Here is a 55,924-nt window from a genome sequence, read left to right as displayed (position 1 = left end):
AGCTCGATCAGGTGTCGGGTGCGTTCGCGACGTTGCACAGCCCAGCTTCGCGTATCAGTCCGACGCCGCGCCGCTTCCAGGCGGAGGATCGCCACCCGGTTGTAGCGCTCGGCCGAGGTCGTCGCCGCCAGATTTTTCACCAGAGCCCTGGCTACCGTCCGACTTGCGCCCGCGTCGTTGAAAGAAGGCGGCGCCTTTGCTGCGCCATGCCTCCCTTTGTTCGGGATCTGTTGTGTTCGCCGCAGCAAGCAGAACGCCAGCGAGCGTCTCCACATCGAGCGCATGGGCACCTGTTGCGATCACCAGCTCACCAAGCTGTTGAATCTTCTTCGCTTTGATGTCTCGAGCGCGATCATTCAGCGCTTTTAGCTCAGCGTCGTAGTCCCGGACTTTACGCATCGTGTCTGTTCCTGATGGTTCATCACGTCTTGCCAGTATCTCACCTTGCGGATAGTCTATCAAGTCATGAGCGGCCGACGAAGTTGGTCGTGAGTGCGCGCTTATACGTCGGGACCGACGTGGCACTGCAGAAACAGGTGAGACCCGTCATGGCGATCTACCATTTCTCGGCCAAGATCATCAGCCGTGCGAACGGCTCGAGTGCAGTTGCGTCGGCGGCCTATCGTTCGGCCAGCGACCTGTTCGACGAACGGCTCGAGCGACATCACAACTTTTCGAACAAGACCGGCGTCGTTCATTCCGAAGTGCTGCTGCCCGAAGGCGCGCCGGAGCGGTTGCGCGATCGCACGACGCTGTGGAACGCGGTTGAGGCGGGCGAGAAGCGCAAGGACGCGCAGCTGGCCCGTGAGGTAGAGTTTTCGATCCCGCGAGAGATGAACCGCGATCAGGGCATTTCGCTCGCACGCGATTTCGTAAAGCAGCAGTTTGTCGACCTCGGCATGGTCGCAGACCTCAATGTGCATTGGGATCATGCTGAAGACGGTAGTCCAAAGCCACACGCACACGTCATGCTGGCGATGCGCGAAGTGGGCCCTGACGGGTTTGGCCAGAAGGAGCGTGACTGGAATCGAAATGAGCTGCTGCAGGAGTGGCGCGCGGCGTGGAGCGCACACGTTAACGAACGACTGGCAGAGCTTGGGATCGATACGCGTATCGATCATCGCTCCTATGCCGAACAGGGCATCGCGCTCGAGCCGCAGCATAAGATCGGACCGGCGGCATCACGTCGACCCGGACAGGGGCTGGAAGCCGAGCGGATCGAAGATCACGCCCGAATTGCTCGCGAGAACGGTGAGCGGATCATTGCCGAGCCGACCGTCGCGCTAGACGCGATCACGCGCACCCAGGCAACGTTTACGACCCGCGACCTTGCGGTGTTCGCGTTCCGACACTCGGATGGCAAGGATCAGTATGATCAGGTCATGGCGGCGACGAAGGCCTCGCCGGACCTCGTGGCGCTTGGTCTTGATGGCCGCGGCGACGCGCGGTTTACCAGCCGCGACATGATCGCCGTGGAAGCGCGTCTGGAGCGATCCGCTGACCGGCTGGCCGCGACTGACGATCACTTCGTTTCCGCCCGCCAGGTCAATCGTGCGCTGGAGAATGCTGAGGGCAGGGGGCTTACACTTTCGGGCGAGCAGCGTGACGCGTTGGGACGGATCACGACGCGTGACGGTCTTGCCTCCGTCGTCGGCTATGCCGGCAGCGGCAAGTCGGCGATGCTAGGCGTGGCGCGTGAGGCGTGGGAGGATGCCGGCTACACCGTCCGCGGGGCTGCCCTTTCCGGCATTGCAGCGGAAAATCTGGAAGCCGGCTCGGGCATCGCGTCGCGCACCATCGCCAGCCTCGAATATGCATGGGGCAGGGACCGCGAACGGCTTGGACCCCGCGATGTGCTGGTGGTCGATGAGGCCGGCATGATCGGGACACGCCAGATGGAGCGGTTGATGTCTGCGGCGGACCAGGCCGGCGCCAAGGTCGTGTTGGTCGGCGATCCCGAGCAGCTCCAGGCGATCGAGGCGGGCGCTGCGTTCCGGTCGATCAGCGAGCGCCACGGGGCCGCCGAGATCACTGAGATCCGGCGGCAGCGCAACGACTGGCAGCGGGACGCAACGCGGTGGCTGGCAACCGGCATGACATCCGAGGCGATTGGCGCGTACCGCGAGCACGGCATGGTGACTGCGGCGGGCACGCGCGAGCAGGCGCGGGCCGCGCTCGTCGACGGTTGGGACCAGCAGCGCCAGGCCGAGCCGGACAAGAGCCGCATCATCCTTACGCATACCAATGCCGAGGTGCAGGCGCTCAACGGCGAAGCACGCGCGCGGCTGCGGGACAGCGGCGACCTTGGCGAAGACGTGACCATCGAAGCAGAGCGTGGCGCGCGGTCGTTTGCAACCGGCGACCGGATCATGTTCCTGCGCAACGAGCGCGGGCTGGGGGTGAAGAACGGTACGTTGGGCACGATCCACGATGCGGCCCCGGGGACGCTTGCGGTGCGGCTGGACGATGGCTGTTCGGTTGCCTTCGACGTGAAGGACTATGCGGCGATCGATCACGGCTACGCCGCGACCATCCATAAGTCGCAGGGTGTGACGGTCGATCAGGTACACGTACTGGCTACGCCGGGCATGGACCGACACGCCGCCTATGTTGCGCTGTCGCGGCATCGGGACGGGGTAAAGCTGCATTATGGTCACGACGATTTTGCGAGCGATGCAAAGCTCGCTGCAGTCCTGTCACGTGATCGGGCGAAGGACATGGCCGCCGATTACGCGGCCGTTCCTGATGACGCGGCACGAGGCTTCGCGGACAGGCGGGAGATCCGGTTGCCCGAGCGAGTGCGGGACATCCCACACAAGGTAGAAGTTAAGGCGAGAAGCATGTTTGCTGGGTTCAAGCCCAGGCCGCAGGAGGTTCGCCATGCTGACGAACCTGTGCCTGAAAGCACGAGGCAGCCCAGTGCAGCCACGGCGATCCAGCGCTATGCACGCGCTGCCGTCGATATTGCCGGCATGCGGGACAAGGGCCTGCCGGTGCTGCCGCACCAGGAAACGGCTCTCACCCGTGCTGGCGAAGCGCTCGACAAAACCCGCTACCGCCGAGCGGATGATCTAAACTCGGCAATCGAGCGCAATCCGAAGCTCGCGCGGGACGCCGCTGCTGGCGACGTCCGTGGCGCTGTTCGCGCCATGGCTGAGGAAGCCCGGGTCCGGAGCGATCCGGCCTTGCGCGCCGATCGGTTCATGGAACGCTGGCGATTGCTTGAGGCTGGCCACGAAGATGCAAGGACAGGGCCTGCCCACCAGCGCATGGCGATAATGATGGATGACCTCAGCCAGGATCCTGCGCTGAAGGAAGAGTTGGCGCGACGCGCGCCTGAACTGGGGATCCAGATCGAGAGAGAGCCGACAATCGAGCAGATCCTGGAGCGTCAAATGAGGATGGACCGCGATCGTCAGCAGGATCTCGATTTGAGTCGATAGGGAAGCGCATATGGCAGACGGCGAAGACGAAGCGGCAAAGGCGTTCGACGATCTGCGCAGCGAGGTGTCGTTGTTGCGCCGAGCCGTCGAGCGGCTGGCCGCGGAACGTGCCGAACCATCGGAGATGCCCGATTACGCCGAGACCCTGGGGGTCATCTCGCAGAACCTCTCCGCGACCGCGCAGCGGGTGGATGCGCTGGTGCACAGTCCGGCGCTGTCGCTGACGCCGGAGGAACTCGGCCGGCAGACGCTGGCGGCCAGTTACAACGCTCGACGCGAAGATCACCGCGCCTTTGTCGCCGCGAGGGAGGGGCTGGACGAAGTCGCGACAAAGATCGGCCGTCAGCTGAAATCGCATCTGATGGCGGACGAGCAACGCCAGCGTGTTCGTCGCGTCGGCATATTCGGGTTAGCCTTGGGCATGGCCATGTGGGCGATCCTTGCCGGCCCGATTGTACGGGCCGCACCATCAGGCTGGCACTGGCCAGAACGGATGGCAGGGCGGAGCTTGCGCATGCCGATGTGGGAAGGCGGTCAGCACCTCATGCGTACGGCGTCGCCAGCAGCGTTCGTCGGTATCGTGGCAAACAACAGGATGGCTGTCACAAATCGGGAGGTGTTGGAGGCCTGCCGCATACGCGCGGCAAAGGCGAAGAAGGCCGTGCGCTGCACGATAGAGGTGGAAGTGCAGAACCGAGAAAAATCATGATGGGTTTGGAACGGGGCCGCACGTCATCCGGGCATTCCACGCCAGAGATTCCTGCCGCCGCACTTTCCGGCGGCGCAACAGTGGGTCGATCATCGAGGACGGTAGGAGCGTGACGTTATGGTGAGCGGTCTGGCCAGCATCAGCATCGGCCTTAGTGTAGTGGCGTCCGTGAGCGCCTTCATTCGCAGCGCGAGACGTCAGAACAGGCGACCCACGATAGGTTCAATTCTTGTGGCGCTGTTTGTTGTGCCATCTCTGGCAGCGTCCGTGTCCGGACTGACGGCCGCACCGCTCGAGATGCTCAGCCGGATCCCGGGCCTGTCGATCATGGCGTGGCTGATCGCGACGGCGTTACTGGTCCTGTTGTGTGCAATTGGTGGTCATGTTCTTGGTTTTGTGATGGGAGAGGCCAGGGGGCCTCAGGCGGGCGATGTCATGCGCGGCGCGCAACTCTCCACCGCCGATCGCTGGCGCAAACGGACGCAGCGGATGCAGGCACGCAGTGCCGATGTCATCTCGCTTGCCGGCCTTGCAATCGAGCGGGCGGACGAGCCCAAGCACTTCCTGCTCATGGGCACGACCGGTACCGGCAAGTCGGTCGCGATCCGCGAAATGCTGTGCGGTGCACAAGCGCGCGGCGACCGAGCGATTATTGCCGATCCGGACGGCGGGTTCCTGTCCCGGTTCTACGATGCCGCGCGCGGCGACGTGATCCTGAACCCGTTCGATGCTCGGTCGGCCGTTTGGGACATGATGGGTGAGGTGCCGAACGACTTTGCGGCTGAGCAACTCGCCGCGTCGCTGATCCCGAGCCCGGGCGGTAATGCGGATGCAACATGGGCGGCGCGCGCGCGGACGTTGCTCACTGCGATCCTGCGCCGCGGGCGGCTGACTGGTATCGATACGGTCGAGGTCTACCGGCTGTTTGCCATGGCCGATCGCGCGGAACTGCGCGCAATGCTTGCCGGTACGGCAGCTGAGCCATTTCTGGCTGAGGGTGCGACGCGGCTGTTCGACAGCGTGCGCTCATCCAGCGGTGACGCGATGAGTGCGCTGGAATATGCCGCCAGCACGACCGGCGGGCAGTCGTTTTCGCTGACACGCTGGGCGTCGGACCCGGACGATCGGCGCTGGGTGTTCCTGCCCTACCGGGCCGACCAGATCGCCGCCCTTAAGGCATTGATCGGACCATGGATGCGGTTGGCCATCTTTGCGACGATGAGCCGGCTCGAAGGGGACACCACGCCGACGTGGTTCGTCGCCGACGAACTGGATGCGATTGGGAAGATCGAGGGGCTGGACGACGCTCTTCAGCGTATCCGCAAGTTCGGTGGTCGGTGCGTGCTTGGGTTCCAGACCATTGGCAAGGTACGCGCGATGTACGGCGATGGCGCTGCGGCCGCACTGGTGGAAAATTGCAGCACCCGGCTGATCCTGCGGTGCGCAGGGGGCGATACTGCCAGTACGGCACGCTTCGCGTCATCGCTGATCGGCCAGCAGAGCTATATGCAGCAGAGCTTCAACGAAGGCGCCGCCCCAGGCGGCAAGAGCTGGGGGCATTCCCTTTCAGCGCGCACCGATGACGCCGTCATGCCATCCGAGATCGAGCGGCTGCCGGACCTCAGCGGCTATCTCAAAGTGCCGTCCAAGCCCGAATGGTTTCCGGCGAAGGTCACCTACCGGGAGATGTCGCAACGAACCGCGACGTTCGTCAGCGTGTGATCGATTTGACCGCTGGCGCGCTGATAGGCACCTTTCCGAAGGACAGACTGCACTCACCATAATCGGACATTATGGTAACGACAGGTATGTGCTACGAGGCCCAAATGATGGGTAAATCGGACCAGTGGGTGGGCGGGGCACGAGCGAGATCGTCGTCCATCGCACCGATGGGGAGGGGCTTCCGATCCGAGCGCGACATGGCCTCGTCGAACCGATCGATGTCCGCGTTACCCGGTTGCTGGGTCTTGCGCTGCCGGCTGAAGGTGTCCCTGTAAGCGAGATCGGTTTCGCGGCGCAGCTCGGCGCTATGGCAGCGGCGAGCAAGGCGGCGCTGGCGTCAGACCTGGCCTGCTATCTGCGTTGGTGTGAGGACATCCGGGTCGCCCCGCTGCCCGCCGAGCCCGAAAACCTGGTCCGCTACATTGCCATGCTCGAGGCGCGGGGCGCCAAGCCCGCCACGGTCGCCCGGCGGGTTGCCAGTCTCGCCACCGCACACGGCCTGTCAGGCCTGCAGGAGAGGGGGCATGCGCCCACCAGTCACGTCATGGTCCGCGCCGCGCTCAAGGGCCTGCGCCGGCGTCGTGGCGCTGCTCAGCGCCAGGCGGCCCCGTTGCGTTTCGGCACCACGCTCGATCCGCACACCAAGGGGTTTACGCTGACGGCGCTGCTAGGCGCCTGTGGCGGCGACCTGCAGGGGTTGCGCGATGCCGCCCTGCTGTCGCTCGGTTACGATGCGGGATTGCGCGTCAGCGAGCTCGTCGCGGTCACCGTCGCGCACATCGATCCGCACAGCGACGGTTCGGCGCTCCTGTTCATTCCGTCGTCCAAGACCGATCAGGAAGGGCAGGGGGCCTGGGGCTGGCTGTCAGCCGACACGATGCGGCGGGTCGGCGCCTGGCTCGTAGCAAGTGCCATCACCGAGGGGCCGGTCTTTCGGCGTGTCGGAGTCGATCGGCGCCGTCTACGCGCCGCAGTTCCGCCGATGGCGTACGAGGCGATCCCAGGACACACCCGCTACTGGCAGGAGAAGCTCAAGGGCAAGAAGGCCGAACCGGCGCGGACGGTGTATACCGTTGGTACGGCCTCGCTTAGCCGGCAGGGCGTCAACGGGATTTATCGGCGTGTGGCACTAAGTGCATTTGATCAGGGGCTGGTCGAGATGCCGATCGCGAAGGTCGAAGATGCAGCGCGAGCGCTGTCCAGCCATTCGCTGCGCGTGGGGCTGACGCAGGATTTGTTTGCGGCTGGCGAGGACGGCGTTGGAATTGCGCAGGCGCTGCGTTGGTCTTCGCCATCAACCGCGCTGCGCTATGGGCGCAAGCTTGCCGCGCGGAGCAACGTTGACGCTCGCGTACTGTCCCGTATCCGAAGCTAGGAAAGCTAAATGCCAACTTTTCGTCAGCTAGAATATCTCGTGGCGATCGCCGACGCACACAATTTCCGGCGTGCTGCCGCGGCGACACATGTTTCACAGCCGACGCTCAGCCAGCAACTGCGTGTGCTGGAAACCGAACTGGGGGTCACGCTCGTCGAGCGTCAGCTGGCGGGGGCACACCTGACGCCGATCGGGCGGGACATCGCCGACCGTGCCCGCAAGCTGCTGGTCGAGTGACAGGATCTCTGCGACCTCGCCTCTACCGCCCGCGATCGAGCCGTCGGCACAATCAGGTTCGGGGTTACGCCGACGCTGGGGCCGTACCTCCTGCCCGGCGTCATTGCCGAACTCGCGCGCGATCATCCCGGTCTGCGGCTCTACATTCGGGGGGGATTCCTGACTGACGTCCCCCCTGTTTTTTAGCCCATTTTGAGCGAGAGTTTTCCGGCCTTGTGAAGCCTTCGGGCAAGGAGCTGGAAATGAAGAAATCTAGGTACACGGACGAGCAGATTGCCTTCGCGCTGAAGCAGGCGGAAACCGGCACACCGGTGGCCGAAGTCATCCGGCGGATGGGGATTTCGGAGCAGACGTTCTACCGCTGGAAGAAGGTGTACGGCGGTCTCGGGGTTGGCGAGCTGAGGCGCCTGAAGCAGCTCGAGGATGAGAACCGGCAGTTAAAACAGCTGGTTGCCGACCTGAGTCTGGACAAGCACATTTTGCAGGATGTCCTGTCAAAAAAGCTCTGACGCCTGGACGACGACGCGAACTCGTCGCGTACGTCCAGGCGTCCCATGCCGTAAGCGAACGGCGCAGTTGCTCGGCGCTGGGCGTCGAGCGGTCGTCGGTGCACTACATCTCTTACAAGCCGGACCAGACACCGCTGGTGATGCGCATCCGTGATCTGGCGGCGACGCGGACGCGCTATGGCTATTTCCGGATATACATCCTGCTGCGCCGGGAAGGATGGGTCGTGAACCACAAACGCGTCTATCGGCTATATCGGAATGATGGACTGAGCCTTCGGCTCAAGAGGCCAAGGCGCAACGTCAGCGCTGCGAACCGCGAACGGCAACCCGCGGCGTTGGCGGCGAACGAGATGTGGTCGATGGATTTCGTCTCGGACGCCCTGTTCGATGGCCGGCGGTTACGAGCGTTGACCGTCGTCGATACCTTCACCCGCGAAGCATTGGCGATTGACGTCGACCAGGGGATCAAGGGCGAACATGTCGTCGCCGCGATGGCACGGATTTCGTCTATCCGCGGCGTGCCCAAGACCATTCGCGTGGACAATGGTCCGGAGTTCATCTCGAAGGCGCTCGACCGCTGGGCGTACGAGAACGGCGTCACGCTGGACTTCAGCCGACCGGGCAAACCCACCGACAATGCCTTCGTGGAGTCGTTCAACGGCCGCCTTCGCGACGAGTGCCTGAACGCGCATTGGTTCCTGTCCATGACCGACGCCCGAGCCAAGATCGAGGCCTGGCGACGGGACTATAACGAGAGCCGTCCTCACACATCGCTTGGCTGGATGACGCCGGTCGAATATGCTGCTGCAGCGGCCGCAAAGGCGGCCGAATGAACGCCGGAAACTCACCTTCAGGTTGGATGAGAAACCGGGGGACCCTCACTACGCGATGGTCTTCATGTGCATCGGCGTAGGGCAGGGGATCGGCTTGTTGATCGAACGAGTGTGATATTCTGAATACATGATTCCTGACACGCCCTAACAGCACGCTAGATGGCACGTACACCGCAGCATCGATGGTGTTTCAAGAATCTTCATCTTTGACGGTGACACAGTGCAGGCAATGTCAGGCTACCGTCTTGATCGCCGTAGCGAACCGTCGCCGATAATCGGAAGGAGATAAGCCGACAATGCGATGGAATACCTTACGAAACGCGCTTGGATCGGTGTAGCCCACGTCCCAGCTGATTTGGTCGATAGCAAGCCTTGTATCACGCAGCTTTGTCTTGGCGTTCGATACTCGCAGGCGTTGCCAGTATTCGGTCGTGGTATAGCCGGTCGCCTTCTGAAAGCGGCGTAAAAGCGTCCGTTCCTCAAGGTTAGCTTGAGCTGCAAGCGCTGCCACGTCGACGGTTTTGCCCTCATTACTTTCCAGGAATTCTTGCACCTTCAATATGGCCTCGTCCTTGTGGCCAACGTGAGGACTGAAGCCGCTGTAATAGCTCTGCTCGCGTCCGGGCGGATCAATGAGGAAGCCACGGGCCACTTCTATCATTACGGCATCCCCCATGAACCTCGCGATGATCGTCAAGCAGAGATCGGTCCAGGCCATGACGCCCCCGGCCGTGATGATGTCACCATCGTCGATGACGATCCGGTCGGTATCGACACGCGCCAAAGGGAAGCGACTTCGAAAGCGATCTTCGTAGGTCCAGTGCGTCGTGACGGTTCGGTTGTCGAACAAGCCGGTATCGCCAAGCACGAATGCACCTGAGCAGATGGAGGCCAGCACGGCGCCCTCGGCGTGCCGTTCGAGCAACCAGCTCTTTATATCTGGATCCCTGTCATCATGCGGGCCATCCAACGCCGGTGGCAAAATGCATATCGATGGATCAGTGCTGCATGACGCCGAGGTATAAACGCGTTCCAACCGGCCCGTTGCCTTCGCTGCGGCCCAGTGACTGACCACTAGCCTGGATCTGTGCGCTTGCGCCGGCAACGCAGCGGCAACGCGATCGGCAGTAATCAGGAGATCCGTCATGCCCAAAATCGCTGCTTGCTGGGCTCCACGATAGGCAAGGAGAGCAATTTCCATCATGTCATTTCTAACCCGGTTTTTGTCGCTGTCGCCACTCATATAAGCCTGATCACCCTGTTAGACAGGCTCCATACTCAACCGGGAGCAATGTTGTGGCCAAACGAGCCCTGATCGTGGTCGATCTGCAGAACGAATATGAAGCCAGTGGCAAGCTGCCGCTGGAGAATCTGGATCAAGCCGTCGCGAATGCGAAGCGTGTCCTCACCGCCGCGCGTGACGGCGAGGAGATGATCGTTCACATTCGTCACGAGACACCGAATTCGGACGCGGTACCTTTTGCGATCGGTACGAGCGGCACCGAAATCATCGCGGCAGTAGCGCCCGTCGATGGTGAAACAACGCTCACCAAGCACTACCCCAACGCCTTTCGCGACACGGGGCTGAAGGCGCTGCTCGATGACGCGAGCGTGCAGGAGGTGATCATCGTCGGCGCGATGAGCCACATGTGCATCGATGCGACGGCTCGCGCAGCGTTCGACTTCGGTTATGCCGTGACCGTCATTGATGACGCCTGTGCCACGCGCGCATTATCGATCAACGGCGTCGAGGTCCCTGCGGCCCATGTTCAAGCCGCCTTCATGGCTGCACTCGCCTTTGCCTACGGTCAGGTAGTCTCCACCGCCGACTTCCTTCCTGCCTGAGCTGGAGCATTACTATGACGTCGGAAAATCTGTCCGGCCTCTCTCGCCGCCAGCTTCTGGCAGCCGGTGGTGCCGCTGCCGTTACCCTCAGCGTTGCCCCTTCGCTCAAGGCAGCGCCGTTGCCTGCGCCAAGCACCGGGGACTCGATAGTCCAGATCCGGAACGCGACAATTCGCGTCAACTATGCCGGGGTGCGGTTCCTGGTTGATCCCATGTTTGCGGATCCAGGGGCCTATCCGGGCTTCCCCGGTTCAGCAATGAGCCATTTGCGCAATCCGCTCGTTCCTTTGCCAGTTGCAGTTGCAGACCTTGTCGATGCCGACGCTGTTATAGTTACCCATACGCATATCGACCACTGGGACGACGCCGCGCAGAAGGCACTGCCGAAGGCGATGCCAATCTTCGTTCAGAACGCAACGGACGCTGCAACCATTCGGGGGCAGGGCTTTTCTGATGTGCGGATTATGACGACGGATACGCGCTTCAAGGGTGTTCAACTTGCCCGGACAGGTGGGCATCATGGCGGAGACGCTGTGTTGCGCGCAGTGCCAACGCTCGATCCCGTCAGCGGCGTTGTCTTCCGTCACCAATCGCATAAGTCGGTTTACGTCGTGGGGGATACTATTTGGGATGCAGCCGTGGCGCATGCGGTCGAGACTTACAAACCCGACGTCATCGTCCTCAACGCGGGGTATGCCCAATGGGTTGATCTGGGGCCGATCCTGATGGGTCCACAAGGGGTATTATCCGTCCATCGCGCGGCACCGACCGCTCAGCTCGTCGCGACGCATATGGAAGCAATCAATCACTGTGTCCTTAGTCGGGCCGATCTCGCAGCCTTTGCTAAAAAGGAAGGCTTCGCTCAGCGGCTACTTATCCCCGCCGACGGCGAGAATATTTCGATCTAAGCAAGGCGCCGTGGGGCAACAACGGTGATGCTTCCCCACGGCGTCAGCAACGGCTTGATACGCGGCTAGCGGATTAGTCGTTGATGTCAGCAAGGAGATGGGGATGAAAATCGGGCTTTTCGTATCAGCTTTTGGGATGGCAGTCACTACTACCGCGTACGCTGAGCCTACCCGTGTGGTGGTTCGGGTATTGAGTCAGGACGGCAAGTTTGTCGGCGATCATACTGGCGGAGCGCGCATCACCCTCCGCGACGCCAAGTCCGGTAAAACGCTGGCTCAAGGCATTACGAAGGGCGGCACCGGGAACACTGACCGGATCATGCGAGCGACCGGTCGCTCTCCACTGTTACAAACCGACGACGCGGCAACCTTTGATACGATTGTCGACATTGCAGAGCCAACTCTAGTCGATATCGAGGTGGCTGGACCACTTGGGCGGCTTGGGTCGCTCCTCCAGGTAAAGTCTCAACGATGGATGGTGCCAGGCCAGGCAATCGATATCGGCAATGGCTGGATGGTCGAACTGCCTGGGCTGGCGATTACCCCGACCGCAATGCGCAGCGGCAGTGCCGTGGTGGTTCAAGCTAAGGTCGAGTTGATGTGCGGATGCCCAATCACCCCGGGGGGAGAATGGGATGCATCAGAGTATGTGGTAACAGCATCCGTCTGGTCGGCCGGCAAGAAACTGGTGACAACATCGCTGCCGTTTAAGGAATCGCCTGGCGTATTCGCCGGCTCGATAGACGTACCATCGTCCATCCCGACGCAAATCTACATCAGCGCCATCAATACTAGAACCGGAAACTCCGGACTGGCTATAATACCCAAATTTTAGGGCGGCTAGCCTCGTAGTCACATAAAGTAGCCATCATTTTGATTTTCTAAGAACGGCCTTAGCCGCTTTATTTAACTTATTTCGAAAATTGGGTTAGTTGGTCAGCAAAGCTAGAAAACATGACTAGCATGATCGCGTCAGGTTGCTAGGACTTGAAAATGGTGTCGACTTTTATCTACGCGTGCGCTGCTGTTGCAGAAATTGCCGGTTGTTTCGCCTTTTGGGCGTGGCTTCGCATGTCGAAGTCTCCGTTCTGGCTTATTCCCGGCTGCCTCTCCTTGGTGATTTTTGCCTATCTTCTGACCCGCGTCGATAGCGCTGCTGCGGGACGTTCCTATGCCGCCTATGGCGGCATCTACATCACCTTTGCGGTTCTATGGCTCTGGGGAGCGAAGGTGTCAGGCCTGACCGCTGGGATTTGGCTGGCACGGCACTCTGCATGTTAGGCGCCGGCGTAATCTTCTTTGGACCTCACCGCGCTTAACAGTCGGAATTCCCGATTGAGAAGGTCAACCAAGCCGCCCAGATGGGACAGGCACAAGGCCCCGCTACCTCCGCGCGACGGTCCCAAAACCTATTTCTGCTAGCGCTTCCCGAATGAGAAATAGTAACGAGGATGAAGAATTGCAGGATCTGATGTGCCAGCACTGCTATGCTGGAGGCCAGCAGGTAAGGCCACTAACGTTTACTGCCAGTGGTTGGTCAAGCCGACGCTGCGTCTGCGGCGGATGACTAAAGTTGCGTAGGAAAGCGCACCGCATGCGCTCTGCATCTGCAAACCCAACAAATAACGCGACTGTCCCGACCGGTTCATTCCCGTCGCGGAGACGGATGCGTGCGGCCTCGCAGCGCAGACGTTCGATCGCACGTGCAGGTGTTTCACCCGTCTCCTTCCGAAACAGGCGAGTGAATTGACGAACGCTCAGGCAGGCAGCCTCAGCAAGCCGATCGACTGACAACGGTTCTGAGAGGTGGTCGCGTGCGTAGGTTAGCGCCTTGCGGATGCGGTCGGTCCGCGGCTCCATCTGTGAGATTGCGGCGTACTGCGATTGTCCACCTGGTCGCCGGTGATACACGACGAGCTCGCGTGATACCGATTTGGCCATTTCTGCGCCGTGATCGACCTCAATGCGTGCCAGCATAAGGTCAATACCAGCGGTCATGCCCGCTGACGTCCAGATCGCACCATCGTTGATGAAAATCCGGTCTGCATCGACCGTCACTCTGGGATATCGATCCTGTAATCTTTGCGCGAACTGCCAGTGGGTTGTTGCTCGTTTGCCGTCCAGATAGCCCGCAGCGGCAAGCAGGAACGCACCGGTGCAAATGCTTGCGATGCTAGAGGCTTCGGCAGATGCACGCTGAATACCTGCAATGTTGTCAGGTTCCAGCATCGGTTCGATCATGCCGCCTACCACCACGACCGTCTCGGCTGGGGACGACCCCGCGAGGCGTGCCGTCAGGCTCAGCCCCGCATCACCCAAAACAGTATCGCCGTCTTTGGAGACGAGTTCGATCCGGTAATAGTCTGTGCCAAGCAGACGGTTTGCCGCAGTCAGAGCCGCCGTAGGCCCGGCTAGATCCAGAAGTTGGAAGCCTTCGCACAGGTAGAAAGCGAACGGCGCTGACATCGTACCTCCTTAGAACCAAGCCACATCACCTCCTATGCAAGTTGCTTCCGGATGCATCGGCAAAAGCGACCTATGGCCTAAATTGAGGGATTAATGCCCTACAGCCATCCGTGACGGGGCGGTAGTGCGCTCTTTGCCAACTGACACGTGTGATGGAATCAGCCATGAAGATCACCTCCTACGATGGCATGCTCGCCTCGCTCGCGCCCGAAGGCGTTCCGCCGTTCCACGTTGGTATCCTGATCGGACCCGGCTTCGTGCCGATGGACATCATCGGTGTGCAGACCGTGCTGGCGATGATGCCAGGATCGCAGATCCACTTTATCTGGAAGAACCATGACGTGGTCGAAGGCTTTCGATCGTGGCCGACCGTGCCTACGGCCACCTTCGAGACGTGCCCTCCGCTGGACGTCTTTGCGGTTGGTATGAACCCGCCCGAAGTCCAGAATGATCCAGACGTCATCGCTTTCACCCGGAAGGCGGCTGAAAGCGCGCGATATGTCATCGGCGTCTGCAATGGCGTCGCGCTCCTGGGTGCGGCCGGGTTAATCGAGGGACGGACGGTCGCAAGCAACTTTGCCGCCGAACGGCTTCTCGAGGACCTTGGCGCAGCCAAGGTGCTGGCGTCCGGCTCGGGGGCCGCGGTCGACGGCAATCTCTACACCGCCGGCCCCGGCATCGGTAGCTTCGAGGTGGCGCTGCTGGTTGCGGCAGACGCGTTTGGACGCGAAGCAGGCGAACTAGCGGAGTTCGCGATCGAGTATGACCCGCACCCTCCGTTCCGCACAGGCACCGTGGATGCTGCTTCATCGCAGATGCGAGACGCCGCCCGAGGGATGATCGGACCGATCATCGCTCAGTACCGCCGCTGAGGAGGCGACCCGTCCTGACGGGTCATACCATCGGCAAGTCCTGCTTCAGTCAAAGGATGATTTCATGTCCAAGTTCCTGCTTCCGATCGCAATCGGGTTCGTCGCGCTACTGCCACACGCCGGCAAGGCGCAGGACGCCAGCTTCTACGACTGTCAGAATGACAGGATTCCGATCGCGATCGCGTCGATGCCGTTGGACAAGGCGTTGGCCAAATTCACCAGTGTCACCCGTTGCCCGGTTTCGATCGACACGGATCGGATAAGAGGCCGCTCGACGCGCAGCATGAAGACCGCGCGGATCAAGGGGCGCTTGACGCCTGAACAGGCACTGGTCCGCATGTTGCGGAATACGCCACTCAATGGCCGGATGATCCACGGCGGCTTTTCGGTGAGCAATTAACCGTGGGTGGCGTCTCGTTCCGGAACGATGGGCCACTGATGGTGACGGCTTCGGGGCGAGAAGTCTCGCGCTATCCCCTTGTTTTGCGACTGCTGCACTGGAGCCGTGCGCTGCTAATTATCGGGATGCTCGGTGCAGGGTGGTGGATGACCCGGCTCGACGATACGGTTCCGTCAAAATACGGCACGTTCTATCCGATCCACAAGTCGTTCGGGTTGCTGGTCTTCGGCCTCGTCGTCACGCAGATCGCGATCCGATTGCGAACTGCGCTGCCGCCACCCGCTGCCGCAATTTCAATCTGGGAACAGCGGATGTCGACCTCGGTCCATACCGCTATGTACGTACTGCTAGTGGCAGTGCCGTTGATGGGCTACGCTATGTCGAGCAGCTATAGTCAAAGTGACGGAGTCACTTTGTTCTGCATTCCCGTTGCGGAGTTGCTATCCAAGGATGACGCTCGCTTCGCAGTTTTCCAGTGGCTGCACCGCGTTATGGCCTACACGCTTTTGACCATGATCGGGCTGCATGTCGCTGGTGTCGTGAAGCACCGGTATTTCGACACACGGCCTGGAAGCGATGTCCTGCCGCGCATGTTCTAGGCTGCGCCGGAACCGAAATCATCGAACTCATCCGTGTCGGTAGATTAGCCGGCGTTATCGAAAAGGAACATTACATGTCCTACATCATCCATGGCGCGACTGGAGCGCAGGGCGCGCCCCTCTACAAGCAGCTTCTCGCATCCAATCGGGCTGCGCTTGCTGCGGTACGCAGCCCCGCCAGTGCGCAAGACATGCCCGCCATCATCATGGACAACGGTTCGATCAAGTCGCTGATCGCTGCTTACACCGGTGCGGACGGCGTGTTCGTGCATCTGCCGCAGACGGCAGAATCCGTGCGGCTGGAACAGGCGAACAACATTGTCGAGGCAATAGCCGTCGCCCGGCCGAAGCGCGTTGTGATCTCAACCAGCGGCGCGATCGTTGATCAGCCCGAAAGCATACTGCAGGCATCTGCCGATAGTGCTATCGCAACGCTGCTCCGCGGCGTGGCCGACAGCGGCGTGTCTCATGCTGTCATCGCGCCGCGCCAGTATCTGGAAAACCTGCTGCTGCCGATGGTCATCGGGCCGGTGAAGTCGGACGGCGTGCTGCCCTACCCGATGCGCGAAGATTTCGCCGTATCGTGGAGTTCACACCTCGATGTGGCAATCGCGGCGGAACGGCTGCTGACCGACCATTCCGTGACTGGCATAGTCGGCATCGGCCATATCCCAGGTCTGACAGGTCCGGAACTGGCCCACGCGTTCTCAGAGCATCTTTCTCGCGAGATCCGGTTCGAGGCGCTGTCTCCCAAATCATTTGGCGCGCAGCTCGAACCACTGATCGGTCCTGCTGCTGTGAACATCGCAAGCTTCTACGCCGCGCTCCTGCAGATGCCTGATAACGTGGTGACTGCCAACACCAGCGCGCAGGAGCAACTCGGCCTTTGCCCGCGCAGCGTGGGGCAGTGGCTCACCGACATGGGAATTTAGGAGAGCCAGATCGGGCAGTTAGGGGGCGTTAATTAGATTCCCCCTCCAATCGCAATTCAGTCAGCAAACAACACTGATGTTGGCACGACCTCGGGATAGGCGAAGGCAAGCGCTGCCATGAACCTCGCGTGGACCTGTGGGGCCGGGACGTCGACGCCATCGCTGACCCGCGCGTGCGTAGCGCAGGCGTCGCCGACCACCGTCCGAAATCGAATGAGACACGCGCGGTTGCATCGATGCACATGTGGCTCACCGCGCCAAAGATCCCTACATCCGTGATGCTCGCCTCTTCCAAGATGTTCTTCAGTCCGGTGTCGCGGAAGGACTTGGGGGTAACGCTTGGACAGTATGGCCTCGCCATCGACGGGTGCCACGGCAGCAATGATCTCCGTGCCGTTCGTGCCGGCCGCGAACGGTGCATCTGCGAAACCGGGGGTCTCGTGGCGGAAGTGGACGATCAGGTCCTGTCGGTCCCGCGCGGCGGTGAGGACACACTTCGCATTCGCGATGGTCTGGTCCAGGTTCTTCAGTGGTAACTTACCGTCGGCTCGATACTCGTTCTGAAGATCGACCACGATCAGGGCGCGCTTTTCCATTCCCTTACTCCGGCGCACAGCTGGCGGCGGTTTTCGGCATTACTGACTTGTTGGTTGCCGCCGATCGCGTTGCAGCTAGGTCGGATCCAGCGTCTAGTGGTACGTTAGTCGTGGCCCATTGGGCTGCCATCGGCGTAAGGGGTACGCTTACACGGGTCTATTCCTCGGTTTCGCATACCACGACTCCATCTATCTACCTCCTTCCCCCGCACTGGACAGCCCGGCAACGATACGGTGCCGGTCGTGACGCGTTGGTTGCAAGAACGGTACGGACGGCGCCGTACTAACCTCGGTCTGCTTGGGCGCGTTCCTGCTCGGCGAAATGGATCTTCTCAACGGTCGTACGGTCACGACGCACTGGGCCTATGAGGATCGCCTCCTAAGCCGCTTTCCTCTGACGAAGCTCGACACGGATCGGATCGTCATTGACGACGATGACATCGTCACCGCTGGCGGTGTCATGGCGTGGGCGGATCTTTGCCTGACGATCATAGCCCGGTTCCTTAGGGATGCTGTGATGATCGAAGCGGCGCGTAGTTTCCTGATCGATCCGCCGGGGCGAGAGCAGATGCGATCCTGAAAGTGCAGAAGTTCATGCAAGGCAGTCAGGGCAAGATCGTCGACGTCCCGCCGCTCGCGGCGCAGGCGGGGCTGAAGGACCGGACGTTCCTGCGGCGCTTCCAAAAAGGCGACCGGCCACACGACGACGGACTATTGGCAGCGCTTGCGCATATCGAACGCGAGAGCGAAGCCGCGTGATACAGGGCTTGCGATCGATCAGATCGGCTGGGAGGTCGGCTACACGGATCCGAGCGCGTTCCATAAGGTCGTCAATCGGATCGTCGGCCTCTCCCCATCCGATTACCGACGACGGTTCGCGAGCGGGGATTAGCCGACGACCTGAATGGTGCCTGGGATTACGTCGGTCCGGGATATTCCATGAACAGGGCAACATGACGCGCGGCCTTCGGACCGTAGGTCTTGGTGATGTCGGCCAGCGCGATGTCCAGCGCGCGAGTGGCTTCATGTGCTTCGAGCGGGGCAAGGGTGCGATCGACTTTCGTGGGGCCTCCTGCCACCAGATCGGGCAGGAGGACCAGCCCGTGTGCAAGTCGCAGGGGAGCTCTGCTTGCCGCGACGGCGTAGGCCATCGTGTTCCCCGTCCGGCTGTAGGATTCCGCGGTCAACGCAAGCGCGATCTCGTCGTCTCCCGTCTTTACCGGGATACCGAGCTTGACATCGGGCTTCGCATGGCGCGCCGGCATGTCCGCATTACCCGGATCGGACTGGAACGCGTCGCTGTCATGCTTCGAACTCCAGCCGTCGATGCCGACGTCGCGTGCGACCTGGGCAGCCTTCGCGGGACCGGCGATCGCCTCGACAAGCGCGATCGAAGTCGGCATCGAGGCACTGACGCCGGCACTGGAGACTACTTTGCCGTCGGCGACGTAGCGGATGTTCTTCTGCCATTTCACGTTCGGGAAACGCCGTACCCGCATCTCTTCGTTGCTGTAGTGCGAGGTCGCCCGGTGGCCGTCGAACAGGCCGGTGTTCGCGACCGCCATCGCACCGTAGCAGATGCTGATTACGGTGCAGCCTTTGCCCGCCTGCGCCTTGATCCACCGCAGCAGGCCCGCATCACTGTCGTTTTCGACGGCCGGAACGAAGATGTAATCAGCGCCCTCGGGATGGCTCTTGTCGAATTCGTCCACGGTCGTCTGCAGCTGGAAGGTGAGCGGCTGCATCTTCACCGGACCAGGGGTCACCGACACCGATACGACGTCGGCCACGCCCGAGCGTGCCATCACGCCGAACGGAATGCAGAAATCGCTGATGATCGTGCCCTCGTTCAAGCCGACGATGGCGACAAGAGGCTTCGAGCGACCGAACCTTGATTTGTACGGTGCTATTCTCTCCGGATTTGCATTCTTGGAGGCGTCGAAGAGCGAGGATGTCTTGGCGGCCTGTCCGGCTATCGCGGCCCTGCCAGCGAGTGCGAGCCCACCTAGTGTCACGGCTGCGGAGATGAGCGCTGTCCGTCGATTGAAGTCTTGCATTGAGCTTCCTGATTGCCGCCTATGCGACGATCTGTCTGCCAACGAAACGATGGCGTAAAGGACGTGGATCAGTGGTTTTGCGCCACAGGCCGCTTGGTTTCGAAGTTGTTGTCGCACAAGCTGAGCGACGCGTATGCGCTCGCTACCGGTTCATTGGGTCAATGAAGCACCTAAATGTTCAGAAGACTGAAATGACAGTCCGTTAGAGAGGATGGCCGTCGCAGCGTACGACCCGCGACGGCTTTCTTGCATACATAAGGATCAAGCGAATGCGCACCTCCATCGCCCGACTGGTAACTCCAACATTGACTGTGATGGTAACCGGCATTGGTGCCAACGCCAGCGCTCAGGGTCTCCAGTATGACTGCCGGAACGAACCGGTCGTCATCGCCATCCCGGGTGATCGACTGGACCGTGCGCTCAACCAGCTGCGCCTCACGACCCGGTGCCCGATTTCCGGCACGAAGCTGGCCAAGGGCAAGCGCTCAAAGCCTGTCGTTGGCACTATGGTGCCTCAACAGGCGTTGCAGGCCATGCTGGACGGTACGGGATTACAGATGCGATCGATCAAGGACGGATTTGAAATCGTCCGCGTTCCCCGCAACTGAACGTCAACGCCCAAAGGAGCATCGATCCGGGCTCATTCCCGGCCTGGTCATCCCTTCGAGGAGGCAGATCACATGGTGGGGTGAGCCGTAAGCCCCATCCATGCCGCCATCGCGATCATCATCAGGTTCTCGGTCAGCGACAGGAAGCCGAGCGGAACGTTGCTTGATCCGCCAACACACGCGCACTTAAGATCACGTCGGTCTATATATACGGCTTTGACCACGGACACCGCGCCGACCGTACCGATGACCAGCGCGATCGGCACCGACAGCCAGGTCAGCACGCCTGCGATCATCAGTACGCCCGCCAGTCCTTCGGCGAACGGATAGACGTACGAATACGGCACCCAGCGCTTCGCCAGCAGGTCGTAGTTGAGGAACATCGTCGCGAAGCCCTCGATGTTCTGGAGCTTCAACAAGGCCAGTACCGTCATGCTGAACCCGATGAACCACGCCGCAGCCTGCGGCGTGAACGGCGTGGCATATGCCGCGTGGCTTACAGCCAGAGCCATCGACGCGGTGATGGCGAACAATGCCGCTACGGGCCGGTAGGTGGTCGCCTTGGGATCGGCGACGGTCTTGCCGAGATGCCGGCGCAAATCGTCGTATCCGCCGATCCGTTCACCGCCGATGAAAGTCTGCGGCGTCGTCTTCACACCGTATTTCGCCTTGAACGCATCGGTATCGGCGCGCGTGCGCAACCAGCGATCCTCGACGGCATAGCCTTCTCGGCGCAGCAGGTCCTTCGCCTTCAACCCATAGGGGCACACGTGCTGGTCCATCACCATGCGGTAGAGAACGGCTTGGCGGGGATCGGCGATTGAAGTCATTGCAGCGGCCTTTGGCTGGTATCCATGCACTGCCACTTGTATAGGGTCCGTACCGTGGTACGGAGTCAAGGGATGTCGGGATTTACGATTGCCGGGCTGGCGCGCGCGGGCAATGTGGGTGTTGAGACGGTTCGCTACTATCAACGGCGAGGCCTTCTCGAGACGCCGGCTCGACCGGACGGGTACGGCCAGTCGGGGAGTATCCGGCGCTATGACAACGACGATGTTCGTAGGCTTCGGTTCATCCGTTCCGCGCAGGCAGCCGGTTTCACGCTTGAGCAGATCAGCGAACTGCTCGCGCTCGACGCGACCGAGGATCGGGCAAGGGTCCGGGCGCTGGCGAAGGAGCGGCTCGTTGCGCTGGGCTTGCAGATCGAGGCGCTGGAAAAGGCGCGGGACTCGCTTCGACGGCTAGCACGCGAATGCGCCAGCGGTTCCGCGGGACCGTGCCCGATCCTGACCTCGTTCGATCACGCCGGAGGATGAACGCCGTGAAACCTTCCGCATGATCGAAAGGTAGCGCTGAGCTCGATCCGGATATCACTTCCCCTCCAGTGTCTTCAGATAGTTTTCGTGGTCCTGCGCCGTGCCTACGAAGCGCTTCATGCGAGCCAGGTTCTCGGGGGGCAGTTCGGCTTCCGCTTTGGCAAGCCGGTCGGCGATCCAGCCGGCGTTGAAGTCGGGCACGCCAGCGCGCTTCAGATTCTCCGCGCGTCGGATCGAATCGCCGCTGCAGAGCACGAGCATCCAGCCGTACGTCCCCCGCTCGAACAACGCCCGACCGCCAAAGTCGCCTTGGGTCCAGTCCGCGATCGCGTGATCGCCGCTTATGACGACCGGACCAAGCTCGATCGGAAACCGCGCACTGCCGAAGTGCGCTTCGGTCGCTTGAGCGATGCGTCCTTTGTCGACGACCGTGTTCGGAATGCCGCAGCCGGCGAGCGCAAAAGCGCCCGCCATCCCGAGAAACCTAAGCATCGATCAGTCGCTTCAGTCTAGTTACCGCCTGAGCCTCCGGTTCCTTGGCGTCCATCGTGTCGACAAATTGCCCATCACGATCGAACAGCAGTATCCGCGCGGTGTGATCGATCGTGTAATCGCCGTTCGGCAGCGGCACACGTTCGACATAGATCTTGAACGACTTCTCCATCCGCTTCAGCTCGGCTGGGTCTCCGGTCAGACCGATCACCGGCGCATCGAACATCGAGAGGAAGCTGGCGATGTCCTCCTTCTTGTCGTGCTCGGGATCGACCGAGACGAACACGACGTTCATCTTGTCCGCGTCGGTCCCGAGCCGCTTGCGGAGCAATTCCATGCGCGCCATCGTCGTCGGGCACACATCCGGGCAACGCGTGAAGCCGAAGAAGATCGCGTAGGGCTTGCCCTTGAGCGTCTCGTTGGTAACCGTCTTTCCCCTGGTGTCGACCAGTGTGAACGGCCCGCCTGGTCCCGCGCGTAGCGATGTCGTGGCGCTATTGCCGGAGGCATTAGGTTGGCGCGAACATCCCGTGACGGTCATGACCAGCCCGAACGTGAGGACGGTTGCCAGAGCGGTACCGCGCAGCAACCCGCGTGTGCGTGGATACGACATCACTTATGCCCCCCATCCTGACCGGCCGGCGCTGCATCGCCAGCGCCACCGATGACGAACTGCACGGTCACCGTCCCCGCGCGCGCGAAACGCAGCGTCGCCGGAACCCGTTCGCCTGCCTTGAGGGGAGACTTCAGGCCGATCAGCATGATGTGATTGCCGCTCGGCGCGAGCGTTGCAGTGCCGCCTGCCGGCACTGCGAGACCATCGACGAGCTGGCGCATCCGCATGACCCCGCCGTCCATCGACATGGTGTGGATCTCGACGCGTTCCGCGCGCGGCGACGTGGCGGAAATAAGCCGGTCTCCTCGCGCGCCAACGTTGCGGATCGTCAGGAAGCCCGCCCCTACCGTGGCACGCGGCGACGTAGCCCGCGACCAGGGCTGCGAGATGGTGAGCGAGCCCTTGCGGACATCCTGCGCAAGGGCAGGGGTGGCAAGCGTGGCGACGAGCGCCAGCGCGATGCGATAGGTCATTTTACTTCCTTTGATAGGGTTCAGCGCGTGCGCGCAGCAGCGAAGCGGTCCGAAACGGTCTTCCAATTCACAACCTGCCACCAGCCATCGAGATAGTCGGCGCGGCGGTTCTGGTATTTGAGGTAGTAGGCGTGTTCCCACACGTCGTTGCCCAGCACCGGGGTGCCCTTCACATCGGCGACATCCATCAGCGGATTATCCTGGTTGGGGGTGGATGTGATGGTGAGCGTGCCATCCGCCTTGACCACCAGCCACACCCAGCCCGAGCCGAACCGCTTCGTACCGGCTTCCCTGAAGGCGACCTTGAATGCCGCGAGCGAACCGAACTGCCGATCGATTGCGGCCCCGAGCGCGGCGGAGGGCTGCCCGGACTGTGCGGCCGGCGCCATCGTCTTCCAGAAGAAGCTGTGGTTCCAATGACCGCCGGCGTTGTTCCGGACGACCGGCGGGAGCGTGCTGGCCTTCGCCACCAACGCCTCCAGCGACCGGCCCGCGAGCGACGGATCGGCCACTACGACCTTGTTCAGCGCATCGACATAGGCCTGATGATGCTTGTCGTGGTGGATCGTCATGGTCGCCGCGTCAATCGCGGGATCAAGCGCATCGGTGGCATAGGGCAAGGCAGGAAGCGAGAACGGTGCCGGCGCGACTTGCGCGAACGACGGCAGTGGCAGGCACAGAGCGATTGCCCCGAAAAACAGGCAGCGAAACATTAATGATTTCCTTCTCGCGGAAAGCTCTGTCGATTGTCCGCAAGAGGCGGTTGCCGACATGGTGTCGGGTGCCTCCCAGTCAGGTGATCGACATGACGAGCCTGCGCACGCACCTGGTTAGGCGCCGGGTGCACGGTGACAGTGCCGCTCCATCCGGTCATGCCGGTGGGCGGACGATCGTCATTTCAGCGAGAGCGGTGGTCCACGCAGCGGTGGGCGTAGATACGGATGTGGTTGCAGCGTTGCCCCGGGCGCCGCCAGCAAGGCCGACGTGGCGACAACGGCAAGTGCGGCCAACAGGATGACGGGATCGACGGCGCCGAGGATCTGTGCCGAAAGACCGGCATAGGCGCAGGGCATCTCGGTCTTGCCGTGATCGGTCGACGGCTGGTGGTCGGGCATCGCTGCCTTCGTCGTGGCCATGTCGTCGCCCATTCCGGGCATCGCCATCGCTTCGGTCGTCATGCCCGAGCAAGTAACGATGGTGATCGCAGCGCGATCGTTCGCGATCATGTACCCGGTCGGAACGAGCAGCTTCAACAGCAGCACAGCGACACATAGCAGCACGGCAAGATGACGTTGCGCAAGGAGGCGGCGGATCGCAGGCACGACGGAGAGCTATCGTGATCAGGGGGCCTTGTCACTTGGGCATTCTGCCCACGTGACAAGGGGGTTTCGGTGGCTAGTCATGCGATAAGTAGGCGCTGGGTTCGGCCTCGGGCCGGGAAATTTGCGATGATACCATCCGGCGTACGAGTATTCACGAACTACTGGGGAGCGACACATGGTCGACTGCGATCGCCGGACGGCAACGATGATGACTCTGTTTGGAACGCTTCTGGCAAGCGGAACGGCGCCCTTGGAGGCATCAAACACCAGCGCCGAACCGAACGGCTACATGGACAAGGTTCCTGCCGCCTGGAAGGGCAATGAGCAGATCGGCATCGTCCTGTACGATCACGTCACGGCGCTCGACGTCATCGGGCCGCATTATTTCCTGGGCCGGCTGGCCGGTGCGACAATCCACTTCGTTGCCGACAGCATCCGCCCGATACCGTCCGAGAACGGCCTCGTCCTGACGCCGACCGCCACGTTCGAGACCTGCCCAAAGGATCTCGACGTGTTGCTGATCGGTGGCGGTACCGCCGGCACGCTGGCGGCGATGCGCGATCCGGCGATGCTCGCCTTCCTGCGCGATCGTGGAGCGCGCGCCAAGTGGGTGACGAGCGTCTGCACGGGATCGCTCGTGCTCGGTCGGGCCGGACTCCTTAAAGGGTATCGCGCGACGTCGCATTGGATCGGCCGACCGCTGCTGAAGGAATTCGGCGCGATCGAAGTCGACGAGCGTGTCGTCTTCGACCGCAACAGGGCGACCGGGGCAGGGGTCTCCGCGGGCCTCGACCTAGCGCTTGCCCTGATCCAGCGGCTTCGTCCTACCGAGTTTGCGCAGATCGTCCAGCTGTTTGCTGAATATGCACCGGCGCCTTCGCTCGATAGCGGTACGCCGAACCACGCGCCCCCTGCGGTACTCGCTCGGGCGCAGGACATGCTTACGGGCTTCGTGGCAGGTGTGCGTGAAGTCGCCGCCACGGCGAATGATCGACGCCCGGGCTGATAAGACCACCAATTAGAGCGTGCGCCGACGGACGCCGGCACGTGGCGCGTACCGATGCATGCAGCCCCCCTTCCGGCCTGGAAACTCGCCTTTCCCGGCCGGAATAGGAGAGACTAAAGTAGCACCGTACGAATGGCGAAGGCGACCGCTGCGAGCGCCAAAACGCTCGCGGTCCAGATCACCGCCAGCCAGCACAGCCGTCGGACGAGCTGGGATCCGGGCGCGGCCATCAATGATACCCCTCGCCGACCTTGCCTCGGAACACCCAATAGGCCCAACCGGTATAGGCGATGATGATCGGGATGATGACGACGGTCCCGACCAGCATGAACAACTGGCTCTGCGCCGGAGCCGCAGCGGCCCAGATCGTGACGGCACGCGGCACAACGTAGGGAAAGACGCTGATGCCCAGTCCGACGTATCCCAACAGGAACAGCACCAGCGACGCGAGGAAGGGCAGCTTGTGTCGCCCGCGGGCGATCGACCAGAAAAGGACTCCGGTGATCAGGACGACCAGCAACGGCACCTGCGCTGTCAGCAGGACGCCCGGCATCGCGAACCAGCGTCGCCAATAGTCGTAGCTGAGGAACGGCGTCGCTGCGCTGACCGCGGTCATGGCCACGACCGTAGCGATGCTCAGCATCCTGGCCATCCGCCGTGCATGAGCCTGTGCGGGACCGTCCGTCTTGCCGATCAGCCAGGTCGCGCCGAGCAACGCATAGCCGACGGCTACCGAGATACCGGTCAGGACGGTGAACGGAGTGAGCCAGTCCAGCCATCCCCCGGCGAAAGCACGGCCCACGACCCGGATGCCCTGCAGGATCGCGCCGAGCATCATGCCCTGGGCGATTGCTGCGACCAGAGAACCCAACGTGAAGGCCCTGTCCCACCAACGTCTGTGCACCGGATCGCGCCAGCGGAACTCGAACGCCACCCCGCGAAACACCAGGCCCAGCAGCATGGCGATCACCAGCGGATAGGTGGCAGGAAGGATAATCGCATAGGCTAGAGGGAAGGCCGCGAACAGCCCGCCCCCGCCTAGCACCAGCCACGTCTCGTTTCCGTCCCACACCGGCGCGATCGAATTCATCGCGGCGTCCCGCTCCGCCCCAACCTCGAAGCCGGGGAACAGGATGCCGATGCCAAGATCGAAACCGTCCATGACGACATAGGCGAATATGCCGAATGCGATAATGACGGCCCAGACGACGGTAAGGTCCAGACTGTATGTCAGGCCGGTCATGCGTCCTTCTCCTTGTTGGTCGGCTCGAAGGCAGCTGCGGGCGTGATCCCGCCGGCATGGCGGGGCGTGCGGCGCGGCTCAGCCTCATGCGCTTCGGGTGGTTTGGCGATCAGGCGAAGGACGTAGAGGACGCCCAATCCGAAGACCGCGAAGTAGACGACGACGAAAGCGGCAAGTGACGTCGCCACTGCGGGGGCCGCAATCGGCGAGCGCGCGTCCGCCGCCAGCATATGACCATAAATGACCCATGGCTGCCGGCCGACCTCGGTCGTGATCCAGCCGGCGAGCACTGCCACAAAGCCCGCCGGTCCCATTGCCACCGTCGCGCGGTGTAGCCAGGGTGTATCGTACAACCGACCTCGCCACCGTGCCCACAGCCCCCAGACGCCGAGCATGAGCATTGCCAGCCCAAGCCCGACCATGATCCGGAACGACCAGAACAGGATCGTTGCCGGGGGACGTCGATTGCGCGCGAAATTCTTCAGTCCCGGCAGCGGGGCGTTCAAGTCGTGGCGCAGGATCAGCGAACTGAGCCTCGGTATCTCCACGGCATAGCGGACCTGCTCGTCGCGGTCGCTGGGCAGGCCGAACAGGATGAGCGGCGCTCCGTCGGGATGCGCGTTGTAATGCCCTTCCATAGCCAGCACCTTGGCCGGCTGATGCTCGAGCGTGTTCAGCCCATGCTCGTCGCCGGCCAGGATCTGGAGTGGCGCCATGACCGCGACCATGCCCAGGCCCATCGCCAGCATCTTGCGCGCGCCGAGGTTCGCCCGATCGCGCAGCAGGTGCCATCCACCAACCGCGGCGACGACCAGCGCCGTCGTCAGGAATGCGGCAATGACCGTGTGAGTAAGCCGGTAAGGGAAACTGGGGTTGAAGATGATCGGCAGCCACGATCCTGCGGGGACGAACTGCCCCTGCGCGTTGATCGCGAAGCCGGTCGGAGTGTGCATCCAGCTGTTGACGCTCAAGATCCAGGTCGCCGAGATCAGGGTGCCAAGCGCCACCATGCAGGTAGCGAAGAAATGCAGTCCGCGCCCGACTTTCGTGATGCCAAACAGCATTACGCCGAGGAAGCCCGCTTCCAGAAAGAAGGCTGTGAGCACCTCGTAGGCCATCAACGGACCGATCACGGGGCCGGCTCGGTCAGAGAACACCGACCAGTTCGTGCCGAACTGGTAGGACATTACGATGCCGGAGACGACGCCCATACCGAACACGATCGCGAAGATCTTGAGCCAGTAGCGGTAGAGGTTGGCGTACACGCCGCGCCCGGTCCTGAGCCAGAGGCCCTCGAGCGTCATCAGGAAGCTGGCGAGCCCGATCGAAAACGCGGGAAACAGGAAGTGGAAGGATACCGTGAAGGCGAACTGTATCCGTGCGAGAAGAAGCGCATAATCTGTCATGGGAGGCCTGTTCGTCGTGTCGGACCCGGCCGGACACGGTGCGATGCCGAGCGACCAGCGCCCGGCACCAAGTTCATCCTGCCGTGCTCGTAGCCGGCTGCAGATCGACCGCGCGTGCACGCTCGTCGGCCGCGCGTTCGAGCATGAGGAGCATCGCGGTAACCGCGACCAGCAGGACGACGAAGATGTCGAGCTTTCGGCGAAAACGCCGTTCACCGGGCGTCAGCATTTCGGTGCCCTGCCGATCAGGTAAGGGTTGCTCTGACGCCGCGCGCGCGACGTCCTCGCCCGGACGGACGATGATTTTGACATGGATGATCCTGTTCCGCCTGCGATCGACGCGGGCATCTCTGACGAAGCGGGGCGCCGCGCATCGGCTCAGCTGGATGAGATCGAGCGAGCGGACGTTGAGACGCGTGGATGACTGGTCAGAGGGGGAAGGGGGGGCCTCGAGCCCAAGGTCGCAGTCCGTACCGCAGCGTTTCGACTGGTGCCGATCCGGGACGTAGGCCGCTGCCCATCGTGAAGGCCAGAGCGACGATCAGCAGGTCGAGCGGTATGGCAGCAAGCGCCGCTATCGTCAGGCCGGCATAGGCACACGGCGCGTCATGCTTTGCGGGGGCGTCGTGGCTCGCATCGTCCGGCTGCTGCGTCAGTTTGGGCATTTCCAGTACCATCGGCTCGGTCATCGTGCCCGAGCAAATCGATACGACCATCTTACCGTGCGATATCGTCGGCATGTATCCGCTCGGTACGACAAGGCGTAATGCAAGCGATACCGCAAGGATCAAGACTATCGCCAGCGAATGGTCTCGAACAAGATGGCGAATAGCCGGCATGAGAATGCGCTAGGTCACGATATCGTCTTAGTCGATGTGACATTATGTCTCATGTGCGCTGCAGGGCTGGTGCTTGATTCCGTTCCGACATCCCCATGATACTGGGAACCCGCGATTATTTTGCCTTCTTGGCAACGAATGTTCACGGGCAGAATTGCGCGTGGAACGACGGCAGGTTCTGATCGCACGATCGTCACGGGGAGGTCATCCTGTCCAAGTGACAGTTGCTCATGACTGGGCTAGCTCGCGTCTGGTGTTCGCACTTCGCCGCCATGTTCTGGCTCATCGCCACCTTGCTGCGCTGATCTGCGTCGCAGCGCTGGCGCTGAAGCTGCTGATCCCGTCGGGCTACATGATCTCCGCCGAGCACGGTCGGATCGCCATCACGATCTGCTCGGGGTTCGCACCGCAGACCATTAGCCCTGGCACGAGCAGAGACATGGACATGACCATGCCGGAAATGCACGGCGACATGGCCGATCAAGGCAAGTCCGACGAGCATGGCAGGACGGAGATGCCGTGTGCGTTCTCCAGCCTTTCGGCGCACGCGCTCGCGGCGGTCGATCCCGTCCTGCTGATCGCGGCCATCGCCTTCGTCATGGCGGTTGGCTCGCGAGCGGTCGGATCGCCGCGCCTTGCACTTACGCCGCATCTCCGGCCGCCCTCGCAAGGCCCGCCCGTCTTCCGTTGACCTGTTGAATCGCACCTGCCTCCCATCGGGGGCGGGTCCCTGTCGTTCATGGTGCGCTGCCAAAGGCTCGCGCGCCAGTCAAAGGCATTTTCGATGTTTCGACCGAAGTCTCTTCTTGGGACGACGATGGCTGTCGCCGTCGCCGCGCCCTGTACGTCTTTCTCAATTCCGACCGTGCACGCTCAGAACGTCGAAGCTCGGACTGCGCCGATTGACCCCATACCGACCAATGCCGGGCCAAGCTGGGCTGGCGATATGATCGTCGTCACGGGTATCCGCGACGGATATGCCGTTCCCGAGACGGCGTCCGCGACGCGCACCACCACGCCTTTGATCCATGTGCCGCAGTCGGTGCAGGTGCTGACCGGCGCGCTGCTGCGCGAACAGGATCGTCGCCAGCTCGGCGAGGCTTTGGCGAATGTGTCGGGTGTCGTCGGCAACCGCCCCGAGGAGGGCTTGACCGTAGGGCCGATCGTGCGCGGCTTCATGGCGGAGATCTATCAGGATGGCCTGCCGATGTTCGGCGCGTTTTCGGCGGCCAACGATCCCGCAAGCCTGGTCGGCATCCGCAGGATCGACGTGCTGAAAGGCCCGAGCGCCACGCTCTACGGCGGCGGCGTCGGCTCGCCGCTTGGCGGCCTCATCAATATCGAAAGCGAGCGCCCCGGAACCAAGCTTCAGGGCTATGCCGCGATCCGGGCCGGAAGCTTCGCGACTTTCAATCCTTACGGCGAACTCGACGTGCCGATCACAACGGGCATTTCCGCGCGTATCGCCGGCGAATATCAGAGCAACGACCACTGGGTCGACCGGATCGAGGGCGAGCGGATCTTCGTCCAGCCGAGCATCGCTTTCCAGCTCGGCACCCGGACCGACCTGATGGTGCAGGGGCAATATGGTCGCCGTGAGCAACTGGAATATTCGGGGCTTCCCGCCGCGCAGACCTTGGCAGGCGAAGTGGATCGCAATGCCTTTCCCGGCGCGCCGAACGGTCAGCCGCGGTCCAGTACCACGAACCAGATGGTTACCGGCACCTTGCGGCACGACTTCGGCGACGGCGTGCGGTTGACCGTCACAGGCCGCTATTACGAAAGCCGCGTGCCGCAGTTCGGGACCTTCATTTATCCGGACATGTACCCGGCCGACCCCGCCACCCCGACGACCTATCCGCTGCTCGCGCTCAACATGCTCAGCCATTTCGAGGAGGCGACGTTCGAGGCGAACCTGGTCGCCAAGACGGAGATGGTGGGCGGGACGCACACGTTCCTCGTCGGGGCGAGCTACGACCATACCGATTTCTATTCGGACATGGCCTTCACGGGCATGACGCGCGGATCGATCGACCTCGCCGATCCGACCTACGACGTGTCGTTCGGCGAAATCCTGCCTCCCAGTCTCCTGCAGACGGACCGATACGAGACGCGGGCCATCTACGCGCAGGATCAGGCCGATTATGGCTGGCTGCACCTCACCGGATCGCTTCGCTACACGCGGCTCAGGTTCCGCGAGGACCAGCAGGCGACAGACGAAACGTATCATCGGCTGTCGCCGCGGATCGGTGCGACGGTCGACGTCGTGCCGGGGGTAGCGCTCTATGCCGGTTATGCCACAGCCTTTCGTGGCGCGTTCGGCCTCATGAGCCGCTTTACGCCGCGGCCGGAAACGTCGCGCAACGTCGAAGGTGGCATCAAGCTTGCGGCGACCGGCATCGGCCTGTCGGGCACGCTGGCGGTGTACGAACAGACGCGCAACAACGTCGCGACGCCCGATCCCGATCCGGCCTTTCCGTTTTTCGTGGTGCAGACCGGGCAGCAGCGATCGCGCGGGATCGAGGCCGACCTGATCTGGGAACCGCGCCCGGCGTTCTCGATGATCGCGAACTACGCCTATACCGATGCTGCGGTCACCCATGACACCAACACATCGCTGATCGACGACCGGTTGCCGCGCGTGCCGCGGCACAGCGGCCGTATCGCCGCACGGTATCGCGTTCTGCGCGGTGCAGCGAAGGGCCTGTCGCTGGGTGCGGGCGTCACCGCCTTCACCGCGCGCGAGATCACGCTGCCCAACAGCGTGTCCGTGCCGGGCTATGCGGCGATCGACGCGCAGGCATCCTATGACATCGGGCGGTTCACTGTGCAGGTGTCAGCCGTCAACCTGGGCGGCGCGCGCAGCTTCGACACCTATCAGTATTTCGCCTTCCCGGTCGTGATGCCGACGCAGCCGCGCTCGGCGTTCGTCACGCTCAAGACGCGTCTCTGAAAGGATATATCGATGACCAACATCGATCGCCGTACCGCTGCGCTGATGACGCTGCTCTCTCCGCTGGCGGCGGGTGCGGCCGGCGCACAGACGGCGTCCGCCAGGCTTAAACCTGCGCCGATGGCGCCGCCCATGAACCACGCGATGCCCGGCAACAGCGGCGACGGCATCCACTGGATAGGCGACGAACAGATCGCGATGCTCATGTACCCCGGCATGACCGTCATGGACCTGATCGGGCCACAGTCGATGTTCGCATCAATGATGGGCGCCAAGGTCATGCTGGTCGCGAAAGCGCTCGAACCGGTGACCAGCGACGCGGGCGTGACAATCACGCCGCACGCCACCTTCGACACCTGTTCGCGGGACTTGACGGTGCTGTTCGCGCCGGGCGGCACCGACGGGACGATCTCTGCGGCTCGGGGTCCCGCGACCATTGCATTCATGGCCGATCGCGGTGCCCGCGCGAGATACGTCACCAGCGTCTGCTCAGGTTCGCTGATCCTCGGCAAGGCCGGATTGCTGAAGGGGTACAAGGCCACCTCGCACTGGTCGTGCCGCAACGCGCTGGCGGGTTTCGGCGCGATCCCGACCGACGCGCGTGTCGTGCGCGACCGCAACCGCATCACCGGCGCGGGAGTGACGTCGGGGCTCGATTTCGGGCCGACGATGATCGCCGAACTGCGCGACCGGACCTACGCCGAATGCACCCAGCTGATGAGCGAATATGATCCGCAGCCACCCTTCAACGCCGGCACGCTCAAGACCGCGCGTCCCGAGGTGAAGGCGCCGATGATCGAACTGATCGCCGGATTCAGGAAACAGGCCGAGGCCCTCGCCGCCAACGGCTGAACCCGCAGATCGACGAAGTAACGAATTAAGGGGAAGACTGAAGTGAAGACGATAATGCTCACTATGCCAGGCGTGATGTTGGGTCTGGCGCTCGCCTATCCCGCCACCGCACAGACGGATACCGCAAGGACGGCCGCGACGGGGCCGGTAGAGGGCGATACGCGCTTCACCATCGGCGATATCGTCGTGACCGCGCCCAGCATGGCGCGCTCGACCGAGAATGTGCTGACGTCGGTCGACGTACTCGGCGGCAACATCGTCCAGCGCCAGTCGGTCGACAACACCTGGGAGCTGTTCGCGCGGCTGCCGGGTGTCGTGCTGACCGACTTTAACCAGGGCACCACCTCGGGCCGCTTCTCGATCCGCGGCTTCAATGGCGAAGGCGAGATCAACGCGGTCAAGCTGCTGATCGACGGCGTCCCGACCAACGACAATGCCGGCGGCATGACCGGGATCGACATGGTCTCGCCGCTCGACATCGCCGGGATCGAACTGGTCCGCGGCACCTCCGATCCGCGCTGGGGCCTGCATAATATCGCGGGCAACGCGAACATCCTGACGCGGATCGGTGGTAGCTACCTCGACGCGCGGGCCATCGCGGGCGCGTTCGGGACGATCGACGGTCAGGTCTCCGCGGGTCTGGAACGCGGCCAGTTTAGCCAGAACTACCTGGTCAGCTACCGACGCACCGATGCGTTTCGCGACCATGCCGATCTCGACCGGCTCAATCTTGCGGCCAAATGGTTCTACGACTTCGGATCGACGCGGCTCGGCGCGATCGTCCGCCATTCGAACGCGACCGCCGAGGAGCCAGGCTACCTGACCGATGCCGATGCCTATACGAACCGACGACGCTCCTACGCGGTTTCGGAAACCGATGGCGGCAAGCGCCGGCTCGGACAGTACAGCGTGCACCTCGATTCCGACCTCACCGACGATCTCGCGCTGAGTGCCAAGGGCTATGCCAACTCTTTGCGCGACGACCGCTACGTCCGCTTCTCGGCGAACGTCGCGCAACAGCGCCGGCTGACCGAGGAATGGCAATATGGCGGCACGCTCGCGCTGCATTACCACGCCAGCGACGCACTGATGATAGAGGCGGGCGGCGACGTGCAGGTGCAGGACAACAAGAGCCTGCGCTGGCTGACCAACCGGCGTATCCTCAGCAGCCAGACGCGAGACCAGAAATTCGGCCTCACCGTGTACGGCGGGTATCTGCAGGCGGTGATCGAACCGACCGACTGGCTGAAGATCACGCCCGCATGGCGGCTTGACCGGGTCGAGGGGGATTTCACCAACCGGCTCGCGGGCACGACGGCGCCGATCAACGATTACGGCACGATCAGCCAGCCCAAGCTGAGCGTCGCGATCATGCCCAAGCGCGGCGTCACGGTGTACGGCAATTACGGCCGGACCTTCCAGATCGGTGCCGGCTCGGGTGCGTATCGGGTGGCGCCCCGCGTCGTCGATGTCGCGGCGTCGATCAACGAGGGGTTCGAGGGCGGCGTTAAACTGACGCGCGGTCGCTGGCTGGAAGCACGCGTCGCACTGTGGCAGCAGACCGCGAGCGGCGAACTGAAGCGTCGCTTGAACGACCCGTCGGGCGATTTCGACAATCTCGGCAAGACGCGCAGGCGCGGCGTCGATTTCCAGCTCGACGTGAAGCCGGTGCGCGGCGTTGCGCTCTGGGGCAGTTACTCGCACCAGACCGCACGGATCGTGACGCCCGATCCGGCGACGCCGTCGCAGGCGGGCAACGCGATCGACCATGTCCCGCAGAACGTCTTTTCGGGCGGGCTGGACCTAACCCCGGATCCGAACTTGCGCGTATCGTTCTGGGGTAACGGACAGTCGAGTTATGAACTGAACCCGGCGAACACGCAGGGGCGCTATGGCGATTATGTCGTGCTGAACGCGGAACTCGCTTACAAGGTGACACCGCAGCTCGAACTGTCGGCGCAGCTGAAGAACCTCACGAACGATCATTACGAATATGTCTGGTACGACGGCACGCAGCGGCTTCACGCGCCGGCGGACCCGCGCTCCCTGTTCGGCGCAGTGCGGTTGAACTTCTAAAATGGCGACGCGTCCTTCGCTGCGCGTGACGATGCGGCGCGTCCACCTGTGGCTCGGGCTGACGATCGGCGTGCTGTTCGCGTTTGCCGGGCTGACCGGCAGCCTGCTGGTGTTCTACCCGGAAATCGACGCTGTGCTCAGCCCAGCACTGCGCGCGGTGCCCACGGGAGCACGCCCGGCGTCGTGGCAGGCGGTGGTCGATACGCTCCACCGCGAGCATCCGGCGCGCACCGGCGCGTGGCGGATCGAGGTGTCGGGGGAGGGCGGCGCGATTCCCGTCCGGTACTACACACCGAAGGAAACGACCGGACGCGCCTTTGCGCCGCTGCTTGCCTGGGTCGATCCGGTGCGTTTGACGACGATCCGGACCGGCTTCTGGGGTGATACGCTGGTCACCTGGATCTACGATCTCCACTACCGCCTGTTGCTGGAGGAGCCCGGCGGGATCGCGATGGGGATTGCCGGGATCGTCATGCTGGTGCTGCTGGCGAGCGGTATATGGGCGTGGTGGCCGCGAGCAGGGGGCTGGTGGCGCGCGTTGCGGTTCAAGACGCACGCCCTGCCGATCCGGCGACTATACGACTGGCACAAGCTGACCGGCCTTGCCGGACTGATCCTGTTGCTGGTCGTGACCGCGACGGGAGTGATGCTCGACCTGCCCGACCAGACCAGGCCGATCATCGCCAGCGTCTCGCCGCTTTACCAGACACCCAAGCCGGCCGTGATGCTCGGAAGCACCCGCTTGACCATCGACGCGCTGATCATGCGTGCACGTCGGCGCTTTCCCGACGGTGCGCTGGCCTGGATCGAAACGCCGGCGACCCCCACAGGGGCCGTCCGTATCAATCTCGCCCGCCCCGGCGAGCCGAGCCGACGCTTCCCGCGCACCAATGTCTGGTTCGATCCCCATGATGGTCGCATCCTTGCCGTGCGTGACGGCCGTGCGGAGAGTGGCGGCGACACGGTGCTAAACTGGCTCCACCCGCTGCATGGCGGTGAGGCGTTCGGGCTCACCGGCCGGCTGCTCGCGCTGGTCGCGGGTATACTGCCCACGATCCTGTTCACGACCGGTTTTATGCGCTGGTCGCGGCGCCGCAACAATTCGGAGCGTCGGACTCTGGCGAAGTTCGCAGGGCCGAACGAACGGCCGCGAGGCACATGAGAGTGATGTTCGCGTAGCTGACGGCGCACCCGTTATTTTTCGGCCGTAGGCAACATTGGCTACTTTCCTGAAGAGGTTGGTGAAAAGCCGGCGCTGCGGGAAGTGAGGTCGCTCGAGGATGGCCCGCACACGAAATACATCCGTGCCAGTGTGATATGCCATAACATACTGGCCCTCTGATCGAGGGTGTCGGGGATCAATCTTAGAAACCGATCTACAAACCGGATGAGACACTGCGCCGGTGCGGAAGATCCGCGTTGATCGGCAGCCCAGCTTGATTCAGAGATTCAGACTCCCGCGAATAAACACGGACCGGCCGTTGAATCCGAAGGGGGAAACGGCATTGTAAGGCTGGGTGCCGGCATTGTCGGCGCCATTGCTCCCGACCGCAACGCTAGAGACCGTTGAGGCGATATTCTCGTCCGGATAGATGTCGAAGACGTTCTGCGCTCCCACGCTCAGCCTCAGCGCACGGGTTGCCTGCCAGCCGACATCGATATCCGTCAGGATTTTGGCACCAAAGCGCTGGACGATGTCTGAGTTCGCCGCACTACCCGTCGAGGGAACCAAGCGAACGTCATAGCTCTGTACCAATGCTGCGACTTGGGCCGGCGTACGATTAAGCAACGCTACCGTCGCGACGCGCCCATACCGGGTGTTCGTGACGGACAACGTAAACGGTCCCCGCGCATAATTCAGATCCAGTGTGATCTTGTCGCGCGGTAGGCTGTCCGAAAAGCGAAGTTGCTGGGTGAGGTCAAAGAGTGGCGTGGTGATGCCCAGCGCCGCGATTGGCACCGGGGTGCCCGCGATCCTGTCGAACGTCGTCTTGTTATAATTTCCCGCAAGCGTGGCCGTGATCCGGCTTCCGTCCCCAAAGCGATGTCGGTAGTTCATGACCAGATCGATGCCCTTTGTCTCCGTGTCGACCGCGTTGGTCAGGAACGACAACGCAGCGAAGCCAGACTGCCCGTTGGCGGCCAGATAACTGGTCAGGCGAGCATCCTGAAAAGTCGATGAGATGGCGATGCGGTCACGCACCTTGATCCGGTAGGCATCGAGTGTCGTCGTGAAACCGCCGGCCTCGAAGACGACCCCGACAGACACGTTGCGTGACTGTTCAGGTTTCAGGTCAGTCGCGCCCGCTAGCCGCGCTGCAGGATTGTCGACTGCTGCCACTCGAACGATCGCTTGGGCGCCGTTGAGGATCAGCGTATTCGATGCGTTATAGCCGGACTGTGCCAGCGCAGGCGCACGAAAGCCGGTGTTGTAAGAGCCTCGCAGCGCCAGCCCGCCGATCAGACCGAGCCGCCCGGCACCCTTGAAATTTGTGGTACTGCCAAAGTCGGAATACCGTTCGTGCCTGGCCGCACCTGATAGCAGCAGACGGCCGAAAAACTGCTTTTCTACTTCGCCATACATCGCGACGCTATTGCGAGCGATCGACGCACGATCATCGGGCCCGTTGCTTGGTCCAGGTTGCGAACCAATCGGCCCCGGACGACCGGCATTAGGGCCATCCGGGATCAATACCCCGCCATTGCGATAACCATCGGGCGCCCCCGAGAAAAGACGGTAGGCTTCCTCGCGATACTCGGTGCCGAACGCCAGTCTTGCCGGCTGATCGTCACCGACCGGGATCTCTCGCGTGAAATCGAGGTTCGAGGTCCATTGATAGAAGTCGCTACCGCCCCGGTAAAAGCGCGACGGGGAGGCAGCCCCCAAGGACACGTTAACGCTGTCGACGTAAGTCGTGCGGACGGTGCTGACGCCATAGACGGTCGACAGGTCCCAACCGAACCCTGCCAGATCATCTCCACGCAGACCGATCGCGGTGGAAATGTTCTCCAGCCTGGTGTCGAGGCCTGGGCTGTAACCGTCCGGGTAGAGCGCGAGTACCGTCTCGTCCTGTCCAGGACGGCGGAAGAAATACTGGATGTCGCCATCAAGGCGATTGTAGCCACCGAAGCTGTAGAATTCGGTGCCCCCTGGCAGGGGCGCGACGAGGTTGTAGAAGAGCTGGTAGTTTCGGTTTGGCTGGTCGCCCTGCTGGAATACGTTCCGGTCGAACCCGGCTTCCCTCGGGTCGAGCGTCCCGTTCGATGGTGTCAGTCCAACACCGGAGCCATAGTTGCCAGAGGGCGCGACTGGCCGACCAGCGGCGTTCGTTCCGAAATACTGCTGCCGCGTATCCGCCCGCGCACGATTGGTGCCATCCCGGTGTTGGTAAGCCGCGGTCAGGCGCAGAACGCCGTTCGCTCCGAGCGGGATGCCTGTGGAGGCACTTGCCTCGTAGGTGTCGCCGTCGCCCTTCGTAGTCTGCACATAGCCCGCCTGCGCGATGGTGCCGAGCGAGCGGTCGAGGATCATGTTGATCACCCCCGAGATCGCGTCCGAGCCGTATTGGGCGGCAGCACCATCGCGCAGCACTTCGATTCTCGACATGGCAAGGGTCGGAATGGCATTGAAATCAACCGCGACGTCGCCGCGACCGATGCCGTTGCTCGAATTGAGGTCGGCCGTGGTGTGGCGACGTTTGCCATTGATCAGCACGAGCAGTTCGCCGGCCCCTAGTCCGCGCAGGGAAGGTGGCTGGATGAAATCGCCGACACCTGATGCCAGCGGTCGCGGGGCGCTGAAGCTCGGCACCTAAACTGCAGCATCTGGATGAGATCGACACGCCCACTCTGTTGCAGCGCCTCACGCGATATGGCGTCCACTGGCGTCGACGATTGCGTTGTCGTGCGGCCGCCAAAACGACTGCCCGTAACGACGATCTCCCGGGCCTCATCATTGTCTTCGACTGCGTCGGCTTCCCGAACGACCTCCTGCGCAAACCCAGGCATCGGCATCGCAGCTGTGGCGGCAAGCGCTATCGCAAATGAACGCATGTAGACCCCTTGAGTGATGTTATACTATTATGTTGCTTAGGCTGCCGATGGCCGTGTTTTGATCAGCGAACAGCCTGATAGCTCCGGGTGAGCCGTCCACCGCCGTGAAGGGGTGGTTTCAGGGCCGGTCAGCGGCCTTGTTTGATCCACCGGCTGTATTCATGCGAGCGGTAAAGATCGGTGCCCGACCGAAGTCGACCCTGCCAAACGGCCGGTCGCGAAACAGATACCCGTAGTAGAAATTGCGCAGCCTGGCGTGGAAGGCACGCACTCGGTCCTGATATGCCAGCTGTGCGCGAACGTCGGTGTCAGCCAGCCGGGTCAGCAAAGCCTGTACTCCCACCGAAGGCAGCACCCACCCAAGCATGCGCGCAGCGGCATCGCGGCGTTCCAACCCGCTTCGATAGGCACGGACCTTGGTCGCGACGCTTTCGTCACCGACCTGATGGAAGGCGAAATACCATTTGTAATGGAAGGCCGACCCGAGCGGGGCAGAGTCCGCCCATTCGGGATGACCGGCATAGAAGCGGCGCATCGTCGTTTCGCGGGGAATGTCCCAGGCGCGGTTGACCATCTCGCGCTGGGCCAGCGCGATCTCTGCGCCCTGACCGATCGGCACGGCGCGGTTGATTGCGACGTGCGCCAGTGTCGGCAGGACGAGCACCAGTACAAGCCAGCACGCTGCGAGCGTTGCAGCGTTTGCAACCGAGCTCCAGCGGAGCCTCGCGACCAGTGCGGCGAGTGCCATCCAAAACAGGAGGTAAGCGAGGATCACGGAGAGAACCGCAAAGATCGCTGCGTCCCCGACACCGGACGCTACCGCGGCAACGAGGAAGGGCACGGCAAGCGCCGCCCATAACAGCGCGACACGCAGCAGCATACGTCGGCGGAGCAGCTTTGCGCCACCCCGCGGTAGAGCATCCAGCATCCGCAGCCGCCCCGCCTCGCGTTCTCCGGACGTCAGATCATGGAACAACGCGACCACGAATAACGGCGCGAGGAAGACGAGGACGAACGCAAAATCGAACCGGCCCGGCAGAGCGAGTTCAGGATTGAAGACATCGCCGTCATAGATCTGCGCTTCCAGCCCCAACGCCCGGACTCGCAGGATGTAGGGCGAGACGTCGCGCATCCCGAGTGCGGCGAAGGCCAACGGGGACGGTGCGTCCCAGGTTGGGTGGAAGCTGTAATAGCCCGCACTGCCCGCGTCCTTGGTCCGATCGACATAGTCGGCAACGGCCGCGATATCTTCGGATTGCGCGGCCGGGATTGCGGCGATCGCAGTGCGCTGCCGGGAGATTTCCACCATGCCTGCGGTGACGGCAGCGGCGGTGAGTATCGCCAGCAGGATCAGTGCCACGACACTTAGTCGCGCACGGAGCAACAGGCGTAGTTCAGCCATCCATAAGGTCATTGACGGGCTCCCAGACGACGGGTCACCCGTGTGAGCAGCAGCGTGGCGACTGCCAGCCACAGTCCCAGAATAGTGATCCCGGGCAGCGCCGCGGCCGCAAGCGCCGAGGCGCTTGGCGCAACGAAGGCGAAATCAGGCATATGTTGCCAATTGTCCGCTGCGATCCGCTTGCGGCGATCGGCGCCCGCATCCTCCGCTATATCGTCGGCGTAGCTGACATTTCTCGCCTCCATCCGGTTGAGACGTTGCACGAGGGCGTAGCGATACGTCTCCGCCTGTTCGAGGAAACGGCGATGTCCGCCAAAGTCGGTGTCCGCCGCAGCCATCGACAGCGCGCGGATCGCGATCGTTGGGCTCAGCACACCGATCGCATCGACCAACCGGTTCTGAGCGGTCTGCGCTGCGAAGCTGGCACCTGCATAGCGATCGAACAGGCCGGACGTCAGCCGCTCCCCCTCCATTGCCAGCAGTCCCTTGTAGTTCACCGGCAGATCCTCGACCCGGGTTACGCCGTAGCGTTGCAGAACCGACTGCTTGAAGACCGCCAGATGCGGATCGTCGGGATTGTGACTGTCGCCCAGCTGGCGCAGGTCGCGCGCGATGGCGACATCGGTCTGAAGACGGTTCTGGAGCGGCACCGCGGCCCCCGCAATGTCGGGGGCGATGCGCGGCAGCAGCACGACCGCGACCGTCCATATTGCCAGCAGTGCAAGGAGGGCATCGCGCCCGCGCCGGGCAAAGCCCGACGCGAGCAGGATCAGGACGAGCCACAATGCAAGATACAGCGCATAGCCTAGCCCGATGGCTGCCATTGGCAACGCCAGCGTGCCGGGTTGCGCGACGATTGCGACAAAACCGACCATCGCCGGAAATCCGACGATCAAGGCCACGATCCCGAGCGCGGCAAGCTTGCCACGCACCAGCTGTCCGCGCGAGACACCCTGCAGCATCAGTAATCGCAGCGTCCCTCGCTCGGTCTCGCGCGCCAGTACGCCGAAGCCCAGGAAGATCAGCAGTAACGGCGCGACTACCTGGAGGACGAAGGCGGGGGTGAGTTGCCCAAAACGCACCAGCAGCGAGCTTTGCCGGACGTCGCCGAAATTGGCGCTGTTTTGGCGGTGGCCTTCGAGGAACATGCTGTTGCCCGTGAAGGCATCGACACCGGGATCGAACGCGGCCAACGCACCCAGCGGTCGATAGATGAAGGTGCCGTAATGGACCATGCGATGCGGGTGGCGATCGGGTTGAGCCTTGAACGCCGCAGCGGCCACCTGCTGATGCCGCGTGCGCAGCTCGGCGATGCCGCGTTGGTGCGACCATGAACTGAGCACCGCCGCCAGGGTCAGCACGACGAGCAGGACAAGCGCGATCACCGCGACGCGGTTGCGCGCCATCAACCGGAGTTCATCGCGCGCGATCAGGTGGGTCGCACTCACGCCGCACGGGTCCCCACGCCGACTTGGAACCGCGCGTGCAGGGCACGAATGTCGAACCGTTCGGACCCGGTGGCCGTGACATCTTCAACGATCCGGCCCTGTTCAAGGAAGGCGATACGGTCGGCGACATCGGCCGCGGATAATAGGTCGTGCGTGACCATGAGCACCGCGGTGCCGCGGTCGCGCACTTTCAGGAGCAGCGCGTTGAAGTCGGCGGTTGCGCGCGGGTCGAGACCAGAAGTCGGCTCGTCGAGCAGCAGCACCGGCACTTCGCGCAGCAGTGCCACTGCAATCGCGACCTTCTGCCGCATCCCCTTGGAGAAGCCGCCCAGCCGCTGGTCCCAAGCCCGGTCCTGCAACCCGGCAGCAGCCAGCGCGTCGGTGATCGTTCCCCGGTCCTGACGTTGATCCGCCAGTGCCAACAGGTAATCGGCATTCTCAACCGCGCTCAGATGCTCGTACAGCGCGACGTTTTCGGGGAGATAGGCAATGCGTCGGCGTGCCGCGTCAGCGTCAGCCCCTGGATCGATGCCGCAGACTGCGATCTGTCCCGCATCGGCGCGCACAAAGCCAAGCAGAGCGGACAAGGTGGTCGACTTGCCCGCTCCGTTGCCGCCCAGCAACGCCGTGATGCTGCTGGCAGGAACGGTAAGCGAAAGACCGTCGAGAACGCGATGGTTGCCGTAGGCAAGCGCCAGTTCGTGGATAGCGATAGGGTTACCGTTGTTATCGGGCATAGACCTCAATCTGTAAGCGACATGATATAGCGTATCATACGGCGTTGTTGCCGTGTTGCAACATTCCATGTTCCGAAAGGGAGCGGGTAGCGCGTGACACACAGTTCATCGCCGGAGGAGTTTGTACTCATAACGCTCGACTGCGAACCAACAGCGGGCATCATCGACGCCTCTTCGAGCGGCAGGCTAGACAACCACGATGTGACGCTTGGCGCTGCCGGTCGCGAAATTGCTGACTTGCTGCTGTCGCGCATTCACGCTTGCGACAGGGGGGTGGCCCCTCACTCGCATCTTGACGCGACGATGCTCATGCAACATATGATATTGCATGAAGCGAGACAGTAGATTGTCGGGCGTGTTGCACGTCCTCCTTCACATGGCCGAGGTGGAAGGGCCGGTGACATCTGAGACGATGGCCAAGGCGATGCAGACCAACCCGGTGGTCATTCGTCGCATTATGGCAGGCTTGCGCGATGCCGGCTTCGTTCGCTCGGAGAAGGGGCATGGCGGCGGTTGGACGATCGCCCGTGATCTTGCCTTCGTCACGTTGCGCGACGTCTACGGAGCTCTTGGCGAACCTGAGCTGTTCGCTATGGGCAACCGCACTGAAGCACCGGGCTGCCTGGTCGAACAGGCGGTCAACGGCGCGCTGAACGACGCTTTCCAAGATGCGAAAACGCTGCTGCTCGACCGCTTCAACGCGGTGACGCTCACCGAACTGAGTGCTGACTTCCACGCTCGGATGGTTGCCTGCGGCAAATCCGTCGATCTCGAAATCGTACATCGCGAATGACGCGAACGCCTCGCTCTTCGCCAGACCCAGTTTCAAGGGGAAATTCATGCCTGTTAACAATCGGATGTTCCTCGAAATGTTCTCCGATCGCGAGCGCATCGCGCACTACGCTGATGGTCCTCGGCGCTTCACACCCGGCATCGACGCGGTGCGTCGCATGACGGCGCTCTTGCTAGCCGAGCACGCGCCAGCCGACGCCCATGTGCTTGTGCTCGGTGCCGGTGGTGGGCTCGAACTAGAGGCATTGGCCCAGGCGCAAGCTGGCTGGCATTTTACGGGCGTCGACCCCGCCGGACCGATGCTTGATCTAGCGCGCGAAACAATGGGCGAGGATGCCGACCGCGCTCAACTGATCGAGGGCTATATCGATGCTGCGCCCACTGGCCCGTTCGATGCTGCAACCTGCCTCCTCACGCTTCATTTCCTCGATCGCAATGAGCGCGTACGTACACTGAGCGAGATGAACCGCCGCATGAAGCCGGGCGCCCCGCTAGTCGTGGTACATTCGAGTTTTCCACAGGACGAACCGTTCCGCACGCGCTGGCTTGCCCGCTATGCCGCGTATGCGGTCGCGTCCGGTGCTGAACCTGCTCAGACCGAACAGGCCCGCGCTGCGGTGGGTGCCAGCTTGGCTTTGCTTACACCTGACGAAGATGAGACCTGCTTGCGCGATGCAGGCTTCAAGGACGTGGAGCTTTTCTACGCTGCGTTCACCTGGCGGGGCTGGGTATCTCGCGCCTAGTTTTAGCGCGAGGGCGACATCTTATTCTGTTCTAAAGTGCAGAGGATAAGACGCAATATACCAGCACCGGTACGCCAACCAAAACGATCAAAAGTAAAAGGTTAAGCTCCATAAGTCGGCTTAGCCAATTTTTGGTTTCATTCCGCCTGTCTTCGGCATCTGCCTTAGAATAGCTTTCTAGGATTTCTAGATCGAATTTGTTCGAGAAAAAGCTTTGTGGCCTCATCCGCAGGAAAGGCTGAGGTGCTGGATTGGCAACTTGATGCAGACGGTCATCCTGACACAAATCATCGGATTTCGAGACTTGGTTTTCCACTACACGGTTTCCACTTATTCGAGATCATGGTCGCGCAGAACGCGTCCCAAAGGTCAGACCGAATAATGCCCGAACTCGAACGGCCGTAGCCGCGAGCTCGGGCTAAGCGCGTGCGGCGAGTTGGCCGGCGTGGTCGCGGAAACGCTTATGTGTCGCAGGAGCGTACATGTCAGTAACATCGGGGACCCATGTCCTAATGTCAACTCGTGCAAATCCATTCGCAATCCTATTGACCTTGACCGGCGACTCTCTAGCTTGAGGAAGCGGGCCGGGCCCCTCTGGCGGTCGTCTCAGGACGAACGTGATGTCGGACCGCATCGGGTTTTCTCGATGTCTAGGCCTGGCCTGTTTGCCTGCTTTCATCGGGACTGATCCGATCGTTCAATCGTTGGTTGGAGAGCGGCTTTGCCTATATTTTCTAACAAGTTGATCGAGTTGCATGCCAGGCTGGATGAGAAGATCTGCGTCGAGATGAAGCGACGCATGCCCGATACCTTGCGGCTATTTCGGCTGAAGCGGTTGCGTCTAGACGTGAAGGACCGCCTGCACGCACGCGCCATGCAGCCACAGTTCAGCTGAACCGACACGCTGAACCATCGTTGTAGGATCATCGTCCGTAAGGATTGGCTTCACCGATCAGAATGGATCGGGATGGCAAAAGGAGAGCGAAAATGGCCTATCTTCTAACCGCCGGCTTGGTGCTTGCTGCTACCGGTGCGGCCCTCGGCATGACTGTCGATCATCAGAACCAGGTGGATCACCGCAGCGGTCCGGTCGCCGTCAAATATCGCGGCGACGTGGTCATCACCCATAAGCAGGTGGGCGCGGTTGCACCTGGCGGAAGACCGTCGTCGCTACGCTGCGACTGGGCGGCGAGCATGTCAGTCGCGCGGCACGCGGTCGCGGCATCGGGTACCAGGCTGGTGCGCAGCATCGACAGCGAACCGGTGATTTCGGGCACCCGGCCCGGCTGGTGCGTTGCGAGCCATGGCGCGATCAAGAAGGAGGTCGCGACGAAGTCCGCGAACATGCAGCGGCATCTGGTAAAGCTGGCGCAGGAAGACGAGCACATGCTGCGCGTCGAGCTCGACCAGATCCACGGTCCGCAGCGCGCAGGATGATCCGGCGCGTTCGATTGGCGGGCGTGCTCGGTGCCGCAAGTTGCGGCCTGATCACGCCCGCGTTTGCAAAGGATGCCGGGTCGATAACCTTGGAGGTGATGAGCGACGAGGAACGGCGCGGGCTGAGCTGGAGTGAGGGACGTGCCGCGCTGGCAGGCGATATTCGCGTCTCGCGCGGCCGGCTCGATGCATCGGCGCGCGTGGTAACGCTTCGGAACAGCGTGCGACACGGTGGCGCCGATGCGGTCGTCGACCTTTCAGTGGGAACCGACTGGGATCTGGGCGCGGTGCGTATCCGCACCGACGCCACGGGCCACACATTCGCGGGCGCGCGAGGACGCATGGACTATGTCGAGGCCGGCGTATCGGCAAGCTATGCCTATGGTCCGCTCTACGCCACGGTCGGCGTGATCGGTGCCCCGTCGCAGCACGCGATCGGTGGTAGCAATGTGCATATCTATGCGAACGCCAATGCCGGTATTCCCGGTACGCCGCTGACTATGCTCGCCGAGATCGGCCACTCATCCGGCAGCGTCCGCGACCCCATCCGGGTCGAGCGTCTTCGTCCGGGCGGCAGTTACACCAACTGGCGATTGGGTTTCGAACATTGTCGCAACCGTCTGACGATTGGAGTCGATTATGTTGGGACTGACGTCTCCCACAAGGCCATTGCGATTAGGTTTGCCGATCGACGCAACGCCAGAGACCGAATTTTAGGGCGCGTCAAGGTTTCGTTCTGACGAATACCGCTGACAGCGGGTGCCAATTAACACTGATGTGTACACAAAATGCTTCGGCAGGACCGCCTGCACATGTTCAGAAGGCCGCCCCTCACAGGGCGGCCTTTCCATTGTCAGCCACTGATGGCTCGTTCTTTAGAGCTGGACGGCCCCGCCAGCGGGGCGCAATCATCCGGTTTGCCGTAAGCGGCGTATAACAATGAGACATTCGACCACCTCCTCTCAGTTGTTGAACGGATATAGAGGTGCTTGCCAAAGGTTCAAAAATCTTAGCGAGGTAGCGTCTTGCTCACGCTGAATGATTCATTGGCATTTGCGCAACGGTGCTCGCGTCCATGAGCACATATACCATTGTTATGTTTGTCGGCAGCGCGGGAATCGCGCTCTTCACAAAGAATTGAATTTTGGGAAAGCTGCTCGTGCTCGTTGGCAGCATCGGGCGTGTGCTAGCCCTTCATCGCATTACGGATTCTTTGGCCGGGTAGCTGATCAAGGTCCGATGATCCGGGATCGGACCAGCGGCAACAAGCGATCGATCGCCTGTCTGGCCGATGCGGTATCCTGTGCAAGCGAGCGAACGGTCAGCAGATCGCCATCGCGGATGATGATCGCCGTGGCCCCCGCACGGTCGCCTAGCGGATACCCGCTTACCCAACCCACAGCCGGCGCCACCTCCAGTGCCGTGACGGTGCATCGAGGGCTGCGCGCGCGACAGATCTGTTGCAGATCGGCGATGCTTGTCGTGCCCGACCGAACCCGTTCCTCCGTTCCATCCACCTGACGCCCCATCAGAACGTCAACGACCGGTGAGCCCACACAATCCGCGCAGAACAAGGTGACCCGCTGCGGTTCCTCTTTTGCCTCGAAGCCGGAGCCCAACGCCGTGGCAGCCGCCTGACCGACGCCCGTCAGATTTCTGGTTGCAAGTCCCTGTGCAGCCGCACCGGTCGCTAAGGCGATCATGCCGGCAAAGGCGACTGTGCCAAGTCGATGACGCATATTCTTGCTTTCCCCTCGCTCGCTCACGCATGCTCGAACGCGATGAGATTAGGTCTGAAGGCCGCGTGGTACCACCCCGGAGTTTCCCCGAAACTGTGGCGAACCCCTCGTGCAGCTTGGCACCGTGAAGGAGAAACGCCTTCGACAATAACCTGCCGGCAAGATCCGCTGCGGGTCGGCAACGGTCTGGTTGGCTTCCCGAAATCGAACGACGTTTGAGATGGGGAAAGCGTTCTCGGAATCGATCGTTTGCGGAAGCGTGTCCGGATAATGCATAGGATCTACACGCTCTGTGGTCTAACCCTACAAATACATCGCCGAAATCTGGAGGTCAGAGTCAGACCGGTTCATCGCCAACCCGATGCATCAGATGCTTGGACTAGACACCTAGACAGGAACGGGGGGACTGATGATTGGAAAGCCTTACATCGCAATGGTTATGCTTGCGGCATCATTCACTGGCAGCGCTCTAGAAGCGGGGGTCATGCCTGTGCCCACTTCGGTCAACGCACTCGGGGGATGTTGGGAGGGGCAGGGTACGGTGATGGGCAAAGCCGTCGCTATTGCGGTTAACGCCTATCCGATCGTCCAGGATGCGATGCTGGCTGTTGAAGCCGCAAGCATCGCGCTCGCCGATCCGCAGGACCAGTACGCGGCACACCTGATTTTTGGAGGAAGCGGCAAGCCGTCCGCAACCGAGGCTGACCCTATCGTTGGATATTGGGCGGACAGTTTTGGCGGAGCGTCCGCGGTAGCTGGACGCGGCGAAAGCAAGGCAGACGGGTTCGATATTACTTACCAATATCCGGACAAGGCCTACGTGAACCGCTGGCGCATGTTAGGCGACCGCCTCACTTGGCAGATTGCCATGCGGGACCGCAAAGCTGTTGAGAAGCCTTTCGCTAGTTATACGCTCTCCAAGACGGCCTGCCGACCGCTCGCAGGGGGCGGCTGACAGGGCGTGTAAGCCTTATACTGGTGTTTGGAAGTCTTTTGCATCGTCCAAACCGACATACCGCTCCCGACCATTCTTAATAACGATCGATTCCGAGAACGCCGATGCCGTCTCGACTGCCTTTCCTTTTAGGAACATCGGGCCAGGCGCTAGCGCTCCTTGCGGCGTTCAAGATCACCCAGTCGTGGACAACTTCATTAAGACTAGGCCGCTGACAATGAGCCCGGCGGCTAGAAGGCGCATCGCGGTCATAGCCTCGCCAAAGACCATGATGCCGACCACGAACGCGCCGATCGCGCCGATGCCGGTCCAAATTGTGTAAGCTGTTCCGAGCGGCAGAACCCGCATCGCTGACGCAAGAAGGCCAAAGCTGACCAACATGCCCACCCCAGTAATGATGCTTGGCCAGAGCCGTGTGAACCCATTAGAGTGCTTCATGGCCGAAGCCCAGACAATCTCGAACAAACCAGCAAACACGAGTGCAATCCACGCCACAGCAGTCTCCATCGGAGCTGCCGGGCCGTCCCGGACTTCTACCCCCGTATTGGGGTGGGAACGTTGTCGCCGCATATCTAAATAATTGTGCCCTAACGATATTTCAACGGCAGCTACCAGGCACGATGGAGAGTAGCGCCACCATTAGTTTCGTTAATCGGCAGGAACGGGGCCGCGCGCGTTCAGCGCAGAGCGGTATCGATGCTTATCCGGAACAACGGTGTAACGGTCGCTTTATACCGTCGTTACCGGGGAGAGCTTCATGATCCGCCGTCGCATTGCCGTACTGCTAGCCAGCGCATTCCTGCTGGCACCCGTTGCCCCTGTCATCGCCCAGAACACGGTCCGCTCAATCTCGGCGACCGACAAGGCGCAGGGCACTCAGGCTCATCCGCAACTGCTCGCGCAGTTCGGCGGTGTGTATAAGGGGCCGCAGGCCACATTCGTCGAACGCGTCGGCAAGCGCGTGGCGGTCCAGTCCGGCCTGTCGAATGCGGGCAGCGACTTCACCGTCACCCTGCTGGACTCCCCGGTCGAGAACGCCTTCGCCATCCCGGGTGGGTACATCTACGTCACCCGTCAGCTGCTTGCACTGATGACCTCGGAAGCGGAACTCGCTTCCGTGATGGGCCATGAGGTAGGCCATGTCGCCGCCCGCCACGCCGCCTCGCGCAATACACGTGCGACGATCGGTGGCCTACTCGCTCGTGGCGTCAGCCTGGCGACGAGAAGCGATCTCGCGACCCGCATCGCTGGCACGGGCGCGCAGCTGTACACGCTGAAATACGGACGTGATCAGGAATATCAGGCTGATGCGCTTGGCGTCCGCTACATTACCGCTGCGGGCTACTCGCCCTACGCCTCGGCCGACATCCTGGCGGCCCTCGATGAATCGACCGGGCTGACGGCGCAGGCCAGCGGCACCGCACGGTCTGCGCCGACATGGGCATCGACGCATCCAAATGGCGCCGATCGTGTGCAGCGCGCAGAGGCACTGGCGAAGGCCACCGGCAAGCCGGAGCTTGCAACCACCCAGGATACGGCGTTCCTCCGCATGCTCGATGGCCTGCCTTATGCCGACGGCAAGGAGGGTCGCAAGGTCATCCGGATCGTCACTGTTGGCGCAAGGGACACGATCGATACGTTGAGCCAGCGCATGGCAGTAGCCGACAGCAAGCGCGAACGCTTTATTGTCATCAATGGCCTTCCGGCTGACGAGCCACTGAAGCCTGGGACGCTCGTCAAGCTGGTCGTCGCTGCATAGAACCGCTACCGTAGGAAGCCGACCGGCCCTGTTGCGGCGATGTCGCTGGCAAATTCTGGCTGCAACCCTAACGTCCGTCGATGCTCATTCTCTACGCCCTGATGCTCGCCGCGATGCTCCAGCAGACCGCCGCGGAGACCGACCCTGCTGATGTCTCCGAGATCGATGTCATTAGCTGCCGCCTGGACGTTCCCAGTTACATGCGCTTCGCCATGGCGATCGATGGCGAGGAACAGCTCGCGCGGACGCGGGGATGGAAGAAGATCGCCTCGCCCAATTCGTTCATGGCCGAATATGACCTGCCGAAGCCGATTACCGTCGCGGGGTCATACAGCACGCGCCGGATCGCCTTTACCGGCGACGCCATCCTCGCGGTCCTCGACGTCGCGGACCCCGCCATCGTGGCGCGCGCCGAGAAGATCGACAACAGCATGTCGGCCCAGCCGATGATCGACGCGATGGTGGCCTCGGGAAGGGTGACCCGCGCCCAGGCGGAAGCCGAGTTCCCCTTTCGCAAGTTCCTGGGCGAGCGGATCATGACCGACGTCACCGAACCCGCCGGCAAGGACGGCTATGGCAGCCGCATGGTAGTCGCCCGAACGATCTCCAACGTCACCACGCACCCCGGCAAGACACTCTACGGCTGCGCATATCGGTTCGATATGCTGGACAAGGATGGGACATCGCTGTGAGACGGAACTGGCACCGCGCGACCGTCGTCTCGCTGGCACTGGTCGCGCCGCTGCCAGCGTATGCGCAACCCTCCGGCATGGACAGCTTCATCGGTACGCTGGCGATCGAGCGAGGCGAGGTCATCCTCACGCGGTGCGATCTGGCGGCGTCGCGCTACCTGCTGCGCGATGTGCCGGGAGCTCAAGCGGTCACCCGCTATCGCAAGGATCGCCGGCGCGCGTCTGCCGACGTGATGGGCAGCTATAGCAAGGAGGGTGATCGTAACATCCTGACCGTTGCCGAGTTTCTCGACTATCAACCGGGCAAGTCGTGTCACCTGAGCGACACACTGGATGCGCACGCTCCTGCCGATGCCCCCTCGGCGCAGGGCACGCCTGCCGACGAGCGTGCGGGCGACCACGCTACACCTGCCGCGCTCGTTGGCCATTATTACCTCATGGGTGTGATGGAGACCGGATCCGAGCTGTTGCTGCGGCCAGACGGCCAGTTCGACTGGGCGTTGAGTTACGGTGCGCTGGACCAGGAGGCGCAGGGCATGTGGCACGTCGAGCGCGACGAGGTCGTGCTCGTGGCGTCCGCACCAAGCGCGCAGAAGCCGCTCTTCTCCTATTTGTCCACCGCGCCGTGGGATGAGGAGACCGAAGACGAACGTCGGCGGTACCAGCGCAGTAAGATCGAGGCCACGATCCGCGCCAGCTGCCCGATCTTCCCCGAACCATTTGTCTCCGCGACGCCTTTGATGACCGCCGACAATGCCCCCGCGCCGTCCGCGACGATCCTTCAACAGCGCGCCGCCACGGCATTGCGCGCTGCGAACGCTGCCAGGAGGAATGCGGAGCTCCTGGCTGAACGACTGATGTCAGATGGTCCGCCGACCCCCGCAAAGCCAGCTGCCCCGCAGGTCCGGCAGGCATTGTCCGATTGGCAGGATGCGCGCGCGCTGGCGCTCCAGGCCACACGTGCGGCGGGCTTGCCGGAACCCACGCTAGCCGATCCGACACTGCCCGCCGCGTGCACCATGTCGCCAGCCGACGCGGCCGAAAGCGGTACCGCGCGACCCTCCCCCGGCGTGGCGATCAAGATTTTCGATCCCGCGTCGGACCTGCCCGCGCGCAACCTCCCCGTCACGATGCACTTTGCGAATGGCACTAAGGAGAAGCTGGTCACCGGCAGGAGCGGCTTCGCGTTCGCCCCGCGCGGCGCAACGACGAAGGCCGTCAGCGTTACCGTTCACACCGAGGCGCCGATCGCGGGTGACATGACGATCACCTTCGCACCGCTGCAACACGGGATCGTCCGGATCGGCTTCGATCGGCAGCAACTGATGGCGCGCCCGTTCGACACGTTGCACCTGCGCATCGCGGGTACCGCGCTGGTTATCGAGGGCGCCAAGGGACGGTACGAGCGCCAGCCGTAGAGCAAGATGGGGATGAGTTGACCCGCGCCCAGCTCCGTCCGTGCTGAGCCAGTCGAAGACAGCGGACAACGCTTTTAACGCCTCGCAATGTTGCAAAACGGCAGGATCTCCACTCCATGTTCAACCCGAATGACCGACGATTTGAACGGGATTGTGCCGTCTACTCGGATCGGGCTATTGGGGGCGGTACGTAGAACGGACCCAGATATACGCTAAGCGCCGACCGGTCTGCGCAGGCGGCGCAAAACACCTGTTTGTCGCACAATGGTGATTACGACTGGGTTTTCCACATATCGGGCCGCTGAATGCCGACAATGGGACGGAAAGCGGACTGGCTGCTTTAGAGAAGGCGGGTGCGCTCCACTACCTGGTGCACTTCCATTTCGTCGCAGCAGGATGCCTTTACGCCTGGGTCATTGCAGGCCCCGATCCGGCGCCGCATCGGCCTTCCGTGCCTGCCCGCCTGATAGTGCTGGGGGTCGCCGTCGTGATCCACTCGATCATGTCGCAGCTGCTCTACGCCGGACTGTTCGTCGCCATATCCTTGCCGGCTGAACAGCTTCGCCGCGGTGCCGAGCTGATGTATTATGGTGCCGATATTACTGAAATGCTGCTCGCCTTCGCCATGGTCAGTACGTGGCGGCCAACTCGCCGGAATGGGTCTGCGATCCGGCATGTTCTCGGTCAAAATCGAAGCCCGGCTTAACCGAGACCGGTAGGACGAAGCGTTTACTGCGTGTCGGCTGGTCAGCTTTCTCCAAACAACTCACGTTGCGCCTTGTCCAGTTCCTCTGCGTAGCGGCGTCGCGCATAGCTCTCGGAGAGGATGCCGAGAACTGCCCCGTCGCTTCCAACTACCGCCAGTTCGTCCGCACCTTCGGTATCGAACGTAGTCATGACGCTTCTGATGTCTGCATCCGGCGTAAGGGCGAGACCCGTGTGGATCGCCAGCGACCCGATCGGTGCCTTCTGATCGACCTCTTCGGCAAATGCACTGGCAGTCTGTACGATACCGCCATAATTTTCGTGGTCGTCGACTAGTAGGACGCGACTTGTGGAACCAAGCGGAAACGCCCGACGAAACTCGGCGATCGTCGTGTTGCACGGCGTAGCCCTTTCGACACGTCGCATCATCTTGCCCGCTGTAAGCGTTCTGACCCAGCCGACATCGCGGGCGCTTTTGATGGTTTCGCCCCGGAGATGCAGGCGCCACGTAGAGAAGGAATAGCCGAACAGCTCGCGGACGATGGTGGACGAGACCAGCGATGCTGCAATGGCCGCGCCGGCAAGGGAGAAGTCGTGGGTCGCCTCAAGGACTAGCATCGCCATCGTCATCGGCCCGCCAACTACGGCGACCGCTAATGCGGCCATCCCCACCAGGGCCGCATTGTGCGGGTCGATCACAGGCGATCCGACCATCCATTCGAGTGAACCAGCAAACAGGTGACCCAGCAGGCTGCCCAAGAACAAGGATGCGAAGAACAGGCCACCGCGGAAGCCAAAGCCAAGTGAGATGATGGAGGCCGCGCACTTGACGACGAAGATGGCGGCGAGGAAGCGCAGCGATACCTCGGCTTCAAGATTGAGGTGGAGGGCGCCGTGACCAGCAGAGAGAATTTGCGGCGTGAGCATCGCCAGAGGGATGAGCAGAAGACCGCCCAATATCGGCCGGCAAATCGAGGGTATCGGCAGCTTGCGTGTAGCTGCTTCCATCTCCGCAACAGCCCGCATCAGCAGTATACCAGCGCCAGCGGCGCAGGCCCCAAGCCCGGCGTAGAGAAGGTAGTGGAACGTCTCGATCTGTTCGCCTGCATTAGCCGCAACCAGATACGGTTGAGCACCAAACGCCTGCGCCACAAGGACACTCGCCAGGCACGCCGCAGCGACAGGTGCCAGCGCTGATATCGTATAGGCTCCGATTACGATCTCGAAGGCATAGAAGGCCCCAGCTAATGGAGCCCCGAATGCACCTGCGATAGCGGCGCCCGTTCCGGCGCCGACCAAGATGCGCAGATCGGACCTGCGTAACGCAAACCAGTTGCCGCTGAGCGAGGCGACGAGCCCTCCCAACTGCGCATACGCCGCCTCAAGCCCCACAGACGCACCGAAGCCGTTGGAAAGGATCGTTTGCCCGGAGATAACGAGGCTGTCGGACCATGACATGCGACCACCATGAAGGGCGTTCGCCTCTACAGCGTCGACCATCCGGCGCCGGCGAGCATGAGTAACCCAAGAGAAGAGTGCGAGGACGGCTCCACCAGCCGGCAGGGCAAGTAGAGCAAGGTAAGGGATCGTCGTGGCCGCACTCAGCCTTTCATCTGGCGACAAGGCATAAAGCAGATGCTGCATCGTCTGTGCGAGCGTGCCCTGGACGACACTGAGCAATCCGGCTGCACTGCCGATCATGATGGCCAGCACGATGAGTGCAGCTTCGCTGGATCGAAAAGCTTTACGGAGCCACGATGGCGCCACCCGACCAGATCCAGGTGGACCAGCGGCGCTATCGATCAGTGGCGCTGAAGCCATGTCAGTCGGCGTCCTGCATCAAGGTTGCAAACAGGGCTGCGGCGAGAACGGCGCTCGAAAGCCACATCACAATCGACAGCGTCCAAGACGTTGCCAGTCCAGCTACCGTGATTGTTGCAAGCAGTAGGACGATGAGAACGGGCATGGCTGCCCGCGAGTGGAAAAAACGCATGAAGCCGCCTACGCCTGCTACATCTGCGGTGCCACAACCTTCCGAGCCGCCCGGTACGCTTCCCCGCCACGGACGCCATTCAGTATCTTCGAACGCCTGCAGCTTGGCCATGCTGCCCATCAACAGTTCCCGGCGATCAGTGCAGTGGCCAAGTCCACATCACTAGAGGCGTACCAACCAAGACCACCAGAACCGATAGTGGTGCGCCCAGCCGGGCGTAATCGCTGAAGCGGTAGCCCCCAGGACCAAAAACCAGGGTGTTACACTGATGCCCAATCGGCGTCAGAAAATCGCATCCTGCCCCGATAGCGGTCGCGATGAGGAACGCTTCGGGGCGATATCCGAGGTCATGCGCGAACACCGCCGCGATCGGCGCCATCACCAAGACCGTCGCGGCATTGTTGAGAAACGGCGTCACAGCCATCGCCGCTACGAGGATCAGGGCGACCGCGCCCCATGGCGGCAAGGAGGCCGCCAGATGGGCAAGCGAGGTCGCGAGTACATCCGACGCGCCGGTGGTGCGCAGGGTTTCACTGACCGGAATGAGCGCGCCCAGCATGATGAGAATTGGCCATTCGACGCCATCATAGGCATCTCGCAGCGGTAGCGCTCCGGTCGTCATCATTAGACCGGCAGCGGCGAAGAAGGCGACGGCCACAGGCACATAGCCGGTCGCGGTTACGGTCATTGCCACCGCAAGGATGATAAGTGGTAAGAAGCGACGCTTCGAACTCCCCAGACGCAGGGCACGCTCTGCCAGCGGCAGCGTACCGAGGTCACGCATGCGTTCCGGCAAGAGTGTGAGGGGTCCTTGAAGAACAATGACATCGCCGGCGCGCAAGACGGTCTCGCTGAGCTGCTTGGTCAGCCGTTTGCCGGCGCGCGATACCGCGATGAGATTGACGCCATAGCGTTGCTGAAGCCGCAGTCGTCCAGCGGACTGGCGGACCAACACGGAGCCGGTGGTGATGACCGCCTCAATGACGCCAACCTCATCATCTTCGCTGCCTTCCGGTAGGTCACGATGCTGTCCGGCAAGTGCTAGGTGGTCACCCGCAATGACACGCTCAAGCGTATCCGGGTCACCGCCCAAGATCAGCGTGTCGCCGGCAGCCAGAAGGAACTCGGCCGTAATGCTCGTGCGCACATCGTCACGGACAACATTGGCGATCGTCACCTCATTATCATGACGGTCGATGAAGGACTCAACCGTTTCGCCGACAGCGGGCGATCCGTCTTCGATGGTCGCCTCAGTGACATAGTCCGTGATGTTTAGGGTCAGGACCCATTGATGTGAGAGGCGCGATCTGATTCAGGCTCCGTGAGGAGAGCGTGGATGAGCGACC

59 protein-coding genes and 3 pseudogenes (1 of these 62 cut by a window edge) are annotated in these 55,924 nt (G+C 62.2%); 37 read left to right on the top strand and 25 right to left on the bottom strand.

All coding sequences use genetic code 11. The features are described 5' to 3' along the window. Positions 1-38, bottom strand: the beginning of a protein-coding gene (locus IFR23_RS17225) for a conjugal transfer protein TraD (RefSeq protein WP_107964561.1). It extends 220 nt beyond the left edge of the window; only the first 38 of its 258 coding nucleotides appear in the window; it begins with the start codon at positions 36-38; its stop codon lies beyond the left edge, outside the window. A gap of 16 nt (positions 39-54) precedes the next feature. Then, positions 55-399: a conjugal transfer protein TraD gene (locus IFR23_RS17220; RefSeq protein ID WP_107964562.1), complete on the bottom strand. Its 345-nt coding sequence runs from the start codon at positions 397-399 to the stop codon at positions 55-57. Positions 400-548: 149 nt separating this feature from the next. Between IFR23_RS17220 and traA the strand changes: the two genes are divergently transcribed. From traA to IFR23_RS17190, 7 genes and pseudogenes are all read left to right on the top strand, one after another. Continuing rightward, positions 549-3,443 (top strand): Ti-type conjugative transfer relaxase TraA, encoded by a 2,895-nt coding sequence (gene traA, locus IFR23_RS17215; RefSeq protein ID WP_192976933.1) that lies wholly within the window; start codon positions 549-551, stop codon positions 3,441-3,443. Positions 3,444-3,453: 10 nt separating this feature from the next. After that, the gene (locus IFR23_RS17210) at positions 3,454-4,152 is read left to right on the top strand and encodes a DUF6118 family protein (protein WP_192976932.1); all 699 of its coding nucleotides are present in this window, start codon (positions 3,454-3,456) and stop codon (positions 4,150-4,152) included. 117 nt (positions 4,153-4,269) lie between these two features. Continuing rightward, a complete protein-coding gene (locus IFR23_RS17205) occupies positions 4,270-5,874 on the top strand; it encodes a type IV secretion system DNA-binding domain-containing protein (RefSeq protein WP_192239507.1) in 1,605 nt (534 codons plus the stop codon). Between the two features lie 124 nt (positions 5,875-5,998). Next, entirely contained in the window at positions 5,999-7,249 is a 1,251-nt protein-coding gene (locus tag IFR23_RS17200) for an integrase (protein ID WP_192976931.1), read from the top strand. 9 nt (positions 7,250-7,258) lie between these two features. Next, the gene (locus IFR23_RS20335) at positions 7,259-7,486 is read left to right on the top strand and encodes a LysR family transcriptional regulator (RefSeq protein ID WP_244655752.1); all 228 of its coding nucleotides are present in this window, start codon (positions 7,259-7,261) and stop codon (positions 7,484-7,486) included. Between the two features lie 48 nt (positions 7,487-7,534). After that, a pseudogene (locus tag IFR23_RS20580) lies at positions 7,535-7,672 on the top strand (LysR substrate-binding domain-containing protein); the annotation flags it as partial. A 56-nt stretch (positions 7,673-7,728) separates the two neighbouring features. Continuing rightward, positions 7,729-8,828 (top strand): IS3 family transposase gene (locus tag IFR23_RS17190; protein ID WP_192976930.1). Its coding sequence is split into 2 segments (ribosomal slippage): positions 7,729-7,981 and positions 7,981-8,828, totalling 1,101 coding nucleotides; the frame shifts between segments, so codons are not numbered across the junction. A gap of 232 nt (positions 8,829-9,060) precedes the next feature. On the opposite strand, the gene IFR23_RS17185 is transcribed toward IFR23_RS17190, so the two are convergent. Continuing rightward, positions 9,061-10,071 (bottom strand): GlxA family transcriptional regulator, encoded by a 1,011-nt coding sequence (locus IFR23_RS17185; protein WP_244655751.1) that lies wholly within the window; start codon positions 10,069-10,071, stop codon positions 9,061-9,063. A gap of 74 nt (positions 10,072-10,145) precedes the next feature. Between IFR23_RS17185 and IFR23_RS17180 the strand changes: the two genes are divergently transcribed. The 4 genes and pseudogenes from IFR23_RS17180 (at position 10,146) to IFR23_RS17165 (ending at position 12,900) form a co-directional block, all read left to right on the top strand. Continuing rightward, positions 10,146-10,673, top strand: coding sequence for a cysteine hydrolase family protein (locus IFR23_RS17180; protein ID WP_342344992.1), 528 nt, complete (start codon positions 10,146-10,148; stop codon positions 10,671-10,673). 14 nt (positions 10,674-10,687) lie between these two features. Next, a complete protein-coding gene (locus IFR23_RS17175; RefSeq protein WP_192976928.1) occupies positions 10,688-11,581 on the top strand; it encodes an MBL fold metallo-hydrolase in 894 nt (297 codons plus the stop codon). A 103-nt stretch (positions 11,582-11,684) separates the two neighbouring features. Beyond that, positions 11,685-12,416 carry a hypothetical protein gene (locus IFR23_RS17170; protein WP_192976927.1) on the top strand — a complete coding sequence of 244 codons (732 nt, stop codon included), beginning with the start codon at positions 11,685-11,687 and terminating at the stop codon, positions 12,414-12,416. Positions 12,417-12,574: 158 nt separating this feature from the next. Beyond that, positions 12,575-12,900, top strand: a pseudogene (locus IFR23_RS17165) (YnfA family protein). 166 nt (positions 12,901-13,066) lie between these two features. Here the strand turns inward: IFR23_RS17165 and IFR23_RS17160 are convergent. Then, on the bottom strand, positions 13,067-14,047 hold the full coding sequence (locus tag IFR23_RS17160; protein WP_192976926.1) for a GlxA family transcriptional regulator: 981 nt from the start codon (positions 14,045-14,047) through the stop codon (positions 13,067-13,069). Positions 14,048-14,211: 164 nt separating this feature from the next. Between IFR23_RS17160 and IFR23_RS17155 the strand changes: the two genes are divergently transcribed. From IFR23_RS17155 to IFR23_RS17140, 4 genes are all read left to right on the top strand, one after another. Continuing rightward, the gene (locus IFR23_RS17155) at positions 14,212-14,919 is read left to right on the top strand and encodes a DJ-1/PfpI family protein (protein ID WP_192976925.1); all 708 of its coding nucleotides are present in this window, start codon (positions 14,212-14,214) and stop codon (positions 14,917-14,919) included. Positions 14,920-14,983: 64 nt separating this feature from the next. Beyond that, positions 14,984-15,319, top strand: coding sequence for an STN domain-containing protein (locus tag IFR23_RS17150; protein WP_107959521.1), 336 nt, complete (start codon positions 14,984-14,986; stop codon positions 15,317-15,319). A gap of 38 nt (positions 15,320-15,357) precedes the next feature. Next, positions 15,358-15,918 (top strand): cytochrome b, encoded by a 561-nt coding sequence (locus tag IFR23_RS17145; RefSeq protein ID WP_192976924.1) that lies wholly within the window; start codon positions 15,358-15,360, stop codon positions 15,916-15,918. 74 nt (positions 15,919-15,992) lie between these two features. Then, positions 15,993-16,850: an SDR family oxidoreductase gene (locus IFR23_RS17140; RefSeq protein ID WP_192976923.1), complete on the top strand. Its 858-nt coding sequence runs from the start codon at positions 15,993-15,995 to the stop codon at positions 16,848-16,850. A 56-nt stretch (positions 16,851-16,906) separates the two neighbouring features. On the opposite strand, the gene IFR23_RS17135 is transcribed toward IFR23_RS17140, so the two are convergent. Beyond that, positions 16,907-17,446, bottom strand: coding sequence for an isochorismatase family protein (locus IFR23_RS17135; RefSeq protein WP_197978511.1), 540 nt, complete (start codon positions 17,444-17,446; stop codon positions 16,907-16,909). A gap of 280 nt (positions 17,447-17,726) precedes the next feature. On the opposite strand from IFR23_RS17135, the pseudogene IFR23_RS20055 reads away from it, so the two are divergent. The 3 genes and pseudogenes from IFR23_RS20055 to IFR23_RS20655 form a co-directional block, all read left to right on the top strand. After that, positions 17,727-18,026, top strand: a pseudogene (locus IFR23_RS20055) (DJ-1/PfpI family protein); the annotation flags it as partial. Positions 18,027-18,028: 2 nt separating this feature from the next. Continuing rightward, positions 18,029-18,205, top strand: a complete 177-nt coding sequence (locus IFR23_RS20050; protein WP_197978509.1) for a hypothetical protein — start codon at positions 18,029-18,031, stop codon at positions 18,203-18,205. Then, the gene (locus IFR23_RS20655) at positions 18,171-18,338 is read left to right on the top strand and encodes a helix-turn-helix domain-containing protein (RefSeq protein WP_197978517.1); all 168 of its coding nucleotides are present in this window, start codon (positions 18,171-18,173) and stop codon (positions 18,336-18,338) included. The genes IFR23_RS20050 and IFR23_RS20655 overlap by 35 nt, the downstream gene beginning before the upstream one ends. A 25-nt stretch (positions 18,339-18,363) precedes the next feature. On the opposite strand, the gene IFR23_RS17125 is transcribed toward IFR23_RS20655, so the two are convergent. Then, a complete protein-coding gene (locus IFR23_RS17125; protein ID WP_192976922.1) occupies positions 18,364-19,299 on the bottom strand; it encodes a DJ-1/PfpI family protein in 936 nt (311 codons plus the stop codon). 473 nt (positions 19,300-19,772) lie between these two features. Between IFR23_RS17125 and IFR23_RS17120 the strand changes: the two genes are divergently transcribed. Next, entirely contained in the window at positions 19,773-20,111 is a 339-nt protein-coding gene (locus IFR23_RS17120) for an STN domain-containing protein (RefSeq protein ID WP_192976921.1), read from the top strand. A 68-nt stretch (positions 20,112-20,179) separates the two neighbouring features. Here the strand turns inward: IFR23_RS17120 and IFR23_RS17115 are convergent, their stop codons facing one another. After that, complete coding sequence (locus tag IFR23_RS17115) at positions 20,180-20,941, bottom strand: glutaredoxin (RefSeq protein WP_192976920.1); 762 nt, start codon at positions 20,939-20,941, stop codon at positions 20,180-20,182. 72 nt (positions 20,942-21,013) lie between these two features. Between IFR23_RS17115 and IFR23_RS17110 the strand changes: the two genes are divergently transcribed. Further along, positions 21,014-21,427, top strand: coding sequence for a MerR family transcriptional regulator (locus tag IFR23_RS17110; protein WP_192976919.1), 414 nt, complete (start codon positions 21,014-21,016; stop codon positions 21,425-21,427). Between the two features lie 54 nt (positions 21,428-21,481). Here the strand turns inward: IFR23_RS17110 and IFR23_RS17105 are convergent, their stop codons facing one another. The 5 genes from IFR23_RS17105 to IFR23_RS17085 form a co-directional block, all read right to left on the bottom strand. Then, positions 21,482-21,919 (bottom strand): copper uptake system-associated protein, encoded by a 438-nt coding sequence (locus IFR23_RS17105; RefSeq protein ID WP_146168898.1) that lies wholly within the window; start codon positions 21,917-21,919, stop codon positions 21,482-21,484. Continuing rightward, the gene (locus IFR23_RS17100) at positions 21,912-22,532 is read right to left on the bottom strand and encodes an SCO family protein (protein ID WP_192976918.1); all 621 of its coding nucleotides are present in this window, start codon (positions 22,530-22,532) and stop codon (positions 21,912-21,914) included. The genes IFR23_RS17105 and IFR23_RS17100 overlap by 8 nt, the downstream gene beginning before the upstream one ends. Then, positions 22,532-23,008: a copper chaperone PCu(A)C gene (locus tag IFR23_RS17095; RefSeq protein WP_192976917.1), complete on the bottom strand. Its 477-nt coding sequence runs from the start codon at positions 23,006-23,008 to the stop codon at positions 22,532-22,534. The genes IFR23_RS17100 and IFR23_RS17095 overlap by 1 nt, the downstream gene beginning before the upstream one ends. 20 nt (positions 23,009-23,028) lie before the next feature. Beyond that, complete coding sequence (locus IFR23_RS17090; protein WP_192976916.1) at positions 23,029-23,721, bottom strand: superoxide dismutase; 693 nt, start codon at positions 23,719-23,721, stop codon at positions 23,029-23,031. 180 nt (positions 23,722-23,901) lie between these two features. Beyond that, on the bottom strand, positions 23,902-24,330 hold the full coding sequence (locus IFR23_RS17085; protein WP_192976915.1) for a DUF2946 family protein: 429 nt from the start codon (positions 24,328-24,330) through the stop codon (positions 23,902-23,904). 175 nt (positions 24,331-24,505) lie between these two features. Here IFR23_RS17085 and IFR23_RS17080 point away from each other — a divergent pair, with 175 nt between their 5' ends. Further along, positions 24,506-25,336, top strand: a complete 831-nt coding sequence (locus tag IFR23_RS17080; RefSeq protein WP_192976914.1) for a DJ-1/PfpI family protein — start codon at positions 24,506-24,508, stop codon at positions 25,334-25,336. Positions 25,337-25,449: 113 nt separating this feature from the next. Here IFR23_RS17080 and IFR23_RS17075 read toward each other — a convergent pair whose 3' ends face one another. Genes IFR23_RS17075 through IFR23_RS17065 form a run of 3 tightly spaced genes read right to left on the bottom strand, consistent with a single transcriptional unit; the run spans position 25,450 to position 27,985 of the window. Beyond that, the gene (locus IFR23_RS17075; RefSeq protein WP_244655750.1) at positions 25,450-25,566 is read right to left on the bottom strand and encodes a DUF2474 family protein; all 117 of its coding nucleotides are present in this window, start codon (positions 25,564-25,566) and stop codon (positions 25,450-25,452) included. Continuing rightward, positions 25,566-26,579, bottom strand: a complete 1,014-nt coding sequence (gene cydB, locus IFR23_RS17070; protein WP_192976912.1) for a cytochrome d ubiquinol oxidase subunit II — start codon at positions 26,577-26,579, stop codon at positions 25,566-25,568. Before cydB ends, IFR23_RS17075 begins: the two co-directional genes overlap by 1 nt. Further along, the gene (locus IFR23_RS17065) at positions 26,576-27,985 is read right to left on the bottom strand and encodes a cytochrome ubiquinol oxidase subunit I (RefSeq protein ID WP_192976911.1); all 1,410 of its coding nucleotides are present in this window, start codon (positions 27,983-27,985) and stop codon (positions 26,576-26,578) included. Before IFR23_RS17065 ends, cydB begins: the two co-directional genes overlap by 4 nt. Between IFR23_RS17065 and IFR23_RS17060 the strand changes: the two genes are divergently transcribed. Then, complete coding sequence (locus IFR23_RS17060) at positions 27,984-28,238, top strand: hypothetical protein (protein WP_192976910.1); 255 nt, start codon at positions 27,984-27,986, stop codon at positions 28,236-28,238. The genes IFR23_RS17065 and IFR23_RS17060 overlap by 2 nt on opposite strands. 175 nt (positions 28,239-28,413) lie before the next feature. On the opposite strand, the gene IFR23_RS17055 is transcribed toward IFR23_RS17060, so the two are convergent. Then, the gene (locus IFR23_RS17055) at positions 28,414-28,824 is read right to left on the bottom strand and encodes a DUF2946 family protein (protein WP_342344991.1); all 411 of its coding nucleotides are present in this window, start codon (positions 28,822-28,824) and stop codon (positions 28,414-28,416) included. A gap of 253 nt (positions 28,825-29,077) precedes the next feature. Between IFR23_RS17055 and IFR23_RS17050 the strand changes: the two genes are divergently transcribed. From IFR23_RS17050 to IFR23_RS17030, 5 genes are all read left to right on the top strand, one after another. Further along, complete coding sequence (locus tag IFR23_RS17050) at positions 29,078-29,515, top strand: hypothetical protein (protein WP_192239522.1); 438 nt, start codon at positions 29,078-29,080, stop codon at positions 29,513-29,515. A 255-nt stretch (positions 29,516-29,770) separates the two neighbouring features. Then, positions 29,771-31,777: a TonB-dependent siderophore receptor gene (locus IFR23_RS17045; protein ID WP_192976908.1), complete on the top strand. Its 2,007-nt coding sequence runs from the start codon at positions 29,771-29,773 to the stop codon at positions 31,775-31,777. A 12-nt stretch (positions 31,778-31,789) separates the two neighbouring features. Continuing rightward, the gene (locus tag IFR23_RS17040) at positions 31,790-32,629 is read left to right on the top strand and encodes a DJ-1/PfpI family protein (protein ID WP_192239524.1); all 840 of its coding nucleotides are present in this window, start codon (positions 31,790-31,792) and stop codon (positions 32,627-32,629) included. A 42-nt stretch (positions 32,630-32,671) separates the two neighbouring features. Continuing rightward, a complete protein-coding gene (locus tag IFR23_RS17035) occupies positions 32,672-34,705 on the top strand; it encodes a TonB-dependent receptor (protein WP_342344990.1) in 2,034 nt (677 codons plus the stop codon). 1 nt (position 34,706) lies between these two features. Continuing rightward, positions 34,707-35,867: a PepSY-associated TM helix domain-containing protein gene (locus tag IFR23_RS17030; RefSeq protein WP_197978508.1), complete on the top strand. Its 1,161-nt coding sequence runs from the start codon at positions 34,707-34,709 to the stop codon at positions 35,865-35,867. Between the two features lie 279 nt (positions 35,868-36,146). On the opposite strand, the gene IFR23_RS17025 is transcribed toward IFR23_RS17030, so the two are convergent. The 4 genes from IFR23_RS17025 to IFR23_RS17010 all read right to left on the bottom strand — a co-directional run bounded on the left by IFR23_RS17025 (position 36,147) and on the right by IFR23_RS17010 (position 42,345). After that, the gene (locus IFR23_RS17025) at positions 36,147-38,516 is read right to left on the bottom strand and encodes a TonB-dependent receptor domain-containing protein (protein ID WP_197978507.1); all 2,370 of its coding nucleotides are present in this window, start codon (positions 38,514-38,516) and stop codon (positions 36,147-36,149) included. A 360-nt stretch (positions 38,517-38,876) separates the two neighbouring features. Continuing rightward, positions 38,877-40,172, bottom strand: coding sequence for a DUF3526 domain-containing protein (locus IFR23_RS17020; protein WP_192976907.1), 1,296 nt, complete (start codon positions 40,170-40,172; stop codon positions 38,877-38,879). Then, positions 40,169-41,608: a DUF3526 domain-containing protein gene (locus tag IFR23_RS17015; RefSeq protein ID WP_192976906.1), complete on the bottom strand. Its 1,440-nt coding sequence runs from the start codon at positions 41,606-41,608 to the stop codon at positions 40,169-40,171. The genes IFR23_RS17020 and IFR23_RS17015 overlap by 4 nt, the downstream gene beginning before the upstream one ends. Continuing rightward, positions 41,605-42,345: an ABC transporter ATP-binding protein gene (locus tag IFR23_RS17010; RefSeq protein ID WP_192239373.1), complete on the bottom strand. Its 741-nt coding sequence runs from the start codon at positions 42,343-42,345 to the stop codon at positions 41,605-41,607. Before IFR23_RS17010 ends, IFR23_RS17015 begins: the two co-directional genes overlap by 4 nt. A gap of 328 nt (positions 42,346-42,673) precedes the next feature. On the opposite strand from IFR23_RS17010, the gene IFR23_RS17005 reads away from it, so the two are divergent. The 5 genes from IFR23_RS17005 to IFR23_RS16985 all read left to right on the top strand — a co-directional run bounded on the left by IFR23_RS17005 (position 42,674) and on the right by IFR23_RS16985 (position 46,057). Next, on the top strand, positions 42,674-43,138 hold the full coding sequence (locus IFR23_RS17005) for an Rrf2 family transcriptional regulator (protein WP_192239374.1): 465 nt from the start codon (positions 42,674-42,676) through the stop codon (positions 43,136-43,138). Continuing rightward, a complete protein-coding gene (locus IFR23_RS17000; RefSeq protein ID WP_342344989.1) occupies positions 43,068-43,880 on the top strand; it encodes a class I SAM-dependent methyltransferase in 813 nt (270 codons plus the stop codon). The genes IFR23_RS17005 and IFR23_RS17000 overlap by 71 nt, the downstream gene beginning before the upstream one ends. 742 nt (positions 43,881-44,622) lie before the next feature. Beyond that, positions 44,623-44,775, top strand: coding sequence for a DUF465 domain-containing protein (locus IFR23_RS16995; protein ID WP_244647478.1), 153 nt, complete (start codon positions 44,623-44,625; stop codon positions 44,773-44,775). Between the two features lie 92 nt (positions 44,776-44,867). After that, positions 44,868-45,317: a hypothetical protein gene (locus IFR23_RS16990; protein ID WP_192239377.1), complete on the top strand. Its 450-nt coding sequence runs from the start codon at positions 44,868-44,870 to the stop codon at positions 45,315-45,317. Next, complete coding sequence (locus tag IFR23_RS16985; RefSeq protein ID WP_192976905.1) at positions 45,314-46,057, top strand: TorF family putative porin; 744 nt, start codon at positions 45,314-45,316, stop codon at positions 46,055-46,057. The genes IFR23_RS16990 and IFR23_RS16985 overlap by 4 nt, the downstream gene beginning before the upstream one ends. Before the next feature lie 489 nt (positions 46,058-46,546). Here IFR23_RS16985 and IFR23_RS16980 read toward each other — a convergent pair whose 3' ends face one another. After that, positions 46,547-47,056, bottom strand: coding sequence for a hypothetical protein (locus tag IFR23_RS16980; protein WP_192976904.1), 510 nt, complete (start codon positions 47,054-47,056; stop codon positions 46,547-46,549). A gap of 544 nt (positions 47,057-47,600) precedes the next feature. On the opposite strand from IFR23_RS16980, the gene IFR23_RS16975 reads away from it, so the two are divergent. Continuing rightward, the gene (locus IFR23_RS16975) at positions 47,601-48,011 is read left to right on the top strand and encodes a hypothetical protein (protein ID WP_244647479.1); all 411 of its coding nucleotides are present in this window, start codon (positions 47,601-47,603) and stop codon (positions 48,009-48,011) included. Between the two features lie 174 nt (positions 48,012-48,185). Here IFR23_RS16975 and IFR23_RS16970 read toward each other — a convergent pair whose 3' ends face one another. After that, positions 48,186-48,506, bottom strand: coding sequence for an SMR family transporter (locus IFR23_RS16970; protein WP_192239381.1), 321 nt, complete (start codon positions 48,504-48,506; stop codon positions 48,186-48,188). Positions 48,507-48,768: 262 nt separating this feature from the next. On the opposite strand from IFR23_RS16970, the gene IFR23_RS16965 reads away from it, so the two are divergent. From IFR23_RS16965 to IFR23_RS16950, 4 genes are all read left to right on the top strand, one after another. Further along, positions 48,769-49,770, top strand: coding sequence for a M48 family metalloprotease (locus tag IFR23_RS16965; protein WP_192239382.1), 1,002 nt, complete (start codon positions 48,769-48,771; stop codon positions 49,768-49,770). 80 nt (positions 49,771-49,850) lie between these two features. After that, positions 49,851-50,462, top strand: coding sequence for a hypothetical protein (locus IFR23_RS16960; protein ID WP_192976903.1), 612 nt, complete (start codon positions 49,851-49,853; stop codon positions 50,460-50,462). Further along, positions 50,459-51,880, top strand: coding sequence for a hypothetical protein (locus IFR23_RS16955; RefSeq protein WP_192976970.1), 1,422 nt, complete (start codon positions 50,459-50,461; stop codon positions 51,878-51,880). Before IFR23_RS16960 ends, IFR23_RS16955 begins: the two co-directional genes overlap by 4 nt. A gap of 277 nt (positions 51,881-52,157) precedes the next feature. After that, positions 52,158-52,586 carry a cytochrome c oxidase assembly protein gene (locus IFR23_RS16950; RefSeq protein WP_192976962.1) on the top strand — a complete coding sequence of 143 codons (429 nt, stop codon included), beginning with the start codon at positions 52,158-52,160 and terminating at the stop codon, positions 52,584-52,586. Between the two features lie 41 nt (positions 52,587-52,627). Here IFR23_RS16950 and IFR23_RS16945 read toward each other — a convergent pair whose 3' ends face one another. The 3 genes from IFR23_RS16945 to IFR23_RS16935 form a co-directional block, all read right to left on the bottom strand. Then, positions 52,628-54,286, bottom strand: a complete 1,659-nt coding sequence (locus IFR23_RS16945) for a chloride channel protein (RefSeq protein WP_244655757.1) — start codon at positions 54,284-54,286, stop codon at positions 52,628-52,630. A 121-nt stretch (positions 54,287-54,407) separates the two neighbouring features. After that, a complete protein-coding gene (locus IFR23_RS16940; RefSeq protein ID WP_192976901.1) occupies positions 54,408-54,698 on the bottom strand; it encodes a hypothetical protein in 291 nt (96 codons plus the stop codon). Between the two features lie 16 nt (positions 54,699-54,714). After that, positions 54,715-55,848: an SLC13 family permease gene (locus IFR23_RS16935; protein ID WP_342344995.1), complete on the bottom strand. Its 1,134-nt coding sequence runs from the start codon at positions 55,846-55,848 to the stop codon at positions 54,715-54,717. Between the last annotated feature and the right edge of the window lie 76 nt (positions 55,849-55,924).

This window comes from Sphingomonas sp. CFBP 13603 (assembly GCF_014892665.1).
In the GTDB taxonomy this organism is placed as follows: domain Bacteria; phylum Pseudomonadota; class Alphaproteobacteria; order Sphingomonadales; family Sphingomonadaceae; genus Sphingomonas.
Note: the sequence above shows the minus strand (reverse complement) of the source record. Positions and strands in the feature narration are given on the sequence as shown.

Coding starts and splice junctions, on each gene's coding strand:
- IFR23_RS17220 (WP_107964562.1), bottom strand. CDS start 399: ATGCGTAAAGTCCGGGACTACGACGCTGAGCTAAAAGCGCTGAATGAT.
- traA (WP_192976933.1), top strand. CDS start 549: ATGGCGATCTACCATTTCTCGGCCAAGATCATCAGCCGTGCGAACGGC.
- IFR23_RS17210 (WP_192976932.1), top strand. CDS start 3,454: ATGGCAGACGGCGAAGACGAAGCGGCAAAGGCGTTCGACGATCTGCGC.
- IFR23_RS17205 (WP_192239507.1), top strand. CDS start 4,270: ATGGTGAGCGGTCTGGCCAGCATCAGCATCGGCCTTAGTGTAGTGGCG.
- IFR23_RS20335 (WP_244655752.1), top strand. CDS start 7,259: ATGCCAACTTTTCGTCAGCTAGAATATCTCGTGGCGATCGCCGACGCA.
- IFR23_RS17185 (WP_244655751.1), bottom strand. CDS start 10,071: ATGAGTGGCGACAGCGACAAAAACCGGGTTAGAAATGACATGATGGAA.
- IFR23_RS17175 (WP_192976928.1), top strand. CDS start 10,688: ATGACGTCGGAAAATCTGTCCGGCCTCTCTCGCCGCCAGCTTCTGGCA.
- IFR23_RS17170 (WP_192976927.1), top strand. CDS start 11,685: ATGAAAATCGGGCTTTTCGTATCAGCTTTTGGGATGGCAGTCACTACT.
- IFR23_RS17160 (WP_192976926.1), bottom strand. CDS start 14,047: ATGTCAGCGCCGTTCGCTTTCTACCTGTGCGAAGGCTTCCAACTTCTG.
- IFR23_RS17155 (WP_192976925.1), top strand. CDS start 14,212: ATGAAGATCACCTCCTACGATGGCATGCTCGCCTCGCTCGCGCCCGAA.
- IFR23_RS17150 (WP_107959521.1), top strand. CDS start 14,984: ATGTCCAAGTTCCTGCTTCCGATCGCAATCGGGTTCGTCGCGCTACTG.
- IFR23_RS17145 (WP_192976924.1), top strand. CDS start 15,358: ATGGTGACGGCTTCGGGGCGAGAAGTCTCGCGCTATCCCCTTGTTTTG.
- IFR23_RS17140 (WP_192976923.1), top strand. CDS start 15,993: ATGTCCTACATCATCCATGGCGCGACTGGAGCGCAGGGCGCGCCCCTC.
- IFR23_RS17135 (WP_197978511.1), bottom strand. CDS start 17,446: ATGGAAAAGCGCGCCCTGATCGTGGTCGATCTTCAGAACGAGTATCGA.
- IFR23_RS17120 (WP_192976921.1), top strand. CDS start 19,773: ATGCGCACCTCCATCGCCCGACTGGTAACTCCAACATTGACTGTGATG.
- IFR23_RS17115 (WP_192976920.1), bottom strand. CDS start 20,941: ATGACTTCAATCGCCGATCCCCGCCAAGCCGTTCTCTACCGCATGGTG.
- IFR23_RS17110 (WP_192976919.1), top strand. CDS start 21,014: ATGTCGGGATTTACGATTGCCGGGCTGGCGCGCGCGGGCAATGTGGGT.
- IFR23_RS17105 (WP_146168898.1), bottom strand. CDS start 21,919: ATGCTTAGGTTTCTCGGGATGGCGGGCGCTTTTGCGCTCGCCGGCTGC.
- IFR23_RS17100 (WP_192976918.1), bottom strand. CDS start 22,532: ATGTCGTATCCACGCACACGCGGGTTGCTGCGCGGTACCGCTCTGGCA.
- IFR23_RS17095 (WP_192976917.1), bottom strand. CDS start 23,008: ATGACCTATCGCATCGCGCTGGCGCTCGTCGCCACGCTTGCCACCCCT.
- IFR23_RS17090 (WP_192976916.1), bottom strand. CDS start 23,721: ATGTTTCGCTGCCTGTTTTTCGGGGCAATCGCTCTGTGCCTGCCACTG.
- IFR23_RS17080 (WP_192976914.1), top strand. CDS start 24,506: ATGGTCGACTGCGATCGCCGGACGGCAACGATGATGACTCTGTTTGGA.
- IFR23_RS17075 (WP_244655750.1), bottom strand. CDS start 25,566: ATGGCCGCGCCCGGATCCCAGCTCGTCCGACGGCTGTGCTGGCTGGCG.
- cydB (WP_192976912.1), bottom strand. CDS start 26,579: ATGACCGGCCTGACATACAGTCTGGACCTTACCGTCGTCTGGGCCGTC.
- IFR23_RS17060 (WP_192976910.1), top strand. CDS start 27,984: ATGGGAGGCCTGTTCGTCGTGTCGGACCCGGCCGGACACGGTGCGATG.
- IFR23_RS17065 (WP_192976911.1), bottom strand. CDS start 27,985: ATGACAGATTATGCGCTTCTTCTCGCACGGATACAGTTCGCCTTCACG.
- IFR23_RS17055 (WP_342344991.1), bottom strand. CDS start 28,824: ATGCCGGCTATTCGCCATCTTGTTCGAGACCATTCGCTGGCGATAGTC.
- IFR23_RS17045 (WP_192976908.1), top strand. CDS start 29,771: ATGATCGTCGTCACGGGTATCCGCGACGGATATGCCGTTCCCGAGACG.
- IFR23_RS17040 (WP_192239524.1), top strand. CDS start 31,790: ATGACCAACATCGATCGCCGTACCGCTGCGCTGATGACGCTGCTCTCT.
- IFR23_RS17030 (WP_197978508.1), top strand. CDS start 34,707: ATGGCGACGCGTCCTTCGCTGCGCGTGACGATGCGGCGCGTCCACCTG.
- IFR23_RS17020 (WP_192976907.1), bottom strand. CDS start 40,172: ATGACCTTATGGATGGCTGAACTACGCCTGTTGCTCCGTGCGCGACTA.
- IFR23_RS17010 (WP_192239373.1), bottom strand. CDS start 42,345: ATGCCCGATAACAACGGTAACCCTATCGCTATCCACGAACTGGCGCTT.
- IFR23_RS17005 (WP_192239374.1), top strand. CDS start 42,674: ATGAAGCGAGACAGTAGATTGTCGGGCGTGTTGCACGTCCTCCTTCAC.
- IFR23_RS16990 (WP_192239377.1), top strand. CDS start 44,868: ATGGCCTATCTTCTAACCGCCGGCTTGGTGCTTGCTGCTACCGGTGCG.
- IFR23_RS16985 (WP_192976905.1), top strand. CDS start 45,314: ATGATCCGGCGCGTTCGATTGGCGGGCGTGCTCGGTGCCGCAAGTTGC.
- IFR23_RS16980 (WP_192976904.1), bottom strand. CDS start 47,056: ATGCGTCATCGACTTGGCACAGTCGCCTTTGCCGGCATGATCGCCTTA.
- IFR23_RS16975 (WP_244647479.1), top strand. CDS start 47,601: ATGGGCAAAGCCGTCGCTATTGCGGTTAACGCCTATCCGATCGTCCAG.
- IFR23_RS16965 (WP_192239382.1), top strand. CDS start 48,769: ATGATCCGCCGTCGCATTGCCGTACTGCTAGCCAGCGCATTCCTGCTG.
- IFR23_RS16960 (WP_192976903.1), top strand. CDS start 49,851: ATGCTCATTCTCTACGCCCTGATGCTCGCCGCGATGCTCCAGCAGACC.
- IFR23_RS16945 (WP_244655757.1), bottom strand. CDS start 54,286: ATGATCGGCAGTGCAGCCGGATTGCTCAGTGTCGTCCAGGGCACGCTC.
- IFR23_RS16940 (WP_192976901.1), bottom strand. CDS start 54,698: ATGGGCAGCATGGCCAAGCTGCAGGCGTTCGAAGATACTGAATGGCGT.